Annotated in this window: 35 protein-coding genes and 13 pseudogenes; 21 read left to right on the top strand and 27 right to left on the bottom strand. The window is 57.9% G+C overall.

From position 1 onward, the window contains the following. Window positions 1-175: 175 nt before the first annotated feature. A pseudogene (locus AC0L3H_RS29055) lies at window positions 176-373 on the bottom strand (IS110 family transposase); the annotation flags it as partial. Between the two features lie 197 nt (window positions 374-570). On the opposite strand from AC0L3H_RS29055, the pseudogene istA reads away from it, so the two are divergent. Beyond that, window positions 571-1,636, top strand: a pseudogene (gene istA, locus AC0L3H_RS29050) (IS21 family transposase). Between the two features lie 15 nt (window positions 1,637-1,651). After that, window positions 1,652-2,413, top strand: coding sequence for an IS21-like element helper ATPase IstB (istB, locus tag AC0L3H_RS29045; protein WP_473587760.1), 762 nt, complete (start codon window positions 1,652-1,654; stop codon window positions 2,411-2,413). Between the two features lie 109 nt (window positions 2,414-2,522). Here the strand turns inward: istB and AC0L3H_RS29040 are convergent. Continuing rightward, a pseudogene (locus AC0L3H_RS29040) lies at window positions 2,523-2,835 on the bottom strand (IS110 family transposase); the annotation flags it as partial. A gap of 114 nt (window positions 2,836-2,949) precedes the next feature. Here AC0L3H_RS29040 and AC0L3H_RS29035 point away from each other — a divergent pair. Next, window positions 2,950-3,828: pseudogene (locus AC0L3H_RS29035) on the top strand (IS481 family transposase). 105 nt (window positions 3,829-3,933) lie between these two features. Continuing rightward, window positions 3,934-4,356 (top strand): annotated as a pseudogene (locus AC0L3H_RS29030) (IS701 family transposase); the annotation flags it as partial. A gap of 146 nt (window positions 4,357-4,502) precedes the next feature. On the opposite strand, the gene AC0L3H_RS29025 reads toward AC0L3H_RS29030, so the two are convergent. From AC0L3H_RS29025 to AC0L3H_RS29000, 6 genes are all read right to left on the bottom strand, one after another. Then, window positions 4,503-5,180, bottom strand: a complete 678-nt coding sequence (locus AC0L3H_RS29025; protein WP_473587759.1) for an ABC transporter permease subunit — start codon at window positions 5,178-5,180, stop codon at window positions 4,503-4,505. Then, entirely contained in the window at window positions 5,180-5,833 is a 654-nt protein-coding gene (locus tag AC0L3H_RS29020; RefSeq protein ID WP_473587758.1) for an amino acid ABC transporter permease, read from the bottom strand. The genes AC0L3H_RS29025 and AC0L3H_RS29020 overlap by 1 nt, the downstream gene beginning before the upstream one ends. Window positions 5,834-6,078: 245 nt before the next feature. Further along, window positions 6,079-6,705 (bottom strand): 3-hydroxyacyl-CoA dehydrogenase NAD-binding domain-containing protein, encoded by a 627-nt coding sequence (locus AC0L3H_RS29015; RefSeq protein ID WP_473587757.1) that lies wholly within the window; start codon window positions 6,703-6,705, stop codon window positions 6,079-6,081. Window positions 6,706-6,836: 131 nt separating this feature from the next. Further along, complete coding sequence (locus AC0L3H_RS29010) at window positions 6,837-7,622, bottom strand: transporter substrate-binding domain-containing protein (RefSeq protein WP_473587756.1); 786 nt, start codon at window positions 7,620-7,622, stop codon at window positions 6,837-6,839. Window positions 7,623-7,660: 38 nt separating this feature from the next. Continuing rightward, window positions 7,661-8,455: an amino acid ABC transporter ATP-binding protein gene (locus AC0L3H_RS29005; RefSeq protein WP_473587755.1), complete on the bottom strand. Its 795-nt coding sequence runs from the start codon at window positions 8,453-8,455 to the stop codon at window positions 7,661-7,663. A gap of 227 nt (window positions 8,456-8,682) precedes the next feature. Continuing rightward, window positions 8,683-9,588 (bottom strand): beta-keto acid cleavage family enzyme, encoded by a 906-nt coding sequence (locus AC0L3H_RS29000; protein WP_473587754.1) that lies wholly within the window; start codon window positions 9,586-9,588, stop codon window positions 8,683-8,685. 670 nt (window positions 9,589-10,258) lie between these two features. On the opposite strand from AC0L3H_RS29000, the gene tnpA reads away from it, so the two are divergent. Both tnpA and tnpB (AC0L3H_RS28990) read left to right on the top strand, forming a co-directional pair. Next, window positions 10,259-10,615, top strand: coding sequence for an IS66-like element accessory protein TnpA (gene tnpA, locus AC0L3H_RS28995; RefSeq protein ID WP_473587753.1), 357 nt, complete (start codon window positions 10,259-10,261; stop codon window positions 10,613-10,615). Between the two features lie 26 nt (window positions 10,616-10,641). Next, window positions 10,642-10,728 (top strand): annotated as a pseudogene (gene tnpB / locus AC0L3H_RS28990) (IS66 family insertion sequence element accessory protein TnpB); the annotation flags it as partial. An 84-nt stretch (window positions 10,729-10,812) separates the two neighbouring features. Here the strand turns inward: tnpB (AC0L3H_RS28990) and AC0L3H_RS28985 are convergent. The 4 genes and pseudogenes from AC0L3H_RS28985 to tnpB (AC0L3H_RS28970) all read right to left on the bottom strand — a co-directional run bounded on the left by AC0L3H_RS28985 (window position 10,813) and on the right by tnpB (AC0L3H_RS28970) (window position 12,269). Next, window positions 10,813-11,061: a tyrosine-type recombinase/integrase gene (locus AC0L3H_RS28985; RefSeq protein WP_473587752.1), complete on the bottom strand. Its 249-nt coding sequence runs from the start codon at window positions 11,059-11,061 to the stop codon at window positions 10,813-10,815. A gap of 82 nt (window positions 11,062-11,143) precedes the next feature. Next, window positions 11,144-11,428 (bottom strand): annotated as a pseudogene (locus AC0L3H_RS28980) (tyrosine-type recombinase/integrase); the annotation flags it as partial. Between the two features lie 221 nt (window positions 11,429-11,649). Beyond that, a pseudogene (locus AC0L3H_RS28975) lies at window positions 11,650-11,955 on the bottom strand (transposase domain-containing protein); the annotation flags it as partial. A gap of 93 nt (window positions 11,956-12,048) precedes the next feature. Beyond that, a pseudogene (gene tnpB / locus AC0L3H_RS28970) lies at window positions 12,049-12,269 on the bottom strand (IS66 family insertion sequence element accessory protein TnpB). A gap of 242 nt (window positions 12,270-12,511) precedes the next feature. On the opposite strand from tnpB (AC0L3H_RS28970), the gene AC0L3H_RS28965 reads away from it, so the two are divergent. From AC0L3H_RS28965 to AC0L3H_RS28955, 3 genes are read left to right on the top strand one after another with little or no spacing between them, the layout of a single operon-like run. Further along, window positions 12,512-13,087, top strand: coding sequence for a site-specific integrase (locus AC0L3H_RS28965; protein ID WP_473587751.1), 576 nt, complete (start codon window positions 12,512-12,514; stop codon window positions 13,085-13,087). Between the two features lie 3 nt (window positions 13,088-13,090). After that, window positions 13,091-13,690 (top strand): tyrosine-type recombinase/integrase, encoded by a 600-nt coding sequence (locus AC0L3H_RS28960; RefSeq protein WP_473587750.1) that lies wholly within the window; start codon window positions 13,091-13,093, stop codon window positions 13,688-13,690. Then, window positions 13,687-14,028, top strand: coding sequence for a hypothetical protein (locus tag AC0L3H_RS28955; protein WP_473587749.1), 342 nt, complete (start codon window positions 13,687-13,689; stop codon window positions 14,026-14,028). The genes AC0L3H_RS28960 and AC0L3H_RS28955 overlap by 4 nt, the downstream gene beginning before the upstream one ends. Here AC0L3H_RS28955 and AC0L3H_RS28950 read toward each other — a convergent pair. Further along, window positions 13,937-14,488: a hypothetical protein gene (locus AC0L3H_RS28950; RefSeq protein WP_473587761.1), complete on the bottom strand. Its 552-nt coding sequence runs from the start codon at window positions 14,486-14,488 to the stop codon at window positions 13,937-13,939. The two genes, AC0L3H_RS28955 and AC0L3H_RS28950, sit on opposite strands and share 92 nt — an antisense overlap. On the opposite strand from AC0L3H_RS28950, the pseudogene AC0L3H_RS28945 reads away from it, so the two are divergent. Then, window positions 14,472-14,944: pseudogene (locus tag AC0L3H_RS28945) on the top strand (IS66 family transposase); the annotation flags it as partial. The gene AC0L3H_RS28950 and the pseudogene AC0L3H_RS28945 overlap by 17 nt on opposite strands. A gap of 582 nt (window positions 14,945-15,526) precedes the next feature. On the opposite strand, the gene AC0L3H_RS28940 reads toward AC0L3H_RS28945, so the two are convergent. Further along, on the bottom strand, window positions 15,527-15,766 hold the full coding sequence (locus AC0L3H_RS28940; protein ID WP_473587748.1) for an SDR family NAD(P)-dependent oxidoreductase: 240 nt from the start codon (window positions 15,764-15,766) through the stop codon (window positions 15,527-15,529). Between the two features lie 226 nt (window positions 15,767-15,992). Between AC0L3H_RS28940 and AC0L3H_RS28935 the strand changes: the two genes are divergently transcribed. Further along, window positions 15,993-16,871: a LysR family transcriptional regulator gene (locus AC0L3H_RS28935; protein WP_473587747.1), complete on the top strand. Its 879-nt coding sequence runs from the start codon at window positions 15,993-15,995 to the stop codon at window positions 16,869-16,871. Between the two features lie 44 nt (window positions 16,872-16,915). Here the strand turns inward: AC0L3H_RS28935 and AC0L3H_RS28930 are convergent, their stop codons facing one another. From AC0L3H_RS28930 to AC0L3H_RS28905, 6 genes are all read right to left on the bottom strand, one after another. Next, complete coding sequence (locus AC0L3H_RS28930; RefSeq protein ID WP_473587746.1) at window positions 16,916-18,118, bottom strand: FAD-dependent oxidoreductase; 1,203 nt, start codon at window positions 18,116-18,118, stop codon at window positions 16,916-16,918. Then, on the bottom strand, window positions 18,115-18,597 hold the full coding sequence (locus tag AC0L3H_RS28925; protein WP_473587745.1) for a RidA family protein: 483 nt from the start codon (window positions 18,595-18,597) through the stop codon (window positions 18,115-18,117). The genes AC0L3H_RS28930 and AC0L3H_RS28925 overlap by 4 nt, the downstream gene beginning before the upstream one ends. 4 nt (window positions 18,598-18,601) lie before the next feature. Next, window positions 18,602-19,321 carry a gamma-glutamyl-gamma-aminobutyrate hydrolase family protein gene (locus tag AC0L3H_RS28920; RefSeq protein WP_473587744.1) on the bottom strand — a complete coding sequence of 240 codons (720 nt, stop codon included), beginning with the start codon at window positions 19,319-19,321 and terminating at the stop codon, window positions 18,602-18,604. A gap of 8 nt (window positions 19,322-19,329) precedes the next feature. After that, window positions 19,330-20,487, bottom strand: a complete 1,158-nt coding sequence (locus AC0L3H_RS28915) for a M20 family metallopeptidase (RefSeq protein ID WP_473587743.1) — start codon at window positions 20,485-20,487, stop codon at window positions 19,330-19,332. A gap of 819 nt (window positions 20,488-21,306) precedes the next feature. Next, window positions 21,307-24,504, bottom strand: a complete 3,198-nt coding sequence (locus AC0L3H_RS28910; protein WP_473587742.1) for an acyltransferase domain-containing protein — start codon at window positions 24,502-24,504, stop codon at window positions 21,307-21,309. Next, window positions 24,501-28,829 (bottom strand): beta-ketoacyl synthase N-terminal-like domain-containing protein, encoded by a 4,329-nt coding sequence (locus AC0L3H_RS28905; protein ID WP_473587741.1) that lies wholly within the window; start codon window positions 28,827-28,829, stop codon window positions 24,501-24,503. Before AC0L3H_RS28905 ends, AC0L3H_RS28910 begins: the two co-directional genes overlap by 4 nt. A 596-nt stretch (window positions 28,830-29,425) precedes the next feature. On the opposite strand from AC0L3H_RS28905, the pseudogene AC0L3H_RS28900 reads away from it, so the two are divergent. Continuing rightward, window positions 29,426-29,629 (top strand): annotated as a pseudogene (locus AC0L3H_RS28900) (transposase); the annotation flags it as partial. 70 nt (window positions 29,630-29,699) lie between these two features. Here the strand turns inward: AC0L3H_RS28900 and AC0L3H_RS28895 are convergent. Then, window positions 29,700-30,179, bottom strand: a pseudogene (locus tag AC0L3H_RS28895) (Tn3 family transposase). Then, entirely contained in the window at window positions 30,169-31,395 is a 1,227-nt protein-coding gene (locus AC0L3H_RS28890; RefSeq protein ID WP_473587740.1) for an ATP-grasp domain-containing protein, read from the bottom strand. Before AC0L3H_RS28890 ends, AC0L3H_RS28895 begins: the two are co-directional and overlap by 11 nt. A gap of 249 nt (window positions 31,396-31,644) precedes the next feature. On the opposite strand from AC0L3H_RS28890, the pseudogene AC0L3H_RS28885 reads away from it, so the two are divergent. Continuing rightward, window positions 31,645-31,805: pseudogene (locus AC0L3H_RS28885) on the top strand (integrase core domain-containing protein); the annotation flags it as partial. A gap of 51 nt (window positions 31,806-31,856) precedes the next feature. On the opposite strand, the gene AC0L3H_RS28880 reads toward AC0L3H_RS28885, so the two are convergent. The 5 genes from AC0L3H_RS28880 to AC0L3H_RS28860 form a co-directional block, all read right to left on the bottom strand. Then, window positions 31,857-32,699 (bottom strand): MerR family transcriptional regulator, encoded by an 843-nt coding sequence (locus tag AC0L3H_RS28880; protein WP_473587739.1) that lies wholly within the window; start codon window positions 32,697-32,699, stop codon window positions 31,857-31,859. Next, window positions 32,699-33,523, bottom strand: a complete 825-nt coding sequence (locus AC0L3H_RS28875) for a recombinase family protein (protein ID WP_473587738.1) — start codon at window positions 33,521-33,523, stop codon at window positions 32,699-32,701. Before AC0L3H_RS28875 ends, AC0L3H_RS28880 begins: the two co-directional genes overlap by 1 nt. Next, a complete protein-coding gene (locus AC0L3H_RS28870) occupies window positions 33,498-33,929 on the bottom strand; it encodes a recombinase family protein (RefSeq protein WP_473587737.1) in 432 nt (143 codons plus the stop codon). The genes AC0L3H_RS28875 and AC0L3H_RS28870 overlap by 26 nt, the downstream gene beginning before the upstream one ends. After that, window positions 33,919-34,116 (bottom strand): hypothetical protein, encoded by a 198-nt coding sequence (locus AC0L3H_RS28865; protein WP_473587736.1) that lies wholly within the window; start codon window positions 34,114-34,116, stop codon window positions 33,919-33,921. Before AC0L3H_RS28865 ends, AC0L3H_RS28870 begins: the two co-directional genes overlap by 11 nt. Before the next feature lie 552 nt (window positions 34,117-34,668). Next, complete coding sequence (locus AC0L3H_RS28860; RefSeq protein WP_473587735.1) at window positions 34,669-35,052, bottom strand: hypothetical protein; 384 nt, start codon at window positions 35,050-35,052, stop codon at window positions 34,669-34,671. A gap of 394 nt (window positions 35,053-35,446) precedes the next feature. Between AC0L3H_RS28860 and AC0L3H_RS28855 the strand changes: the two genes are divergently transcribed. The 8 genes from AC0L3H_RS28855 to AC0L3H_RS28820 all read left to right on the top strand — a co-directional run. Continuing rightward, window positions 35,447-37,054, top strand: a complete 1,608-nt coding sequence (locus AC0L3H_RS28855; RefSeq protein ID WP_473587734.1) for an ABC transporter substrate-binding protein — start codon at window positions 35,447-35,449, stop codon at window positions 37,052-37,054. Beyond that, a complete protein-coding gene (locus AC0L3H_RS28850) occupies window positions 37,054-37,995 on the top strand; it encodes an ABC transporter permease (RefSeq protein ID WP_473587733.1) in 942 nt (313 codons plus the stop codon). Before AC0L3H_RS28855 ends, AC0L3H_RS28850 begins: the two co-directional genes overlap by 1 nt. 1 nt (window position 37,996) lies before the next feature. Further along, window positions 37,997-38,878 carry an ABC transporter permease gene (locus tag AC0L3H_RS28845; protein ID WP_473587732.1) on the top strand — a complete coding sequence of 294 codons (882 nt, stop codon included), beginning with the start codon at window positions 37,997-37,999 and terminating at the stop codon, window positions 38,876-38,878. A 1-nt stretch (window position 38,879) separates the two neighbouring features. Next, a complete protein-coding gene (locus AC0L3H_RS28840; RefSeq protein WP_473587731.1) occupies window positions 38,880-39,887 on the top strand; it encodes an ABC transporter ATP-binding protein in 1,008 nt (335 codons plus the stop codon). Further along, window positions 39,884-40,897: an ABC transporter ATP-binding protein gene (locus tag AC0L3H_RS28835; RefSeq protein WP_473587730.1), complete on the top strand. Its 1,014-nt coding sequence runs from the start codon at window positions 39,884-39,886 to the stop codon at window positions 40,895-40,897. Before AC0L3H_RS28840 ends, AC0L3H_RS28835 begins: the two co-directional genes overlap by 4 nt. A gap of 408 nt (window positions 40,898-41,305) precedes the next feature. After that, window positions 41,306-41,506 (top strand): hypothetical protein, encoded by a 201-nt coding sequence (locus tag AC0L3H_RS28830; protein ID WP_473587729.1) that lies wholly within the window; start codon window positions 41,306-41,308, stop codon window positions 41,504-41,506. Continuing rightward, window positions 41,503-42,909, top strand: a complete 1,407-nt coding sequence (locus AC0L3H_RS28825) for an amidase (protein ID WP_473587728.1) — start codon at window positions 41,503-41,505, stop codon at window positions 42,907-42,909. The genes AC0L3H_RS28830 and AC0L3H_RS28825 overlap by 4 nt, the downstream gene beginning before the upstream one ends. Window positions 42,910-43,948: 1,039 nt before the next feature. Next, a partial coding sequence (locus AC0L3H_RS28820; protein ID WP_473587727.1) for an IS256 family transposase occupies window positions 43,949-44,553 on the top strand: 605 nt, incomplete at its 3' end.

The raw sequence follows: 44,553 nt of genomic DNA, 5'->3' as shown, positions 1-44,553 counted from the left end.
ATCTGGTGCTGAACCATGCAGCCGAGGAATGGAAACGACCGCCGCGCGAGTGGTTCGAGGCCAAGACCCAGTTCGCCATCGTCTTCGGCGAGAGGTTCGTCAGCCAATGACGAAATCGGCCTCGCGCACAGAATTCCTGACAGTCCCTCATGTCGTTGCTTTCCATGATGAGAACCGCCAGAGCACGATCATTGTTCGGTCCCTGCGCGGCGATGATCCCGATCTCGGCCAGATGGCTGCGCAGGGCGTTGAGCAGTTGCGTACGCTGTGCCACCAAAAGTTCGCGCACCTTATGGTGCATGAGCGCAGCCTGGTTCTCGACCGATCGCACCGGTACAAAGCGCATGGAGGGCCGCGTCCCCGCCTCGCAGATATGCGTATTTCAGGCGATCGTGAGCACGGATTTCACCGCATCGTGAGCACGGATTTCACGGGATCATGAGCAACGATTTCAGACGATCGTGAGCAGCGATTTCAGAGGATCGTGAGCACCTTTTTCGGAGGTGCTGGACGCTTCGGCCGACAACTCAACCGGTCTACAGGATGCCTCGTTCAAAACGAGGAAGCCTGATGCCAACCCAGAGATTGTCGATGCGCCGGATCAGAGAAGTTTTACGTCTAAGGCATGTCCAGGGCCTGACCGAACGCGTCATCGCGCGCACGCTCGGGGTGAGCAATGGCGTCGTGCATGGTTATCTGCGGCGCGCCCGTCTTGCCGGGCTGAGCTGGCCGCTGCCTGAAGGAATCGATGACGAAGGCCTTGAGCTGCTGCTCTTCCCAGCGCCGAAGGCGGCGTCGCAAAGCCCCCGGCGGCCGGTGCCCGATTGGAGCTATGTGGAGAGGGAGTTGCGCCGGCGCAGCGTAACGCGGGTGCTCCTGTGGGAAGAGTATCGCGCCGCCAATCCCGACGGCTTTGGCTATACCTGGTTTTGCACGACCTTCGAGGCTTGGAAAGGGCGCGCGCGCCCGACGATGCGCCAGACGCACCTGGGCGGCGAGAAGGTGTTTGTCGATTTCGCCGGCGACACCATCGACATCTTCGACCCCATCACCGGCGAAGCGCGTCCCATGAAGCTGTTCGTCGCAGCGATGGGCGCGTCGAACTATACCTACGCCGAGGCGTGCCCGAGCGAGAGCCTGCCCGACTGGATCGGCGTGCATACAAACCTTTTCGCCTTTCTGGGCGGCGTGCCGAAGTTCGTGATCTGCGACAATCTCAAGGCCGCCGTCACCAACCCCGATCGCCCGTGCGCCCAACCGGCGCGGCCACACCACCGTCGCCGATCACATGCCGAGCGCGCATCGCCGCTACGGCAAGTGGACGCCGCAAGGTCTGATCGCGGCCGGCGAGAAAATTGGTCCTTCCACCGCCGCCTTCTTCCAGGCAGTCATCGCCGACCGGCCGCATCCCGAACAGGGCTTTCGCACCTGTCTCGGCATCCTGGCGCTGACCAAGAGCTACGGCAACACGCGCGTCGATGCAGCCTGCCAACGCGGCATCGTTATCAAGGCACGTTCCGTCGCCTCGATCCGTTCGATCCTCAAGAACGGCCTTGATAGCGCTTTCCTCGACGAGGCGCCCGATCACCAACCCCTGCGCCACGGCAACATCCGCGGTCAGGGCTATTTCCACTGAACCATGGAGATTTGAATGCTCACCCACCCCACTCATGAACGGCTGATCGCACTCGGCCTGACCGGAATGGCCAAGGCCTTCGAGGAGCAGCGACGATCACCGGATCTCGATGCCCTGTCGTTCGAGGAGCGCATCGGGCTTCTTGTCGATCGCGAAGCCGCCGAGCGCGACACCAAACGGCTTACGACGCGCCTCAAATTCGCCGCGCTGCGCCAGAGCGCATGCGTGGAAGATGTCGATTTGCGCACGCCACGCGGCATCGACCGCGCCGTCTTCGCCAGGCTCGTCGCCGGCGACTGGATCGACCGCCACGAGAATCTCCTGGTCACAGGCGCAACCGGCCTGGGCAAAAGTTGGCTTGCCTGCGCGCTCGGCCACAAAGCCTGCCGCGACAATCGATCGGTGCTTTATCATCGCGTCCCGCGCCTCTTCGAGGCGCTCGCGCTGGCGCGCGGCGACGGGCGCTATGGCCGCCTGCTCAAGACACTCGGGCGCGTTCAGCTCCTCATCCTCGACGACTGGGGCCTGTCGGTCCTCACCGCGGCCGAGCGCCGCGACCTGCTGGAGATCCTCGACGATCGCCATCGCCGTGCTTCCACAATCGTCACCAGCCAAATCCCCGTGCAGCACTGGCACGACGTCATCGGCGATCCCACCCTCGGTGATGCGATTCTCGATCGCCTCGTTCACAATGCTCACCGGCTTCAACTCACCGGAGAAAGCATGCGAAAACAGAACGCTCAACGCTCAGCCCTTGACGCAGACTCAAACACCTGAATCAATGAACAGGTCGGTCGAAGCGGCCGCTCATGATCGCGTGAAATACCTGCTCACGATCAAATGAAATGAGCGCTCACCATCGCGTGAAATGGCTGCTCACAATCAGCGAAATGCGCACGCAGATAACCGCTGCATCAGCGGCGTCGTTCTTCTGGCGACGCACATAGGCCTTCACATACGCTGGCAGCATCAGCCGCACGTCATGGCCAAAACTTGCCAGTTCGCGAGCCCAATGATGAGCCGAGCCGCATGCTTCCATGCCGATCAGGGCACGACGGTAGACGCTCGAAGAATGCCAGCACATCTTTGCGCCGCAGCGCACGAGACATGACGACACGGCCGGCAGCGTCGACAGCGTGGACCTGGTAGACGTGCTTGGCCAGATCGAGGCCGACGGTGGCTACAGCATTGAGTTCGATGTCAGTCTTTCCATGGACGGTGCTCCTTCAGATGAGTGCTCGACAGCAACCATCTTGGCACGCCTCTCACGAGGATGATGCCGTTGCGGGTGCCGTCCACCCCATCAAGAGAGCCTGAGGGCGCTGGCCAAACACTACGGGATCAACCAGAAGACGGTTGCCAAATGGCGGGAGCGGACCTCGGTGGCCGATCGGCCGACCGGTCCAAGAGAGCCGAGATCGACGGTGCTCTCGCCCGAGGGGAGGCCGTCATCGTCGCCTTCCGGCGCTACACTCTGTTGCCACTCGATGACTGCCTCTATGTCCTATAACCGATGATCCCGCACCTGACGCGCTCGTCACTGCATCGTTGTCTTCAACGTCACGGCATCAGCCGCCTGCCGGACGTTGAGGACAACAAGCCGGCAAAGAAGAAGTTCAAGAGCTATCGGATCGGTTACTTCCACATCGACGTCGCCGAGGTACGCACTGAACAGGGCAAGCTGCGCCATCGACCGGACATCGAAGTTCGCCTTCGTCGAACTGCACGAGAAGGCCACCACCGCCGTCTCAAGAGACTTCCTGCTGCGCCTGATCGCGGCCGTTCCCTACAAGATCCATACCGTGCTCACCGACAACGGCATCCAGTTCAGGACGCCCGGCGCCGGCGGTTCGGCCGTGCCATTGATCAAGGAGGCCATCGCCAACGGCGAACTCTTCCACGCCCATGCCTTCGAATACGCCTGCGCCAGGAACGACATCGAACACCGGACGACCAAGGCAAGACATCCGTGGACCAACGGCCAGGTCGAGAGGATGAACTGGACCATCAAGGATGCGACGGTCAGGCGCTTCTACCACGAGAGCCATGATCAGCTGCGCCAGCACCTTGCCGACTTCATCTCGGCCTACAACTTCGATCGCAGGCTCAAGACCCTCAAAGCAAGGTTTGGGCCGCACAGCCCGAACGCTTCCAGCTTGATCCGCTCAGCAATGCCGGGATTAAACACCTAGTACTACAGTTGCGGATCATTTGATTTTCCGATTCAGTTCGACAGGCTATGGAGGGCGCCATGGTGGTGGGGGTCATTGTTGGCTTGGGAGCAGGAGCTCGCAGCGCTGAAGGCGCGGGTTGGGCGGGTGCTTCCTCGTCGTGAGCTGCGAGAGACGGGCGCAGATTTCCTTGACGGCCTTCTTTCGGGCATTGAACGCAAGACGGGCTGGTTGATGGCTGAGCAGTCCGGAGCGGAGCGCCCTTATCGGATGCAGTCGCTGTTGGGGCGCAGCCACTGGGACGCGGATCGGCTCCGAGACGAGGTTCGCGATTATGTAGTGAAGGCGTTGGGCGATGAGGATGGCGTCCTGATCGTCGACGAGACGGGGTTTGTGAAGAAGGGCGATCGTTCTGCCGGTGTCGCGCGTCAGTACTCGGGAACGGCGGGTCGGATCGAGAACAGCCAGATCGGCGTGTTCTTGGCTTACGCGAGTCGCTACGGCCAAGCGTTCGTCGATCGTCGCCTTTACCTTCCGGAGAGCTGGACAATCTCCTGGACCTCCGCCACACAGAACTTGCAGCAGGTGGCGGCTGGGGGATTGTTGGTTACAGAGGTGTTCCGCCGCAAACGGCACAAGGGTTGCCGCGAAGCTCGCTGCTACTTCGTCAGATCCAGCTTGCTTGGTTACCCGACTTACATCGCCGCTCGTTTTCTGATCGCAGCGAGCGCTACGTCGATAAGACCAACCATGATCAGGTAAAAAACAGCGGCTGCGATATAGGGGGAGATATTGTCGTTGAAAATCTTCCCGTAGGCTCTCGCGTTGCTCAAAACGTCGGAGACGGTAATTGCACTCGCGAGCGACGTGGCTTTGAGGGTGAACACCAACTCGTTCCCAATCGTCATGACCGAATTGCGGAAAGCGATCGGAAGCACCACGCGTCGAAGGGCCATCTCTTCGCTCATTCCCACAGCCATACACGCCTCTACTTCGCCCTGTGTTATTGACTTCATGCCACCGCGGAGAACTTCTGCCAGATATGCCGCGTTGTTCAAGCTGAACCCAAGGACAGCGATAGCAAACGAATACCGGAAAAATGCATCCCAGAGCGGCCCTTGTCGGATGAAGCCGATGGTCGGCAAGCCGTAATACAAGAAGTAGAGCAGTGTCAGAAGCGGGATTGCCCGAAACAAGAACGTGAACGCTTCGCCAACCCATTTCAAAACGAGATTGTCACTGTTCACGAGTACCGCCACACCGGTGCCTAATGCCAGCCCGAAGACCATGGAAAGCATCGTGAGCGCGATAGTCACTGGTATCCCACGTGCGACCGCCAGCCAAAGCTCTGAATGTAAAAGAAGATCAAACATCACAATTGTTTTGCCCTCTCGAGCCGGCGTTGGAAGATGGTCAAAATCGCAGAAATAGCCAGGTAAATAGCTGCCGCATAACCAAAGGAAGCTAGTGGATCATGGGTCGAACCCGCAACAATCTGTGCCCGCCGAGTTAGTTCGGTTACGCCAATAGCAGAAGCGATTGCGGTCAACTTGATCACGATCAACAGCAAACTTCCCAAACTAGGAGCAGCCAAACGAAGCATCAGCGGGATCGCGATACGAACATTGATGAGACGTCCCGGCATTCCCACAGCATGCGCGGCTTCCAGTAACCCTGGAGGAACCGCTCGGTACGCGTCTGAGAAGATTTGACAGGCATAGGAGCCAATTTGCACTCCGAAGGCGAGCAGCGCCGCGGCGAAAGGACTAAGGTCTGGGATGCCGACGGAGCGAGTGAACGCGATGGAGCCATAGTACGTCAGCAAGATAGTCAGCAATTCCGGGAGAGCGCGGAATACGCTGATGTAGACAGAAATAATAAGGTTGACGAGGGCTGTTGAGTGATCACGGACGAGCGCCAGAAGTAAGCCGACCACCGCTGCCGCTACAAACGAAGCGCCTCCCAAAGCAACAGACGCGATAATGCCTTTCGCCATATAAGGTATATAGTCCGACGTGATATTCACTGGTCGCTGCCTTCGTCAAGTGATTAATTATTTCTTGACAATCCAGTTGATATTAAGCTCACGCTTCTCCGCTGCGAGTTCTACGACCTTACGAAGCGCAATGACGCCCCGTATTCGCGAAGTGGAGTTTGTCCAGTCGATCCGATTATTTTCTGACTTCCCGTGCACAACGATTCATCTGGTTGAACTCTGCGTCCGCGACGAAACCGCCTTTGATTTCATCTACCAACCTCTCAACGAAACCCTCATACATATCCGGATTTTGTGTACCCAGGTAAAACACACTCGAAGGGCCCATTACAGCCCACCTGAGCGCCGGCCCAGTCGAAATCGCGCGATGATCGTGTCAGGTCAGCCGCGCTCTTCGAAGAAATATAGAATATTTCCTTCAGAACTGCCGCCTGCATACGGTTCCCGATGTATCCTCCGATCTTGCGCTTGAGTTCGACGACTTCGCATCCGGTTGATCTTATCTGCTGCAGTCGCAGCGGCGGTCGACGCCTCCTCACCTCCCGCAATCTCGACCAACGGAATAAGGGATTGAACGGGTGGCCGATGACAATCCGCTTTGGCGCCTTAGCCGTCGATCTCAGGTCTTTTGCGAGAAAGCCCGCTGAACTGAATGCGATAAGCGCATCTAGCGGTGCAATATCCGTTATTTTTTGGAAGAAGTCTTTCTTCTGGCTCAACACTTCAGGCGAGCTTATCTCGGTAAGCTTGGCACCGCGAAGCGCGTCCTCCAAGTCTGCGGTGAATCTCACCCGCTCCATTCCCGCGTTTGGTGACAACCCAAGCTGTTCCAGCGCGGGCATTGCTCTCTCAAGATAATGATCAAGCCACTCTTTTCGCTCGGGCACCGGGTCGTAGACCACTACGCCAGTCCAGCGCGCATGAAGTGGCAGCCCATCCGGCTCCGATATTCCCAGCGCCTATACAAAAACGCTCGTAAACCGCTCTCTGAGAACTGGGAACTCACGTCGCCGTCCGGAGTTATTTTGTCAGGTCAGTCGGTTAGAATATTTCTACCAAAGTACTTTCTGGAGATCTGGTCGTACTTTCCGCTCTTCACGATCGCGTCGAGAGCGGTTTTGAGCCTCTCCGCCCATTTATCATCGCCTTTGCGGAGCATGAAACCTTGCCCAGCCCCGAAGTATTTGGGATCGTTGACGCCCTGGCCGATCATCTTATAGACATCGGGCTGCTTCTTGACATAACCGTAGAGGAGCTGGTTTTCATCACCGAATACAGCATCAACTCGCCCCGTATTTAGGTCAAGGATAGCATCATTAATCTGGTCATACGGTTGGACCGTCATAAACTTTGCAAACGTATCGTTGGTGTAGCTAACTATGGCCGACGCGCTCTTTTCGATTCCCAAAACTTTGCCTTTTAGACTGGCCTCGCTCCCGTCCATCGATGACATTGTTGGCACAATCAAACGGAACGTCGGCCGAATATATGGCCCGACCATGGTGAACTTCTCCAAGCGCTCCTTGGTCATTGCGTAGGTGTTGATCAACGCGTCGATCTGTCCCGACTGTAGCGCCGAAATAGACCCGTCGTAGGGGATTGCTTGAATATCGCAAGTGACGTCGACCGCCTCACACAACGCGCCCGAGATCTCGTAGTCGAAACCGGTCAGTTTCCCGTCAGGCGTTTGGAACGAGAATGGTTCGAACAGAGGATCCATACCAGCCTTGAGCGTATCCTTAGCGTCAGCACCCTGCGTTTTTGCTATTGCAATGGCTCCAGCCATACCAACCAAAATTAAAAGCTTCTTGATTTTCATGAGCTGTTCCTTTTGTTTGTTTTGCAGCCTGATTAATTTTAGTGCCGTATTCGCGCCAGGAACCGGTGAAGTTCCTCGGACTTGGGAGATTCAATGAGACTCCTAGGTGGGCCTTCTTCCTCGACGAGACCTTTTCGAAGGAAAAGCATCTTGCTTGAGACGTCACGCGCAAACCCGATCTCATGCGTGACGATCAACATTGTTCTCCCTTCTTTTGCGAGGTCGGTCATGACCGCGAGAACCTCACCAACAAGCTCGGGATCCAGAGCTGATGTTGGTTCATCGAAAAGGAGGACATCTGGGTTCATCGCAAGCGCGCGTGCAATCGCCACCCGCTGTTGCTGCCCGCCCGAGAGCTGAGATGGGCGGTAGTCAGCTCTTTCTGCCAATCCAACGCGGGCGAGCAGGTCTAGGGCGCGAGATCGCGCAGCTTTCGGAGACTCCTTCAGGACCCGAACGGGGCCTTCCACGACGTTTTCGGTAGCTGTCATGTGTGGCCAAAGGTTAAATGATTGGAAGACCATTCCCACTTCGCGACGTAGCTCCCGCAGCTTTTGCTTGCTCGCCCGAGAGCGGCTTACGGCATCAGACGCCTTGTAGGACTCCCCGCGAATGGTGACAGTCCCGTTAGTGGGAACGTCAAGAAAGTTTAGACAGCGGAGAAACGTAGATTTTCCTGATCCGGATGCGCCAATCAAGCTGATAACATCGCCGCGCTTCGCTTCCAGCGAGATTCCCCGAAGAACGTCGACTTCCCCGAAACGCTTTTCAATCTTATCAGCGCGCAAGGCGAAATCCGTATTGGAGATCTCGAATTTCTTGTTGATCTGCATCTCGTTCCCGGGATTCTCCAAGGTGTCCTAACGAATCAGCCTCGTTACGCACCTGGGTGGCTTCTTCTTATGTCTCAGCCACTGGGATTACATTAGCACCCACGCCCAGTCCGAAAAGAAAGATTATTGAATTAATTCATTCATTGCGCGAATGGATCCCAATGACCGAGCTCAATGATCGTTGCTTCGATGCTTGTCGCGTCGCGGTCCTCTTTTTCAGAAGCGCTTTACACCATCGGCTTTTCCAATCCGAGCTTTTGACGGGTCTCCGACGCGGAAAGAACGGATCCGCCCATTCCTCGGATCAAACCAACAGCCCGCTCTACTAAGGTGTCGTTGTCGGCGAAGACGCCTTTCTTAAGATAGAGATTGTCTTCTAGGCCGACTCGAACATTACCCCCCTGCCCTACAGCAAGCGGAACAAAACGCAGCTCGTCGCGCCCGATCGCAAACGCGCTCCAGTTCGATTCTGCTGGAGCCAATTGCTTGAAGGCATCGAGAACAAATGGCTCTGCGGGAGCACCGCCAGGAATCCCGAGACAAAATTGGATAAGCGGCGCTCTTTCGAGAAGACCCTCTGCGAACATCTTCTTTACGAATGCGAGATGTCCAAGTTCGAAAACCTCTAATTCCGGCTTGATCCCGAGTGAACGGATATGCTCGGCCATCGACCGGAGATATGTTGCTGGCGCCAAGTATACGAGATTACCGTCGCCGAAATTCATGGAGCCGCAATCAAGGGTGCATATCTCAGGCTTGAGCTTCGGGTCACGGCAAAGACGATCCAAGTGTTGAAGCCGCTCTCTTGGGCCGAGCAAATCTGTGCCCCCTCCGGCAAGCTGCCTGTCAGGCGTTTCTGTGAGCACTAAATCGCCTGCCATCCCGCAGCTAACGTTGATGATGACATCCGTGTCGCTGTCCCGGATCAGATATACGATCTCCGCAAAAAGTTCCGGGTCCCTGCTCTGCTGACCCGTTTGCGGGTCACGCGCGTGGAGGTGGACGATGGCAGCACCCGCCTTTGCGGCCGAGATCGCTGCGTCCGCAATCTCTTTAGGGGTAACCGGTATCCTTGGGTGGCGCGAAACCGTGTCTGCACCGCCATTTACTGCGCAGGTGATGAATGTACCCATTGTAGATCCTTATTTTGTTACAGGCGGCATGGATTCTTGTGCGCCTTAATAGGTCCGATGACAGACCTCGACCTACACTGCTTGTCACCGCTTTGTAATCCGACGATCGATCGCACGACGATGCTGCCCATAGTCGAATTATGGCGTGCCGCTGTCTTACAAACAAATTACCGGTTGTTATTAATCCATTCGCCAAACACATAAATCTTGCTCTGCGCGTCGAATGGAATATGGCCGCGCAAGAAAAGCTGTCGTCCAATGCTGGGAGAGGAGCTGGAAGGCCCTAATGGGCTGGGGAAGAGATACACCTGACAACCGGATCCCATTAGGACATATTATCGTACCTCTGTGTAGGAGCTGTTCAGCTGCGCTCCGAACGTTATCCGGCAATGCAACGGCTGCGTGCTAAGGTCGAACATCACGCTCACTGCCCCAATGGTTGCGTGCAGGTTGGCGCTGGGAGCCGTCAGCTCATGGCACAAATTAAGCGACGTTCGGCCAACTTTGAGTACCTGTCCCAGCGGCACCTTTCGCCCGTGGATGTAAGGGACGATGTTCGAGGCCTTTGAGGGCTTCGACATATGACGATTTCAGAGTTTATGCTTAAGTCCAAGGACGAGGAGCCGGTCCGTCGGCTGGAGATCTTTACTGGTTCGGGTCGGGGGCGTGAGTGGCGCCGGAGGAGAAGGCCCGGATAGTGGCGGAGAGCGACGAGGCGCGCGAGACGGTTTGTGCTGTGGCACGCCGGTATGGACTTTCTCCGCAGCAATTGTTCACCTGGCGTCGGGCTGCTCGATGGCCGATGGGGGAGGCAGCGATATCGGAATCCATGTTCGTGCCGGCGGTAGTGACGGCAGCGCCTCCGAAGCCTACGGGGAAGCATCGGCCACAGCCAAGGAAGCGGGAGCCGGCGCGAGACGCGGGTGTGATCGAGCTCGAGATCGACGGCATCGCAATGCGGGTGGGTCGTGGGGCGGATTCGAAGACGGTTGCAGCGGTGATCCGTGCGCTGAGGGCAACGTCGTGATCGGGCCAACGGGAGGGGTCAAGGTCATGGTGGCGACGAAGCCAGTCGACTTCCGCAAGGGAGCGGAAGGTCTGGCAGCGCTCGTGCGCGAGGCGATGGGCGCGGATCCGTTCTTATGCGTCGGGCGAGATTATGTGGCGGACCCGCCCTGACCCCTTCGGACCGGCCAAACCCAGCTTGCCTCCGCCACATAACATTCAGATGGAGTTCAGCAGTTGCAGAACGGAGTCATTTGGTCGGAAACGCACGCCGTGATCGCGGATGACGCCCGCCTTCTCGAGTCCATTGCGCATCATCTCGACATCCGCTGTGGCATAGCGGTGGGTCGTGGCGACCTGTGCATGCCCGAGCCTGGCTTGGATCGTCAAAAGGTCCACGCCGGACTGGAGAAGCTTCATGGCGAGGGAGTGCCGGAAGATGTGCGGCGATATGGGCTTGTCGGCCAAGGCTGGCCTGATAGGCACGGCCTCGGACCGCCGCACGCCGCACGATATAGGTCGTTCCGAAGCGAGTCAGGCGCTCGTTGCGGGCGCCGACGAATATCGGTCGGGGCTCGTGATGGGTGATCCCGCGCTCGCCCAAAAAGGTCGTCAGCGCTCGCGCCAGGTCCTTAGGAATGGGCACGACGCGGTCTCTGCGCCCCTTGCCGCGCAGCAGCACTTGCTGGTGAGAGCGCTCCAACTGAAGGTCGTTTGCGTTGACGCCGGTAGCTTCCGAGAACCGGGCGCCGGTCCGTGCCAGGAAGAGCAGAAAGGCTCGGTCGCGCCGACCACGAGGCGTGTTTGGATCGGGCGCCGCGATGAGGGTATCCACGTCGGCCTTGGTGAGATGGTGCGTTACCTCGATGTCGCCCGTTTAATGGGAATAGACAGCACGCGTTGGGCCACACCGAAGGACGCCGGGTCGGCGGCAGCGACGTGGTGGAAAAAGATCGGATCGCGGCCAAGCGGGCGTTGCGCGGGGCGACGCAATTGTTCCGCTTCTCCTCGAGTTCGTCGAGAAAAGCGAGAACGAGGTCTCGATCGAGATCTTTCATGCAGCTGGCCTTGGCAGCACGGACAGATCTTGTCGGCGATGTCGATCACCTGCTCGACGCGCGACAGATGGGCGGGCAACGAGCCGCGGTTGGCGCGACGCTTACGAGCCCTGGCATCACGCTTTGAGGGGTCCCCGGCTTCCGCGCTGGCGAAGCCCTCCGCCTCTACCTGCTCGGCTTCCTCCAGCCCCAGAAGCAGCTGGTCCTCAGGCAGGCTCTCCGCCCTTCGCCCGAAGCGATAGCGCTGCAATTCCTTGATGATTTGGCGGAGCCTCTCATTCTCCGCACGCGCGGCCAGAAGCATCGCCTGAAGCGCATGAGGATCGTCGGGTAGGGCAGCGGCCGCGTCGGTCACGAATTTCAAGCATGGATTCCAGTAATTTGGCAATAATGCTGGTCAGCTCGCCGTCGTTGGAACACGCATCTCGCGCGTCTCGTGCACCCGCCGCCAGTCGAGGCCTTCCAGGAGTGCCTGCAACTGTGCCGCCGTCAGTCGCACGACACCATCGGTAATGCCCGGCCAGCAGAACTTGCCATCCTCCAGCGCTTGGCGAACAAGCATACGCCCGTGCCGTCGAAGTAGACGAGCTTGATGCGGTCGGCCCGCTTGGCCCGCACGTAGACCGCGCCCAAGAACGGTTATAACCGTTCTTATGCGTCGGGCGAGATTATGTGGCGGAGCCGCCCTGACCGCTTTCGGGCCGGCCAAATCCACCTTGCCTCCGCTACATAATATTTCATGCCTCTCTCATGGCGCGGGATTCCCCTGTGCCACAACGCCGGAGGGGCAGAATGCTCAAGTTCTATTTTTCCTATTGTGGGTGCTCAAGCGCCTGCGTAGCGGTGCACTCGGTGGCGAGATGGATCACCTCGCGGAGCATTTTTTCGCCCTTGGTTACAAGCGAGCGTCCGCCGAGATTTACTTGAGCCGGATCGGGCGCTTTAGCCAGTTTGCCCCAACGCGCTGTGGTCGGATGCCGATCCATCAAGATGTCGTCGACAGCTATTTATGCACGTTTACTATGGATTCTCCACGCATTGGGGCAGCATCGGCGCTGGGACATGCACGGCGAGTGGCTCCGGAGCGCTTCATTGCTTCCGCTCCCAGGGTAGATGATGATCCGGATACTCCGCTTCTTACCTCATTTTCCGACTATTTGCGCCAGGTGCGAGGACTTGAGCCGAAGACCCGCGAAGGCGTTCTACTGGGCGGCCGCCGCTTTCTGGATTGGTTCCGCCATCATCCCGGTCAAAACCTCGAGGCGTTGACGGCTGAGCACGTCCTCGCTGCTGTCGAGCATCGGCTGTCGCTATCGGCGACCAGCGGCACCCGCACGGCGGCGACTTCTCACGTCCGAACATTTCTTCAGTTTTTACGTTGGGCTAGCCACCATGACCAGGATCTCGACCGCGTCGTCCCAAGGACGCCTCATTGACGTTTGGCGCATTTGCCGCCGCGCCTTGCATGGGATGACATTCGGCGCGCAATCGATGCGATCGGCGCAACGACGCCGGTCGACATCCGCGATCGAGCCGTCCTGCTGCTACTCGCCACCACGGGCATTCGCAACGGTGAGCTACGCGCCATTCAGCTGCAGGATATCGACTGGCGTGCTGGCGAGGTTTCGGTCCGGCGCACAAAGGGCAAGCGGGATCGGGTGGCGCCGCTGCTCGAGGAAACCGGCGCCGCGCTCGCTGACTACGTCCTGCGCGCTCGACCGAAGGTGGATAGTCCGTATCTGTTCCTGTCCTTCACGCCGCCCGTGGCAGCATTCAAATGCGCGTCGCCTGTTTCGAGGATCGTGCGGAAGCGGTTGCGACATGGCGGGGTTGAACTCGGGCGGGTCGCAGGTGCGCATCTCCTGCGCCACAGTCTTTGCCACCCAGCTCGTCAAGCAGCGAAGGCCGATCAACGAGGTCGCCGATCTTCTCGGGCACCGAAGCATCAACACAACGGCACTGTACGTAAAGGTCGCCACCTCGCAGCTCGCCGAGGTCGTACTCCCCTTTCCGGACCCTTTCCGGGAGGCGTCGCATGACCGCCTTTGCCCAATTCCTCGGCGAGAAGGCCGAGCGGTACATCGAGCTGCACCACTCCCTCGGCTACGCCTTCAGCAAGCAAGCCGGCAAGTTGCGGGCTTTCGTCCGCTACGTTGGGCGCGCTCAGCTCGATGCGCCCGCTACCCGGACGATGGCGCTGGACTTCGTCCTGTCGTTCAGCGGCGCCGCGAACAGCAGCGCAATTCGCCATGGCGTGCTTCGCCGGTTTTCGAGTATCTCGCCGTCTACGACGCCCGGACCGAGGGCTTGGAGCGCAGAGCTTTCCCCAGATCCAGAGCGATTCCGCCTCCGCGTATTCTCAGCGAGGCTGAGTTGACGTCACTCATCGAAGCATGCGCCCGCATTTCGCCTAGCATCCCTCTGCGAGGGCGGACGATGGCGACGCTGATCGGATTGTTGGCGAGTTTGGGGCTGCGATCGGGGGAGTAGTCGGGCTTGATCGTTCCGACGTTGATCTCACCAACGGGGTTCTCCTCGTTCGGAAGACAAAGTTCCGCAAGGATCGTCTCGTTCCAGTTCACACGACAACCCAGGGTGCCCTTGGTTGCTATGCCCGTGAGCGCGACGCCGCTTTCCCCATACCCAAGGATCAGGCTTTCTTCCTCAGTTCCCGGGGCAACCGCCTCGGCGACCGGCCTGCAAAACGGCTTTGCCGAGGTCCGTAAACTCGCCGACTTTGATGGCGATAAGCCGTTTGGCCGCACGATCTCAGGCACCGGTTTGCCGTGACCCGCCTCAGCCTCTGGCACCAACAGCGCGCAGACGTTCACCCGCATCGCCCAACTCTACCACGTTGAGAGCGATATCCGCGGTCGTTCCGCCGACGACGCCGCGCCGTCCGGCAGGAGAGAAGCCGTCCTGTCATCAATGCCCTTGAGCCGTGGCTTAGGCAGCAACTCACCCTTATCAGCCAGAAGACCAAGCTGGCGGAAGCTATCCGCTACGCGCTCTCGCGCTGGCAAGGTCTGACACGATTCCTCGACAACGGTACGATCGAGATCGACTCCAACGTCGTCGAGCGCACCATCCGTCCCATTGCGCTGAACCGCAAGAATGCGCTCTTCGTCGGCTCGGACGCTTCGCTGATCGAGACATGCAAGCTCAACGGCGGCGATCCTCACACCTATCTCGCTGACGTGATCGCCCGGATCGTCGCCGGCCATCCACAAAGCCAGATCCACGATCTGCTGCCTTGGGCCTACAGACCTATGCCGCTCAAGGCCGTGGCCTGAGAACAGCGGTTACAACTTTGATGACGCGAGAGCGAATTGTCAGCAACCCGCCAGACCTAACTTCTTCTGAGAATTCGACCACGTGACGCACATCTGCCCGTCCAAGATGAGCAGCCGCGAGTTGATCCACTCCGCCTCCTAGGCTTCTTACAAACTGAGAGGACGCGTCATCGAAGAACTCCGTGTGAACGAGCATCCATGTGGCCCATCGCGTCACGAAGCCACGGCTGAGCTACCGCTCTTAGAGTTTCAATACCCACGGACAATTCCAAAGTTTAAGATGCATTCGATAGCCCACGCGTGCCGGTGTTTGAGTTTGTCGAAATTTGCTACGCGCTGACGCCGCCATCGACTGGCAGTGCGATATCAATGATCGACCGAGCGTTTCGGTGCATAGAAAAAGCATAGCGGAAGCGACTTCAACAGGATCAACGAAACGTTTGGTGGGCATTTCACTCAGAAAATGCTCCTTCGTGGTCTGCTCCAAGGACAAACCGAGAGCGGCGGATTTCGCTTCAACCTGGGCGGCCGCGAGCGGAGTGTAGACACACCCGCGGCAGATCGCATTGCATGATGCCGAGTTCAGCGCCTTCTAGCGCTACAGTACGTGTAAGCCCAAGGACCCCCCTGTTTCGCAGCTACATATGCCGTCCTGCCAACTTCTCCGGGAAGAGCTAGCGTTGAAGCGGTGTTGACGATGCGCCCCCATCCTCTCCGTTTCATTCCCGGAAAAACCGCTTTGATAGCGTGGAATGCCGCACCAAGATTTACTGCGAGTAGTCGGTCCCACTGTTCGGTGGGAAAGCTCTCGACGCCGCTCACAAAATGAACGCCGACGTTATTAAAGAGGATATCAATATCGCAGCGCGATCGCGGCTTCGACGAGAGCGCCTCCCTGCCGACCGTCTGACAAATCGTGGTCGAAATGAAAGCTCTTATGGCCGCTGAGGTCGCTTAATTCGTTTACGAAGTTAGTAATGGTTTCCTGATCGCACCCTCTTTGCAGATAACTCGTTTACTGCTATCGATACATGCACCACGCGGATAAATGATCACTGATATGGACAGCGCGCTTCTACGAACTTTTTCGGCAGTTGCGACGCTCGGCAGTTTTTCAGCAGCCGCGCAGCGCTTGAATATGACGCAATCCACGGTGAGCCAGCAAATTGCGCGACTAGAAGAGCACTTTGGAAAGCAACTGTTTGTTCGCACCACCCGCCGCTGTCGGCTTACTCATGCGGGTGACGAGCTCATGGAGCGCGCGAGTAAGGTGGTGGCCCTTGTTGATGAGATGGAGAGCGCGTTTCGCCCTGAACTGAGCAGTGGAACAGTCGTGGTCGGCGTGGTTGACGACACCTATCTTTTTGCTCCTCTCACGCGCGCTCTGGCTGAGTTCGTCGAGCGTCGTCCGACGATAAGCATCGAGATAAGAGCAGGAATGTCCGCTGACCTCCTACGCGAATTGAAGGCGCGCAATATTGAGCTGGCTTTGCTTCGTGTCGATCCGGAAGTCGAACGTGTCGGGCTTCTTCAAACCGGCAAGCTGGTTTGGATTTCTTCACCCAATTGGCGGGTTCCAGCAAATGGAATCATTCCATTGGCCGTAGTCGGAGGCACTTGCAACTACCACCGGATCGCGCTTGAGACACTAAGACGGGCGGAGCTTCAATCCCGACGGGTAGTGACCTGCAGCAGCTTAGAGGGCGTACTTGAAGTAGTCCGAGCTGGTCTTGCGGTTTCACTGGTCCCTGAGGGGGAACTGCGTACTGGCATGGTGGTTGTCAACGATCATCGCCTTCCTCCGCTTCCGCACACAGGTCTCAAAATCAGCTTCAGCGAGCAGGAGCCATCTGTGGCAGCGAGACAATTGGCTAGGGTAATCGAGAACACTCTTCAGAACCAGATCCCTTTCAGGCGGAGTGCTTAACGTTCGGAGCGAACTCGAGCGACTTGCCATCAATTGGTGGTCGACTAACAGATCATGTCAGCAAGTTTGTTGGCGGTCGCCATCGATAATGTCCACCCGAGCGATCCATGGCCGCAGTTTAGGAATAGGCCTTTGATCCTCGTGCCGCCAACAATAGGTTTGCTGTCGGGAGTGACGGGACGTAGACCGGTCCACGCGTTGACCTCGCCACCGTAATCGCCCGCTTTGGGAAAGATGCCCATCGCGGTAGTGAGAAGCGTCCGAAAACGGTCCTCTCTAAACTTGCAGTTGACGGGCCCAATATCTGCAAGGCCAGCGACACGCAATCGATTGCCTATACGACAGAATACAGTCTTTCGAGCGGTGTCGGTAATACTCGCAACTGGAGCTGAAGCAAGAGCCGGAACGGTCAGGGAATAGCCCTGAACTGGCCAAATTGGCAGCGAAATCCCGGCCGTCCTCGCGATAGGTGCAGTCCATGCGCCTAACGAAATTACCGCGCGTACACACTGAAGCTCCTCTGTCTGGGTTTCCACCGCAACCATCTCGTTTGCGTGGGTCTTGATTCGACGGATCGTCGTATCAAACATAAACCTAACCCCGTAATCCTGTTCGAGCAGATTTCTGAGGTCCTTGCAAAATAAGCTGGAGTCGCCAGCTTCATCGTTCGGTGACCAGATAGCCCCAATGAAAGAGTGCCCGTAGTGTGCTAGAGCCGGTTCTCGCTCGAGTGCCTGCTCTCGCGTTAGGACAACTTGCGCAGCGCCGTATTGGTTCTTCAGTTTGCTGAGACCCTCAGCTTTGACAAGGCTTTCTCGATTGGAGAAGAGCGTTATCTTGCCGTTGTTTCTGTGATCGAATTGAAGCTTCCCTGAAAGTTCCGCGATGCCGGGTCGGCTCTGCAGCGCAAGCTCCAAAATGTCAGACGTATTACGTTCAAAAGCCGACTGCGTCGCGTTGGCAAGAAATCTCAGACCCCACGCCATAAACGTTGGCGAAGGTATCAAACGCACTCTAAACGCTGGGTCGCGCCTCAGCATGTATTTTGGGATGTTTGCCGCGAGCGAAGGGGAGGCCATCGCATCCGAGTAAAAGTAACTTAACTGAGCGCCGTTGCCGAAACTGGCACCGGCTTCTGCAGGCGCTGGGGCGGCGTCGACGACGCAAACTTCATAACCTTTTTTTGCCAGTGCGTATGCGGACGTCATACCGACCACGCCTGCTCCCAGAACTAGAACACGGCTCATTGACTGTCGTTATCCCGAAGACGGGCAATGACCTCAATCTCCACTGGTATGCCGGGCGGCAGGGCCGCAACGCCGATAGCGAACCTGGCGCGCGTGCCGCGTTCGCCAAACACCGCCAAGAATAGGTCGGAAGCGCCATTAACAACTGCAGGGATATTGGTGAAATCGTATGTGCAGCTAACAAAGCCGGAAACTTTGACGAGCTCCTCTACACTCGATAAGTTTCCGCCAGTCGCCAAAGATAGCTGACTGATGACGTTGAGAGCTGCCAGCCTGGCGGCTTCGTAAGCCGTCTCTTGAGAGACCGTATCACCAACCCGGTCCGAATATTGCACGATGCCATCGTCTAGAGGCAGCTGGCCTGAAACGTAAACTTGGCCACGGTCTATTTTGAAACCCAGAAGGTTTCCAGCTGGCTTCGACGTTTTAGGCAGGGTGAGGTTGAGCGCATCGAGGCGATGTTCAGGCGTCTGGAGCATTGGGTCACTTTTTCTTTTGGAGGTATTCCGTAGCCTTCGCTACGAAGCCGTCGAAGACGATCCTGTCGATCTCAGCGACACCGTATTCTGGATGCCATTGCACTCCGACTGCAAAACCGCCGTTTTTCGCCTCCACGGCCTCTACCACGCCGTCCGGAGAAACGGCGAGCGTGTGGTAAGCATCCGAGGGAAGAACCGATTGGTGATGAACACTGTTCACCTCATAAACCTCGCCCTGCGGTGTTCGCAGGTAATGTGACGGGGCGGTGATCTCGACCCGATGCTGAGCAATCGAGGCCGGTTGTTCTGGTTTGTGTTCTAGGGCGCCCTTTATTTCCGTTGGGATATCTTGGACCAATTCTCCACCAAGACACACGGCTAGGAGCTGCATGCCATTGCATATCCCAAGGATTGGCATTGAGCGGGATAACGCTCCTTCAATCAAGGCCCGTTCGAAATTCGTCCGAGCCGGCTTTATAACGTAATTCTTGCGCGCATCCTGATGGTAGTGCGCCGGGTCAATGTCGAACATGCCGCCGGTGATGAGCAGCCCATCAATGGCATCGAGATAATCTTCAACCTGCTCGCCGTAGGGAAGGAGGAAAGGCAGACCGCCAGCCTGTGAGACGACGTCCGCGTAGTTTCGCCTGACGACGTATTCAGTTTCGGGAGCAGCAATATCATTGATGTCCGGCGTGATGCCGATTCGCGGGAGGTGAGGCATCTTGATCCTTATGACAGCCAGGCTCGAGTGACGTCTTGATAGATCTCGATGGCCTTTAGCACGTTCTCGATCGATACAAATTCATCGGGCTGTCCGCTCAGACCCAAGGAGCCGGGACCAATAATCGCGAAAGGCACGGACAAGCCATCCAAAAGAACGGTGCCGTCGCTGTAGTATGATACCCCTTTGATTTCTGGGGCGCGATTTCGGTGACGCCCGCAGATATCGATGCACAGCTTAACGAAGCTGTCATCTGGCTGGCTTTCCACTGCGGGCTTGAAATCCAAAACACTGATGGAGACGTCGTCGGGCGCGATCTCCGCCACTTTTGCTACGACCGCTTCATGATCCACACCGGGATGGAGCCGGATATCAAATTCGACTGCACAGCGATCTGGTGTGAGGTTCACCGCTGAGCCGCCCTGGATCCGACCAACGCGCACGGTTGGCTTGTCGAGAAGCGGATGCTCCGGGTATTCTAAGTCTAACGCGTAAAGGCGAGATAGAAACTCGTGAATGAGGTCAATTGCATTCACGCCAGCCTCACCTGAGACATGGCCGAGTCTACCTGTACCCGTTGCGCGTAGCCATAGCGCTGCCTTCTCGACGATCACGACATCAAGATCACTCGGCTCTCCGCAGAGGAACGCTCCTATTTCTTCTTTCAGGCCCCGCTCGACGAATCTGCGGGCACCAAGCAAATTTGCACTTTCTCCTGCAGTGAACGCCAAAATTACGTCGCCCCTGAGCGTTTTGCGCGGCTCTTCAGCCAGTTTGCCGGCAGCCGCGATCATAGCCGCAAGCGCGCTCTTCATATCAGTGGCGCCTCGTCCGTAAAGCCGACCATTTTCTACCTCACCGGAAAAAGGCCACCTTTGCCATGGCACAGTTCCGACAGGTACAGTATCCATGTGCGACGAAAGCACTAGGGCTGGCTTCTCACCGGTTCCACGGATCCTTCCTAAAACATTCGCTCGCCCTGGAAGAAATTCGTCCAGCTCAGACTCAATGCCAAGTGCCAGCAACTCTTCGTGCACGAGTTTAGCGATCTTAATTTCGCTACCTGGGGGATCACAGCTATCAATTGCAACGATTTGCTGAAGGAATCGGATCGGATCAAAGTGTTTCTTACCCTCGCTATTCGCTCGAGCGCTAGTAATGACCATAAGACATCCTCTACATTTTTAACGGAGAATGGTGATTTTGACCCTTCAGTTGAAACGCAAAAGGGTAATGAATTAATCGATGAACTTTATGAATGAAGTAGTGCGTGGGCTGCCTGCCGTGCGTGCGGTGATCGACACGCGGAGGCAGTCGGATATCGAAGTCAACCACGCAGTGGTCAGAAGTCAGGTTGACCGCAGTGGCAATCATGGCCGAAAGGGCGCTTTTCATATCGGATGAACCACGCCCGTATAGCCGACCTTCCGTAATTTCCCCTGAGATAAGGCGGCCGTTTCCATGGGACGGTACCGATAGGCACGGGGTCAATGTGGGACGAAAGGAGCAACGCGGGCTTCTCACCCGTTCCGCGAACATTAGCGCGTCCAGGAAGAAATTCATCCAGTTCGGCCTCTATAACCGAGGGCGAGGAGTTCCGCGTGGACGAGTTTGGCGACCTCGATTTCACAACCCGGCGGATCGCAACTGTGATTGCCACGATCTGCTGTAGAAATCGAATGGGACCACCGAAGCGCAGTCTACTGGACCGCGTCTCTTGTGCAATTTCAATTGCCATTAGGACATCCTTTGATTTTTTCCAGAGAATGGCGACTCGCCCCGGAAGAAGAAGTGCAAAAGCGTAATGAATTAATTGCCGAACTTCGTGATGCCGCGCTCGTATTGACCCATCAGGACTGTGGCAAGCTGACTTGTTCCTGTCTCTGACCGGAAAAGCACTGCGAGAGTCGAAGCTATACCACCTCTTGGGACAACATCCGTTCGAAGGGCTGTCATCGCACGCGAGTTTCACATTTCGCATCCCGTTACGGCCGAGGCGTGCTCACAGCGGACAAGCTTGCGTGAGACACAAAGAGGCGACCGACCTCATTGATGGCCGGACTGCGGATCATTGAGAAATGGTCACCATCGACATACAAAACCTCAACGTTGGGGATTTCTTCTACACCGGTAGCTGCTTGGATCGCGCTTAAGTTCTGCAAGAACACCTCTTTGGTTATACCTGTGACATTGTCCAGCCTAGGCAGGACTAGCGTCACGTGATAGTTGACAGGCGCGTAGATTTGAGCCGAAGCTGCGATGCGGCAATTCCTCTCGAACACCCGCTTCAATTCGCCGATCACGACGCGCTCTGCCGCCGACATGCGGGAGTTTGGCGCTGTTCGCTTACATCGGCTCTTGTGCAGAAGTTGGTTGAAATCGTCATCATCCACACGGGCCTTATGATGCGGGGACAATGCCGGCGCTAAAAGGCCATCAATGGCGACAATCCGCTCGATCTCTCGGCCGCGACGTCCCAATTCCGCAGCCAAGGAATATACGAGCATAGCTCCGAATGAGTGCCCTACTAGCCTCAGCGGACCGTTCGTTTGGTGTTGCTCGACTTCATCGGCCATCTGGCGGACAGCCGCCACAATGTCGTCAGAAGTGCCGTCCTCGGGCGCGCCCAGACCGATCACATCGATGCTGAACTCGACTGAGTGGCGAAGTCCGGCCTCTCCCCCAACATGGCCGAAAATCCCTTCCACGAAAAAAATCTTCGGTCGGGGTTGTTCGACTGTTTCGCTAGCGGTAGGGGCAGCCGACAGAATAGGCGATTTCCCGCCGCTCACCGCTACGAACTTGCGCTCAATTTCCTGGAGACTGGCGCCGTCAGAAAGCAAGCTCAGTGGTATACGTGTATCGCTTACTTCTTCCAGTGCCAAGCGAAGCTCGATCAGCTGAAGGGAGTCGACACCGTTGTCGGACAAGGAACCGTTTAGATCTAGGGAAGTCGCATCTACACCAAGTACCAGCGCCACCTTCGACAGAACTGGCCTGGCCGTAGGCCCGGCGAGAGCGTCAATGTCATGCGCTTTAGAGTTGCGGTGGATGGGGCCCCCGACATCGCTCATAGCGCAGATCGGCCTTTGCACCGCGTCGCGAAGGACGGCGTGGGATTTGCCGTCAACCCGGGCTGAGATAGTTCCAGCACCGGCGGAACTTGCCGCGTCGCGTAGGCTAACCGAACCGATGCTGGCCGTGAGAAAGGCCGTTTCCTGCTCTCGAACAGCCATCGCACAGTTCGCCGCCTGCAACATCGCATTCAGCGCGGTGATCAGTCCGGTCAATCCGGTGGCATTGGAGAGCGAACACAGCCGGGCGTGAAATGCCTTTTCGGCACGCCTACCACTTTCAATCCGCTTATACTGCGGTCCATATTCCAGTCCCTGCAGGGCAAATTGCGCATAGAGGCTTTCAGAAGCGACGGCCTTACCGCCTTGCACCGTATCGCAAAGTTCCGGCTCATCAGGCCAACTTGCGATAGAGTCTACCACGGCCAAGGCATTCCGCGTCCAAGGCTCTTCTTTCCCTATCGTCCGAGAATAAAGAGCAACCCTTGGTCGGTCGCCACCTTCTACCTGAATGCCAATCTGACATCTGCTCTCCGCCGTGTTCAGAACGATAGGCGCTTCGAAAACCACATCATTCAACTGATTCTTAGTGGCGTGGCCTAGGTTGGAAAGGAAATCGAATATCATCGCCAGCATTCCAGCTCCGGGGACGACATAGGCACCGTTTACCCGATGCTCCTCAAACCAATCGGTTTCCTGCGGCGATATCTCGAACACCGTGGTCTTGCGGATAGTATTTTTGCCGAGAGGTGGCAGCGAGCTCGCGTGTTGTCCGGTGACCTGCACTCCAAACGCTGTGCTGGCGATTTCACACTGGTTGAACCGATAAGTTGGCATCGGGACAAGCAAACCACGCCCGGTGTTGTTGAGCTTATGCCAGGGCACAGCATAGCCCGCAGCAAACAGATCAGCGATTTTCTCCGCGACTGGATTGCCGGCACGGCCGAACCCCGGTACCACACCGAAATCAGATCGGGCATTGTGCCCGGCCGTAGCGCGAGTAAAGGTGCTCAGCACCTGCCCAAAGCCAACTTCAAGAAAAATTGGTGCCTCAATTTGGTCCAGCACACGTTCCACCGCCCCCGTATAATCAACGCAAGATCGCATTTGCGTAGCCCAGTAGTCTCGCGTGAATGGCCCGACCGTCTCCGCGGAACATGTGGGGAAAATTGGAATTTGCGGTGTTTCGGGTGCGAGAACGGGACCTCTGTCGCGCAGAGCTTGTGACGCTGGCGCCATAATCTCGCTGTGAAAGGCATTCGCGACTTTGAGGCGGTGGTGCCTTAGCCGATTTTCCGCACAATAGTTCTCAAGGAACTCAAATCCAGCCTCTGGACCGGCCACAACTGTCCGATCGGGGCTGTTCTTGCAAGCGATTTCGAGGCCGAACTTAAGCAGTGGAGCCTGCAAGGACTCAGCATCGGCGTCCACTTGGCACATGAAGCCCTCATCTGGCACCCGTTCCATTTCCACCGAGCGCGCCACGATCAGATCTAATGCCTCGTCCAGAGCAAGCACGCCGGCAGACACTGCGGCAGCGATTTCGCCGACGCTATGCCCAACTAGCCCCGCCGGCCGAATTCCACATGCCAACCACAAGGCGCTTAGTGACAGTTCGACAGCAAAAACGAGCGCCTGATCATGGATCGTATTTGATCGACCACAGACGAAACCATTATTGCCCTCTTTTGGGAGAAACGCGCCAATTTTTTCGGCAAAGAGCCTTTGTCCCAGGCGGGACCGAAAGCCGTCAAGAATCTCGTTGAAAGGGTCCCGAAATACCTCGATGCCGTTCAGATGCCCGATGATTTTCCAGTTCAGTTGCATTCCCTGCCCCGGAAAGATCCAGACGAGATTTGATGAACTTTGTTCATCGGGAAGCTGCTTCATCGGTTGGCCGGAGTGGACACTGTAGCTGTCCTCATTTCTATAAATTACGCCGCGGCACGCGCTGAAATGACGTCGCCCACGCGACAAGGTTTCGACCAAATCGGCCTTACTGCAGTTGATCCCAGACAAGAGGAACTGTTTAACTGCAGCCGCATTGGCCTTAAAGGCTGGAGCCGATTTCGCCGACAGTGGAAGTATAGTGCCGATTGCCTTCGTCATATCACTGGCTTCCTCGACTGTCCCCCATGTATACCTTGCAAAATGATGTGGGCATTTGTGCCCCCCATCCCAAATGCACTTACGCCACCGAACAGCGAGTTCGAGCGACCGAGCGGCACCGGGCGGCTGGAGACTTGGATGTTGTCATCGGGCGGTAGCCGCGCGTTTAGTTCGCAGAAATGGCAGGTGCCCGGAAAGACAGCGTGAAATAAGCTTAGGCAAGACTTGATGAATCCGGCCACCCCAGCCCCCTCGTCGAGATGGCCAATGTTGCCCTTGATGGAGCCAACTAGGCACGGTGCATCCCGTTTGGCTATCCTCAGACTCTGCCCGATGGAACTCCATTCGATGGCGTCCCCGACTACCGTACCGCTACCGTGTGCCTCCACAAAACTCAGCGCATCGGGACCCAATCGAGCATTGCGTAAAGCCTGGGTGATTACATCAGCCTGTCCCTGGGGGCTTGGTGCGGCGAAATTCATCCTGCGGCTGCCGTCATGGTTGACTGCGCTACCGGCGATCTCGGCATAGACGGTGTTGCCGTGATGGACAGCATCCCTGCTCCTTTTCAGCACAACGAGACCGCCACCGTTTCCAAACACAGTTCCGTCGGCTCCAGCATCGAAGGGGCGACAAAGACCATTCGGGCTGCGGACCGACCCTTCCACATAGTCGTACCCTTTCGGCTGAGGCCAAATCACCGAAATGCCCCCGGCCAGCGCGATATCGCATTCATCGTTCAGCAGTGCTTGCCTGGCATAGTGTATTGCCGCTAACGACGTGGCGCACGCGGCCTGAATTGTGATGCTTGGCCCGGTGAAGCCAAGGCGATAAGAAACCGTGGATGTTAGGTAGTTTCTGTCGTTGCCCATCCGTAACTGCAGCGTGTTGTCCTCGCGAAAAAAGCCGTCGGTCCTGCTTTTGCGCATGGGCTCGAGTTCATTCATCAAATAAGTACTGAGCCCGGCACCTGCGAAAAGCCCAATGCGGGTATCAGCCCCGTAGCCGGCATCACAGGAATGCTCAAGTGCGGCCCAGCATAACTCTAGAAAAATTCGTATCTGCGGATCCATCCTGTAGGCTTCAGCCGGAGAGAGCCCAAAGAATTCGTAGTCAAATGCATCTACGTTTTCGATCTGTCCGAAGCTTGGAACAAAGTATCTCGACTCTTCTCTTCCCTCTTTGGCGGCCTGGTGGTCGCCCTTTGTGATCAGACAGTGCCCGCCCATCAGATTCTCCCATAGCGCCTCCGTCGTTACGGCCCCAGGGAAACGACCGGCCATGCCGACGACGCCCACATAGTCGTTCTGCCCGTCAAACCGCACGGGATGGGGGACATCGAACTTGGCTGCATTTTTGGTACTCTCAAGGTGACTCTCAAGCGCGGCAATGGTGGGAAAGCGATAAAAATCGGCTACCGTCAATTCGGGAAAAGTGCTGGCAAGCTCCAGTTCAAGCGACATGAACCCAAGAGAATCGAAACCAATGTCGCTGAATCGGCTAGTCGCGGTGAACCTCGCGTCGGGTACTAGCTTCCGGATCGCCGCCGCTACTTTCATGTCATCAGGCACGAGCGCGTGGACCGACACGGATGTCTCTTCGACGCCTATCTCAGCAGCGCGGCGTTCGAGTGACGGATAATCTATCTTGCCGTTTTTCAGAAGAGGGATCTCGGCCAACTTCGACACCCGGCAACGGAACTGACGTCCGAGTTTGGCCACGATGTAATCGACCAGATCATGCGAGGGCGGCTCCGGAAATTTGGGTTCGCATGTGAAAAAGACTCGTGGCTCCTGCCCGAACGCTGTCGTATGCGGAGCGATTGCGGCAGCATCCAGAATGCCTTCGCGCTGACGAAGGACCAATTCTATCGCCTCCAACGAAATCCGGTTGCCCCGAAGTTTGACAATTCGATCGCTGCGTCCCACCAAGTGAATATTGTCGTCGTCATCCACAAACCCGACATCACCCAACACCATTGGCGCTGAGAACCCTTGCCCTGAGTCGACCGGAAATTGGACCGCCAGATTGCCAGCCACGCCCGCCGGAAGCGGTTCGTTCCGGCAGCCCATAATAGAAACCTTTGTTCCTGCGATCGGCCGTCCAATATGGGGCAGGTCTGGCCAAGCACCGGGTTCGCTTCCGAGCACATGGGCCGTTATATCCTGGGTTTCCGACATGCCGTAGTGGTTAACGAGGGTCGCGCCTGTCTTCGCAAACCACCGCCTAACATTGTCGCTGATCTGTAATGTTCCGCCGGCAACAATGACCATCTGCAATTCCCGGCAAGGTAGGTTCTGTTCCAACGATGCATTGGCCGCTCCTTCCAGCAGCACCGTTGGAAGATAAATCCTGTCCAACGCCATTTCATTCACGAATGATGCGAGCGCACTTGGACTTGACCTCAATTTGGAGTCCGCGAACACGAGGGTCCGCCCTCCAGCCAGCGTCGCATAGATTTCGTGATAGGCTACATCGTGCGTAAGCGACGACAGCTGAGCCATGCGATGTGCTTCGGGCAGTTTGTCGAGGTGCCATTTCACCAGTTGGTCCAATTGTGCGGCTGGAAACCGAATAGCCTTAGGTTCTCCAGTGGATCCTGAAGTCATGACTACATAGGCGTCGAACTTTGGGGACGGATGCCGCTCCGGTGACCCGACCAGAAGCCGAAAACCTGCAACCGGTTTGTCACAAGGAGCAAACCCCTCCGGCCGATCGAAACCCTGAAACACCTCCTCCGTCACCAGAATCGCGACCGCACCCGTCCTTTCCAATTGCTTTAAGTGCAAATGGCCGTCGGTTTCATCCAGCCGAAGAAAACATCCGCCTGCCATATTCACTCCGACAAGAGCGGTGATTTCCGTGGGCTCGCGCGGACCTGCATAAGCGATCGTTGGATTGCCCTGACCGATCCGCGTCTGAATATGCTTGGCCAATTGATCGGCAATGCGGATCAGTGACTGGTAGGAATAGCTCTCGCGTTGACCGCGTATCGCCTCACGCTCTGGATTGGCAGTCGCTTGCTGACGCAATGCGGCTAGAAAATATAGGGTCACAGCAGCGGGAGCCCCGTTGAAGTCAATCAGTTCCTTCGGGCGGGCTGCAATAGGCTGATGTCGCAGCAGGTAGGCTTTCATGCGGCCTGCCAGATAATCGAGAGACGTCTGATTAATCAGACCATTGGCAGCTTCTAGCCGGCAAATCAGGCGTCCAGAGGCGTCATGCCAATGATTGACGACTATCAGATACGGCGTAAGGGACGGTGCCGGTTCAAAGACTCGCGCGATCGATGGGCTGCAAAAGCTAAAGATCCGACGGCGTACCACGAGAACATTGAACAAATTGTCAGCTTGGCCCAATTCCGCAAAACCAGGTGAGGCACTGATCTCCTGATACGGAACGCGCCCGATGCGGGCTGAGAGTTCCATTTGTGCTAACGCCCATTGCGGCACTTGGCCGAAATCGGTCCCAAAACAGCGGTCTTCAATCATTGGCGGTATCAATGCCAATCCTGGACTTCCGAAATACCCAATTTCCGGGCAGCTGTCGGGAACGCAATCCTGAGGAATTGCGACGATAATCTGCTCGTTGTTCAACAGATTTGCGGTCGCGAACTGCAATGCTGCCAGAAGACCCGCCTCAGTTTCGGCATGGCCCCAAATCTGCTCATCTGGTGCAATGACAAACTCGCTCAAAGTCGGTCGCGGCGTGCCAATATGGTGGAATCTAGCGCGCAGATCGCCCAGATCGTTGATGTCTTCAGCGAGGCGCGACACCGCTTCCCAATCGACTTTCGTCGGCGGCTCTGCCAAAGGGACTCCGACCAGCGTGCCGCGGTCCCCGTCAATCTTGGTTAGGCCCGACAGGCCTTGTAGCAATAGAAGGAGTGACCGGTCCCCGTCACAGATGATGTGATGAAACAGACAGAAAAGATAGCTCTTACCTTCGGACTGAACAAGTTGGACTCGCCAGGGATAACGAAACATCAGTCCAGAAGGCTGGCTTATAAACTCCTGATACAGAGCAGAAAGTTGCTGCACCGATGCGCCGGCCCTCTCGGGTAGAACAACCTCTTTCAGGCAGTCCTCTCCTACTGGAGGACTCCACACATAACGCCCACCGCGGCGGGAAAGCCTCGTATTGAGGAAGACATGCTGTGGCAGAATGGGCATCAGCGCTTCATGCAGCTGCCGGGTCGACAATGGGCTCGCCATTTCTATTGCGCAGCATATGTTGAGATCCTTGCGCCGCGGATCAATCGCATCCAGAAAGCACATCCGCTCCTGGGATGAATTCAATGCAAATTCTGTAAATTCCTGTTTCACCTTGTGCCTCCAATCAAGTTGCACATGAATTCTGAGCCGCTGACCGTTCTTCCAACAACGGTATGCAAATCGTGTAATTTCATTCTGGGATACATGACGAAGGCGAACCCCCTGTCGGGCCAAAACAACACAAAGGCCAATTTCGTCTTGCCGTACTCTCGTCCAACATCTTCGCGCCTTGCTCCGGCGCAGCTACAATAGCCTCGCAAGCAAAACGCAGCAAAGCTCATGCCAATTTCGCTGATCTGGCGGAAGAAAGGACTTTACACACGTTTTCAGGAACTTGGCCTAAGGTATAACGGAAGCTGGCTAATTCTGAATGGGTCGACGACCCAACAAAGCCCACATGTGTCGCATGTCCTTCTTAGAGTCCGTTTTGAAATTCACGGATCGGCATTTCCGCGAAGCAGGTTGCCGCCCATGGCGACGAGGATCATGGCGTGAGAGACGTCGATGCCGGATGCTATCCAGGATCGCCTGAGCGCCGGCGCTGGCGGGGATGTCGGCCGGCGTCAGGTTGACCATGAACAGCCGCCGATTCGTATCGACTGCGATATGGCGCTTGCGTACCGCCGGCGTGATTTTGATCGCATCGGTTGCGCACGTGGTTCGACGAAGAGCCTTGGCGGACGAGCCGCGAATTACTGGTGCGTCTGCATGCGGAGCAGCCGGGGCAATATCCTGATCCACTTCTGCGCACGCTGCAGCGCCGCTTGAAGATCTGGCGGGAGGAAAAGGCACACGCGATGGTGTTCGGCCCAATGCACGTGGAGCCGGCAATCGAGCTGATCGCGCATTGATGGAATCCCATTATGGTGAGGCAACGGAAAGATCGTTCGGGAGCATTGCAGGGTAAGGCAATACGCTCTCTCATCTTGATTGCCGCGCCGGAAGAAGACGGCAGGCTTGAGTTTGTGCGCTGCCTCGCCCTTGTTGAGACCGGCTTGGGCACCGCCGACGCAAGGCCGGACTGGCCGGACTGGAATACCACTCGATCATGAAAAAGGATCGCTCGATACGGCCGAGCTCCCGCAGGGCTTTAGCCAACCGACTCGGATGTGGTGAAGCAGCCAGCTTTCTGAGAATCTTCGAGGGTGCAACGGTACGCGCGCGGATCGACGCAGATGCAGCAGATCATCCCAATATTCCACGATGAGCGCGGTATTGATTCCGTACGCCGATATGGTCCGTGATGGCCGGGTAGGTATCGGCTTTTTCGAAGGTATGGAATTTCCGGTCCTTGAGGTTGCGCAGTCGGGGCGCAAAGCGCTTGCCGATCAGGGCGAAGAAGGCAAAGACAGGGTCGCCGGCGCCGGACGCGAGGGTCCGCAGGTTGCCGCTATTCGCCATGGTTTGGAAATGGTATAATTGACCAATCGATCAAATCGACGGCCTTTCGAAGGATGGCCTTGGTCCCAGCGAGGCTGGGGGAAGCGGCGATGACATGTCCGATACAGTCTCGGTAATCGCTTTTCCTAACGATCGGCGTCTTAGGTTTAACATACAATTTGACCTCGGCGACACCTGATACAGCAGCCGCTCGACTGTCGCCACGAATCCAATCGAGAGTGCCATCGCGATCAGCAACTAGGTACTGCGCGACCGCAGTCTGCGAATGGCTTCTGTGCAAATTCCATTCGGAACCGATCACAAGTTTTATGTGCTCGGTGACGAGATCGATACCGTAGGCCAGTTGAACCAGTTCAGGAGCGGGCGAACCCGGAAGACGGGGATTGACTTCAATGACGACTGGACCACCCTTAGTCCACCGGAGTTCAACGTTCGTTGGCCCCCAGCCAAGGTCGAGAGCTCGCAAACAGCTCAGCGAAAGATCGACAACACTATCGCGCTTGTCGTCAGTCAACACGGCCGGATAGGTGAGCTCACGGTAGACGAAGTGCGGTGGGCCACCGAATTCAAGGGCAGCAATCCCAACGACCTCATTCCCCATTACGTCGACGGAATATTGCGGGCCCTGTGCGAATTCTTCGACCAGTATCCTCGGCGACGACCGCCATATGTGCTTCCCGCCCAACAAATAGTTCGTGTGCTCGGTTACCTCATCGAGATTGCGGCACAATCGAACTCCCATGCTGCCGCTGCCTGCGGCTGGCTTAAGAATTGCCGGCAGGCCGATGTCCGAGGCAAAACTTTTTACGTCCGTCGCATTCGCCGCCACGCGAAAAGCAGGTGTGGGAACGCCGGCCTCCGCGAGGAGCTGACGTTGAATAGGTTTGTCGCAGCATCGTTCAATTGATATGGGGTTCGGTCCCGGTAGATCGAAATGCTGGCAGAGCTTGCCAACTCTCGCATAGACTGACTCCTTTGCGCTCGTAATGCCAGCAATGTCATTCGTCGCACGTAAACGGGAACATTCGCGGATTAGCGCATCGAGATTGTTCGTATCGACACGGATGGCGTCAACGCTTTCTGCCGTAAGATAGTCGTATTGAGCTGGATCAGCCGACAGGGTGATAGGACGCAGGCCAAGACGCCGGGCTGCTTTCACGTACAACAGACCAGTATCCCAAACGCCTTCTACCAGGATCAGCGCTTTTCTTGCCATGGGCTGTTAACTCCATTTTTGCGTGCTGTGCGGCCGTCGCTGCGCAGTTCGGCAAGAGCTCTCTTGGCCGTACTCGACATCAGACTTTGCGGAGAAGTACCATCGTCAGTGATCTTCGGGCGCAAAGATTTTGTGAAGTTATATGAAGCGTCTATTGTACTCGTTTAATTACAGGGCGCTGTGGCATGAGGCGTCTTCGACTAAATTTAAAGATTGCGATTTTCAAGCAGCGCTAAGTGTCGCAAGGTCGGTTGTCCGAAGACGATCCGGGTCGCCCAGGGTTCCGAGTTTGTCTCCCGCGACCTCGATCTATGGGCCTATCGAAAGGTGTTGAACTGGACTCCTCCCGGCCGGGAAAGCCGACCGACAATGCCTTCATCGAGTCGTTCAATGGCAAGTTCCGGGCGGAAGATGGAGGAATGGTGTAAGGACTTAAATCCTGTTCCATAACACCCATCTGTCTATGTCGTTGAAGTGAATAGGTTTTGCTGATCTGGATGCGATCCCATGGGGTATTTTGGGTTTTGCCGCGCGCGATGAACGATGCGCTGAGCCGCCGGTTCGTCAAGCGTTGATCGGCTGAAGACCCATGGACCATCCGGCAGAGGATGAACGCCTTCGATCTCGCCCGCCTCGGCGGCGAGCCTGAGGGTCTTCGGTGCAACGCCGAGAAGGCGCGCCGCCTTGTTCAGGTTAAGCCATGGCTCTTTGCCGTCCGCCGCTGGCCGGAAGACAGGGATCTTATGATGCGACCTGTGCGCGGTGACCCGCTCGCGTGTCCATCGATTGCCGTGGCCGGTCACCAGTCCATTGCGGTTGAGGATGCCGGCAATCAGATCATCATTGGCGATGAGCACCAGTTGGCGGACGGCCGCGATGATATCGCCGGACGTGCTGTTGCGCTGTCCACGGCGCCGCTTCGGCAGGCGCAGTTCAGTATGGACGCCGCCAACCCAATGGATCAGGAGAACGATCTCGGAGGCTTCGTCATCGATATCGGCGACCACCTCCCGGATGACGGTACGAACGATGCGCTTCTTGAGTCTTGCATCCGTCCTCGGCGCCGCCCACACAGCCTTGAGATCGGCGGCGAGCGCGGTGACGTGTATTGGCGACAGAAGTGATGGCTCCGATGTCGAGGCATCATGCGCGGCAATCCTGCTCTCGATCTCGCCGACACGCGTAAGCGCCCGGTTCCATCGCAACTCCAGTTCCGCCGCAACCAGCCGGTTCTGCGGATCGATGGCGTCGTATTGCCGGAATGCCCGATCGGCGCTGTAGCGTGCCGCCTCGCGATCGCGCATCAGAGCATCGCGGACCTGATCGCGGCGACTGGCCGCTTGCGCTTCGGCCTCACGGCCGCGGCTATCGCTCCCGGCTCGACAACCCGCAGAAGAGCTTCCTCGATGACGTCGTCGACGCGTAGTCCACCGAAGGCGATGCAACGCGGCTCGCCATTGTCAAGCAGACCACGCCAGCAGGAATAGCGCGGAATGTTGTGTTTGGTTCCCGTGTAGCGGACCGTCAGCTTGCGGCCGCAGCGCCGGCAGCGGACAAGGCCGGCGAGCAGAGCGTCGCCATGCTTGGGCGCCCCGTGATGCCGGCTCGTGGGCACGTTGTCGCTCACCATCTTGCGGATCGCTTCCGCCCTTTCCCAGCCGACGTAGCCTTCGTGTGCACCCGGGATCAGCGCCAGCCATTCATCACGCGCCTTACGGCGGCTGCGCGAGCGAATGGCTGTTGCATCATATCCCGACGCAGCACGAGTCTTACCATAGGCGTAGGCGCCGCCGTAGATCGGGTTCTCGATCATTCGGTGGATGGTCGCATAGCTTGGCCTGCGCCAGACCCCATCGCCATTGTTGCGCTTGGCAGGCAAATCCAGCCCATGTTCGAGGAACCAGAGCAGGGCCTGGCGGGCACTGCCAAGTTCCGCCACCTTGTCAAACACAAGGGTAATGGCCTCCTGCATGCGACGATCGGGATCCTTCTCCAGCCGGTCGCCGACCTTCACAAAGCCGACCGGGGCAGCGACGACGAGTTCACCGCGCCGGGCCTTCTCATAGCGGGCCGACAGGGAGCGCTGACGCAGAAGATCGAGCTCATACTCGTTGAGACTGCCCTTCAATGCCAGCAGCAGCCGGTTCGTTGCCCTGGCGCGGTGCGTAGACCGTCTCCTGGTCGATCAGCACGGTATCGACGACGCGGCACATCTCGATGAGCTGCTGCCAGTCGCGGCTGTTGCGGGCGAAGCGCGATACCTCCCGCGCCGCAACCGCCCCAACCTTGCCGAGACAGACTGCGGCGACCATCCGATCGAAGCCCGCTCGCGCGATACCGCCAGCAGCAGAGCGGCCGCGATCGTCATCGACCGTCTCGATGCAAGACCAGCCGAGTGCCACCAGGCGATCGCGCATCGCATACTGCAGGGCGCGGCTCTCACGATTGTGCAGAACCTGATGGGCCGAGGACTGCCGCACATAAAGGATCGCCTTGCGCTCCAGATGATGGGGCCGGATCTTCTCATGCATCATGGCGCGCCTCCTCCAGTGGAACGGTGCGCTCGCCGTCGACGTGGCCGAGGATCAGGCGCACCATCAGCTTTGTCAGCGTCAGGCGCGTCTCTTCCGGCAGCGCCTGCCATGGTGGCATCTGTGCGGTCTGCGCGTCGTGCGGGTTGGAGAACAGATCGAACTGATATGTCGTAGGCTGGCGCGGCATGGACCTCTCCCCGATTCGTGTCGGGAGGACCCGATGCTGCGCCCGAATCCTCCAATTGCGATGGGGTGTGGGAATTGGCCGTCGCGTCCTGCAGCAGTGTCACCAAGACGCCAAGCGTTCTGGGATCGACATGTGGGGCAGCGGCAATGCGCCACGCGGTGCAGACCGCGCGATCAAACATCCAGGCCGGAACCTCCAGCCACCGATCGGAGGCGTGGCCGGCGAGACTGCGGCGGAAAACCTCCCGGTCTGCCTTCTCGATCACCTCATGAACGTGAACACAACGCCCAGCCCAAGGATGCCATGGATAAAGAAACTTGCGTTCCTCGGTCCTGTGTTTCGTGGTGTTGTTCAACACAGTCCGACCCACAGCGCGATCGGCAACAAGCCGCCGTTATCGCTTATGAAAGGCTCATCGGCGGCTGTTCCGCCTTGAGCCATCACCCCCGGAAGTTCCTGCCCGGGGCGATCCAAAGATGGGGAGCACCTCAGGCGTTAATGACGACCAGGTTTTAGCATTCTGATGCTGCGGTAGCGGGCCGTGCCACCACATCAATTTAGACAAATGCTGCGGCTTGCCGGAAGCGGGACGAGCTCCCGCGAAAGCAGCACGGTCCAGGATAACTTTGCAGCGTGCGGCAGCAGTTGATCGACCTGGCCCCTGACAGGGCAACCCATCCCGCAATGGCGATTATCGGCGTTGCTTTTTTTTCGCAACGGAAGTCTTGCGCGGGGCTCTTCGTGCGACGTCACGACGTCAAAGGGTATCCGCGACCGCGCGGTACTGCTGCCCTTGCTCTCCTCGGGCAGCGCGCCGGCGATATCCTTTGTATGGGCCTCGACGACATTGATTGGCGCGAGGGAGCCTTGCGTGTCCGCGGCAAAGGATGCCGCGAGATACCCTTCCGCTGCCCCAGACGCGGCGATGCGATTCAACTATCTGCAAGGCGCCCGTTCGCCTCGGCACCTCAGCGCCAGTTGCATTGCGCGATCTCAGGCGGTTAGCAAAACTTGAGGGCGCAGCCAACCGAGCGGGCTCTCTGTTACTCACATAAGATCTCCCCCGGCATGAGCAATGGCAGGTAGCGGGCACCGTCACCACGAACCGTTCCGCGCCCCGTAAATGATGAACGGATAAAGGTGGATGCCCTTGCCACCACATACAGACCATGCAGCAGCGGCGCCGAGGGAACCTGTATCGGCTTCCACTTAGTCGCCGCGTGAATAGATTAATGCGAAAATCTCTCTTTTTTCAGGTGGTTGCAAGCTGCTACCGTTCAATTGTGAGCATCGAGGTCCGCACGACCAGCTTAAAAAGGGGAATCAGAAAATGACCATTTCAAGGCGCGAGCTTATCAAGGCGGGCTTGGCTGCAGGGGCGGCCGTATCGATTCCGTCGGTCCTGCGGGCGCAGACGGCGTCCGCTCCCGACCGGACGGTCCGAATAGTAATTCCCAGTTTTCTCCCCGGCTTCGATCCGGTCTTGTCGAGCAACTATACCATAGCCGACCATGGCCTGATGATCTACGATACGCTGTTTGCGCTAGATTCAAAATTGATGCCTCAGCCCCAAATGGTAGGGAAGTGGGGCGTTTCCGACGATAAGAAGACCTACACGTTCGAGCTTCGGGATGGCCTCGGCTGGCATGATGGCACCCCCGTAACCGCAGCTGATTGCGTGGCCTCGATCCGTCGCTTTGGCCAGGCGACTCCCGCAGGACAACTAATCATGTCGCGGGCCAAGGATATTTCGAAAAAAGACGACAAAACGTTCACGATTTCGCTCAAGAAGCCGCTAGGGCTATTAATCAACATCCTCGCGGACCTTGCAACGCCGTGCCTGTTCATCATGCGAGAGAAGGATGCGGATCGCCCTGCGACCGAGCAGGTCACAGCGAATATCGGATCAGGGCCATTTAAGTTCAATCATGCTCTTGCCAAGCCCGGCGCGAGCTTCACTTACGACCGCAATGAACAATACGTCCCGCGCAAGGAGCCATCTGACGGATTGGCCGGTGAGAAGATTGTCAGGATCGACAGGGTAATCTGGAATAATATACCCGATCAGCAGACCGCTGTCGCGGCGTTGCAAGCAGGTGAGGTCGATTTCCTCTTTGGGCCACCCGCCGATCTTTACCCAGTCATCGAGAGTGATCCTAATCTCAAACTCGAGGTTCTGAACAAATGGGGCGACGTGCTTTTCCTGCGCATGAACTGCCTGCAGAAGCCATTTGACAACGTCAAGGCACGCCAAGCGATGCTTCATCTGATCGATCAGGAGGCAGTGATGCAAGCTGTGGTCGGGAACCCCCAATACTTCCGTACGATCACTGGGGCATTCGGGAGCGAAACGCCCTATTCCAATGACGAAAACACTGGATGGTTCAAGAAGGGTGGGGATCCAGAAAAGGCCAAGCAGCTGTTCAAGGAGTCGGGATATGCCGGCGAGAAAGTCATAATCCTGCAGTCGACGGACTGGCGGGAGGGGGACATTGGCGCGCAGATTGTAGCGGATTCGCTGCGCAAGATTGGGATCAAGGTCGAGCTTGCGCCGAGCGACTGGGGCGGGGTTAGCGCGCGCCTAGATAATAAGGGTCCCGTCGAGGACGGCGGTTGGAGCATACACATTAACGGCGAATCCAACTACGATCACAACAACTTGTTCAACTCCATTCAAACAGCGAATGGTGAGAAGGGCTTCGCGGGTTGGCCGACGAGCGACGAATATGAGGCTCTTCGGGCAAAATGGGCGGATGGCGAAACGCTAGAAGAGCGCAAGGCGCTGGCCCGTAAGATGCAACAACTATATTGGGATTTTGTTGGGACCGTTCTGCTGGGTCAATATGTCTCGCCGATTGCGCGCAGCAATGCCCTCAGTGGCCTCATTGGCATGCCGGCGCTCGTGCCAATGTGGAACGTGCAGAAGGTCCCGACCTGATGGCGACCTACATCCTTCGTAGACTGGTTTCGACCACCGCCGTCATGGCGATGGTCGGGATTTTCGTGTTCCTGCTTCTAAGGCTGGCGCCTGGCGACCCAGCTGCTATAATCGCCGGCAAGACGGCCACGGCAGAGAGGATCGCTGCCATCCGCGAGCAGCTAGGGCTGGATGATCCTATGCCGGTTCAGTTCATGCGTTGGGTGCGCGACATGCTCGGCGGCGATTTCGGCACCTCGATCTTTGCCGGACGACCGGTTCTCGAGCTCATCTCGCAGCGGCTTGAACCGACCCTTTCGCTGTCGATCCTGACAATGATCCTTTCGGTGACGGTCGGGGTCTCTTTCGGCATCCTAGCCGCGTGGCGAACTGGCGGTTTCGTCGATCGCCTCCTCGCCGCCTTTTCGGCATTTGGTTATTCCGTCCCGGTCTTTGTCGTCGGCTATTTCCTCATATACTTCTTCGCCATCAAGACACACTGGCTACCGGTCCAGGGATATGTGCCCATCGAGGATGGCCTGGGGCCATGGTTCATGCAACTGATCCTGCCCACAGTGGCGTTAAGTCTTGGCTACATCGCATTCATCGCGCGGGTTACGCGGGCGAGCATGTTCGAGGTCCTGTCGGAAGACTATATGCGGACGGCCGCCGCCAAGGGCGCTTCGTCCTATGCCATGCTTTTCCACCATGCCTTGAAGAATGCCGGCGTCCCGATCTTGACGGTTATCGGCATAAGCTTCGCCTATATGATCGGCGGCGTGGTTCTCACGGAAACGGTGTTCAACATACCCGGTATCGGTCGGTTAGTCGTCGATGCGATTAACAACCGTGACTATCCCATTATCCAGAGCGTGCTCATCCTGACATCAGGTCTGTACGTCCTTATCAATCTCACAGTCGATCTTGCCTATACGCTGATCGATCCCCGCATCCGGTACTGATATGACACTCCCCTCCGCAATACTTGAAACCACGCCGTCGGCCCCGCTGGGGCTTTCCGGCCTTGCCCGTCTCGCAAGGCGACATCCACTCGTCCTGATCGGCGGTGGCCTGTTGGCGCTCCTGATCGTTCTGGCGCTCGCTGCCCCGCTTTACGCAGGCGATCCGACAAACATGGATCCATTCAAGCGCCTCCAGCCGCCTGCGGCCGAGATGTGGTTCGGGAGCGACAATCTGGGCCGGGATGTGTTTGCGCGAACGATCTTCGGCGCCCGTATCTCCCTCATGGTCGGATTGCTGTCGGCGGCATGCGCGGCTCTTGCCGGAGCTCTGATCGGTGTCATCGCCGGCTACAACCGCAGCTTTGACAACGTCGTCATGCGGGTCATGGACGGCCTGATGTCCATCCCGACCATTCTGCTCGCCATTGCCCTTATTTCTCTGACAGGCCCCGGCATCGGCATCCTCATCGTCGCCATCGCGATCCCCGAGACGCCAGCCGTCGCGAGGCTCGTTCGTTCAGTGGTCCTCAGTGTTCGGGAGCGTCCCTATGTGGAGGCTGCGCTCTGCGGTGGTGCGCGCCTGCCAAAGGTGCTGTGGCGGCATATCCTCCCGAGCACCATTCCCGCGCTGATGGTGCAGAGCGCGACTGTTTGCGCGAGCGCAATTATGACGGAAGCCGGGCTAAGTTTCCTTGGTGCGGGTGTACCGCCCGAGATTCCCAGTTGGGGCAACATGATCGCCACTTCGCGCCTGTATCTCGCCATCGCTCCCATGACGATTTTCGCCCCCGGCATCTGCCTTGCCGTCACGGTGCTTGCTGTCAACCTGCTCGGGGATGGTCTGCGCGATATGTTCGATCCCCGTTCGAAGCGGAGGCGCTGACATGCAGATGCATAACACGGCAAGGCATGACGTGCTTCTCGATGTTCGAAACCTTGAGACGCATTTTTACGGTGAGGAAAGCGTCACCCGTGCCCTGGGTGGCATCAGCTTCCAGGTGAAGAAAGGCGAAACGCTTGGCGTCGTCGGCGAATCCGGATGCGGTAAGAGCGTTACTGCCCTCTCGATCCTTCGCCTGCTGCCGAAGCAGACAGCTGAGACGGTTGGAGGTGAGGTCCGATTTCAAGGCCGTGACCTTCTTGAGTTGTCGGAGCAGGAGATGCGAAAGATCCGCGGTGACAAGATCGCGATGATCTTCCAGGACCCAATGACGAGTCTGAACCCGGTCTACACGGTTGGGCGCCAAATCGCTGAAGCGGTGCAGATTCACGCGGGGGTCTCCCGTTCAATTGCGATGGCCAAGGCCGAAGAAATGCTCCGTTTCGTCCGCATTGCAGATCCCGAGCATCGCATCAGCAACTATCCCTATGAAATGTCGGGTGGAATGCGTCAACGCGTGATGATCGCGATGGCTCTCGCCTGCTCGCCGGAACTATTGATCGCCGACGAGCCGACGACTGCGCTCGACGTCACCATCCAGGCGCAGATCCTACGGCTGATCGTCGACCTGAAAGAGCGCATGGGCACGGCCGTGATGTTCATCACGCATGATCTGGGAGTCGTCGCCGAGACGTGCCAGCGCGTTATCGTCATGTATGCTGGCCGGAGCGTCGAGCAGGCGACCGTAACGGATCTGTTCGCGCGCCCCATGCATCCGTACACTCAGGCGCTCATGCGTTCCGTACCTGATCGACGGCGCGGCCGACAGCGTCGTCTGCCAGAAATCCCAGGGATCGTGCCAAGTCTGCGCGAGCCCATTGTCGGGTGCAGCTTTGCGCCTCGCTGCCCGTTCGCGATCGATATCTGCCGCGAGAAGACACCCGCCCTGCGTGATGTCGGCTCTGGCCGCGCCGCAGCCTGCTGGCGCGCCGAAGAGGTCGTGGGCGCATGAAAGATCCTTTGCTGAAAGTCGAGAATCTGACCAAGCATTATCTGTTCGGTGCGGGAATCTTCAAGAAAAGCATTCCGGTGATCCGCGCGGTGGAGGATGTGTCCTTTTCTGTCGAGGCGGGCGAGACGCTTTGCATCGTCGGTGAATCCGGCTGCGGCAAGTCCACCGTCGCGCGGCTCTTGATGCGGCTCGTCGAGCCGACGGCTGGCCGCGTGCTGATCGACGGGACCGATATCGCGGGCCTCAAGAAGGAGGCGCTTCACGCCTGGCGCCGTCGGATGCAGATGGTGTTTCAGGATCCTTACTCGTCGCTGAACCCGCGTCTCACCGCCGGACAGATCATTACCGAACCGGTCGAGAATTTTGAGCGCCTCAGCCGCAAGCAGCGCAACGCCCTTGCCGCGGACCTTCTCCAGAAAGTGGGAATGTCGCCTGAGATGATGCACAGGCTGCCGTCCGAGCTGTCGGGGGGCCAGCGCCAGCGGCTCGGCATTGCGCGGGCGCTATCACTCAAGCCCTCGATCATTATCGCTGACGAGGCGGTTTCTGCCTTGGATGTCTCCGTGCAGTCACAGATCTTGAACCTGCTGATGGATCTGCAACAGCAGATGGGCATTGCCTTCGTCTTTATTTCGCATGACCTCGGCGTCGTCGAGCATCTCGGCCATCGCGTCGCGGTCATGTACCTCGGGCGGATCGTGGAACTGGCCACATGCGAAGCCCTCTTTGCCAAGCCGGTTCATCCATACACGGCGGCGCTGATCGCCGCTGCACCTGTGCCGGATCCAACGCGCGTTCGGCTGGAGGCACCCGTCGAGGGCGAGGTGCCAAGCCCGATCAATCCGCCAAGCGGGTGCGCCTTTCATCCACGTTGCCCGCTCGCGGTCGAGCGTTGCCGCATCGACGTGCCAGCCCTAGTGTCGATGGCAGACGGGCGCGTCGTCGCCTGTCATGTGCGCGCTCCAGCTAACGGCATCCCAACTAAGCCTCACGATCCTGTCTTCGAATAGGGGAAGACACCCGTGTGGAAATCACTGTCAAACTCCTCCCGGGGCAAGCGGTGATAGCATGTTGCCACTGCTGAAACGAAGTAGAACTTGGGCTAAGTCGGCCAGCCTCTCACGAAATAATTTGACTGACCCCGGACACGTGGACTGCCGGGAGCAAGAAGCGACCAGCATCGTACACTTATTAACGGCGTGAATAGATTAAATCAAAAATTTCTCTTTCATAATTACGGAGAATGTTACTGTTTCTTGAGGCAAAAAGTTCAAATGGACGTGTAAGCGATTCTGTATTCGGGCTGACAAGGGCGACGACCTGCGCCAGCACTTTACCGCTTGGCTCGCGCAGTAAGAACAAGTGACGGCGGGAGAGTTAGTTCTCCTCACCGCTTCGAATGAAATGAGAAGAACCGAATGGCGGAAGCACCAGTAGACCTCGACACGTTCAAAGCGCTTGCGCAACGCGCCGGGCTCACGTTGACGCCGACCCAGGAGCGAGATCTCCACGGCGCCTACCGCTATGTGGCGGCGATGGCGGAGCGCGTGCGCGGACGGGGACGGGCGCCCGGGGCCGAACCGGCCGTTGTCTTCGATCCAAGTAAGGCCGCGCTATGACCGCACCCCTGACAATCGCGCAGGCAGCGGCGCTCATCGCTGCGCGCAAGCTCTCGCCCGTCGAACTCGTACAATCTTGCCTTGCGCGGATCGAGAAGCTCGACGGCACGCTTCACGCCTTCATCCGTCTCACCCCCGAGCGCGCGCTGGCCGAGGCGAAGGCGGCTGAGGCCCAGATCATGATGAGCGGCCCGCTCGGCCCGCTGCACGGCATTCCCATCGCCCACAAGGACATCTACTGCACGAAAGGCATCCCGACGACGGCGCATTCGAAGATCCTGATCGACCACGTGCCCGCGGAGGATGCGGTCACAGTCCGCCGGCTCGCCGAGGCGGGGACGGTCATGCTCGGCAAGCTCGCAACCGACGAGTTCGCCTGTGTTGGGCCGGACTTCAATCTGCCTTGGCCCCCAGCGCGCAATCCCTGGAACCCGGCGCATTGCACCAGCGGTTCCTCGAGTGGGACCGGCGCCGCGGTCGCCGCCGGCCTCGTTCTGGGCGGAACGGGTTCCGATACCGGCGGCTCAATTCGGGGGCCCGCCTCGCTCTGCGGTGTTGCCGGGTTCAAGCCGACATACGGGCTCTGCCCGCGCACCGGCGTCCTGCCGCTGGCTTATTCGCTCGACCATGTAGGGCCGCTCGCCTGGACGGTCGAGGATTGCGCCATCATGCTGCAGCCGATGGTGGGGGCGGACGCCGGCGATCCTGCCAGTGCCCAAGTGCAGACATCCGATTTCCGGGCATCGCTCGGCGGCTCGGTTAAGGGAATGCGTATCGGCTTCGTCCGCCACTTCCACGAGCTCGACTGTCTCGTTAACGACGCGACCCGGCAGGCGCTCGAGGACGCAGCTTCTGTCTTTCGCGATCTTGGCGCAGAGGTCGTCGACGTAACCTTGCCACCGCTTGCCGATTGGACGGCGTGCGGTGAGATCATCCTGTTAGCTGAGAGCTATGCCCTGCACGAGAAATGGGTGAAGTCCCGGCCGCAGGACTATGGCCAATGTTTCCGCGACTACATTACCATGGGAGCCTTCCTCAGCGCCGCCGACTACGTAGAGGCGCAGCGCATGCGGCGCGAGCTCTGCGCCGCCTTTGACGAGACGATGCGCAAGGTCGATGTGTTGCTTTGCGCGACGACGCGGAGCGAGGCCCCGCCGATCGAGACGCCGACGAAGGCAAGCTGGTTCGACCTCCCTTGCTTCAACTACGCCTTCAACGTCCGCGGCGCCCCGGCGCTTGCCGTATGCACTGGCTTCACAGCCGCCGGATTGCCGCTAGGCATGCAGCTGGTCGGCCGTCCTTTCGAAGACGCGACCGTGTTGCGCGCTGGCCATCATTACGAAAAGGCGACGCCCTGGCGGGACAAGCGACCAACGCTTTCTGCGTACCTGCCTCACTCATAGCGCTGTGCCATGATGCCGTCGTGGCGGTGACGAGGTTGTGCAGCTCGGCCGGCGGACGAGATTTACAACCTGCCCTGCCCAACCGAAGTTCAACCGTGCCTGAATAAAATCTTGGTCGCTGCGCACGGGGGCGCCCTGGTGTGGACCGCGCCGTTGATTGGGAGCACAGCCGAGGCGGCCAGCCGTTTCCTGCGAGCACTGGCTCTCCCCGAGTGTTTCTCCGGCCGCCTCTGATCCAAACTGAAGGGAATTGAATTAATTGACCGTGGGAGATGATGGCTTCAGCAAACAGCATGGCGACGCAAAAGCCGCATTGGTTAATGTTTATCGCTGCAGCAGGAGTTTGTCTTTGCGGCATTTCGGATGACCGACGTCATCACCATCTCCGCTCGGCGAAAGAGTGATCGGAGCAGCAACCACGGAGCAGTCAGAATGACGATCAATCCATTTGAATTCCGCACAGTCGCCGCCATCCAGGTTGCTTGGGGTGGCGCCAACCGGTTTGGAGAAATGATCGCGGCGCGTTTCCCAGCGCGGAAAGCGTTACTTGTCACGGGGGCCGGACTGAGAAAGGCCAACCTTATCGCGCCCATAGTCGATAACCTAACAGTCTGTTTTCGACAAGGTAGTCGCAGTCCACCCCTGAAAACGAGGTTTACGCTTGCGTGGAGGAGGCTCTCCGTTGAGTTTGCGAAACTCGTTGCAGCGCTAGTTTCGTCTGAGCAGTCCCTCGTAGATACATATGGCGTCGGCAAGTTCATCAGGGCATCTGTGTCTCTACAAGAGGAGACGCGGCGAGCAGGCGCAACTCACAGCACGGACTAATGAGATTGCCGAGACGCGGTTTCGTTTGGCTATCGGTGCGTTAATGTGATGCTGTCGCTACCGGCCGACGTCGGCAGCAAAAGGTCACCCAGAGTCTCGCATCTGATAATCAATGTCGAAACGCTCTTCATGGACTTCCTCAATCGACGAAAATGAGGGACTGTCAGGAATTCTGTGCGCGAGGCCATGATGATGGAAAGGAGAGAATCATCACATGGCTATCGAGAAGGAACTTCTGGACCAACTGCTTGCCGGCCGCGATCCGAATGAGGTGTTTGCCAAGGACGGATTGCTCGACGACCTGAAGAAGGCGCTTTCAGAGCGGATTCTGAACGCTGAACTCGACGAGCATCTCGAGGGCGACCGCACTGACGGCAGCGCCAATCGCCGCAACGGCCATTCGAGGAAGTCGGTTCTGACGGGCACGTCGAAGATGACGCTGTCGATCCCGCGCGACCGGGCCGGGACCTTCGATCCGAAGCTGATCGCCAAATACCAGCGCCGCTTTCCCGACTTCGACGACAAGATCATTTCCATGTACGCGCGCGGCATGACGGTGCGCGAGATCCGCGGCCATCTGGAGGAGCTCTACGGCATCGACGTGTCGCCGGACCTGATCTCGGCCGTCACCGACGCCGTCCTGGAGGAAGTGGCCGAGTGGCAGAACCGCCCGCTGGATGCGGTCTATCCGCTCGTCTTCTTCGATGCGATCCGGGTCAAGATCAGGGACGAGGGCTTCGCGCGCAACAAGGCCGTCTACATCGCGCTCGGCATCCTGCCGGACGGCACGAAGGAGATCCTCGGCATTTGGATCGAACA

This window comes from Mesorhizobium sp. WSM4816, assembly GCF_055811535.1.
Note: the sequence above shows the minus strand (reverse complement) of the source record. Positions and strands in the feature narration are given on the sequence as shown.

Excerpts from the sequence above, each read along its gene's own strand:
- istB (WP_473587760.1), top strand. The coding sequence starts at position 1,652 with ATGCTCACCCACCCCACTCATGAACGGCTGATCGCACTCGGCCTGACC.
- AC0L3H_RS29025 (WP_473587759.1), bottom strand. The coding sequence starts at position 5,180 with ATGTTTGATCTTCTTTTACATTCAGAGCTTTGGCTGGCGGTCGCACGT.
- AC0L3H_RS29010 (WP_473587756.1), bottom strand. The coding sequence starts at position 7,622 with ATGAAAATCAAGAAGCTTTTAATTTTGGTTGGTATGGCTGGAGCCATT.
- AC0L3H_RS29005 (WP_473587755.1), bottom strand. The coding sequence starts at position 8,455 with ATGCAGATCAACAAGAAATTCGAGATCTCCAATACGGATTTCGCCTTG.
- AC0L3H_RS29000 (WP_473587754.1), bottom strand. The coding sequence starts at position 9,588 with ATGGGTACATTCATCACCTGCGCAGTAAATGGCGGTGCAGACACGGTT.
- AC0L3H_RS28965 (WP_473587751.1), top strand. The coding sequence starts at position 12,512 with ATGGATCACCTCGCGGAGCATTTTTTCGCCCTTGGTTACAAGCGAGCG.
- AC0L3H_RS28955 (WP_473587749.1), top strand. The coding sequence starts at position 13,687 with ATGACCGCCTTTGCCCAATTCCTCGGCGAGAAGGCCGAGCGGTACATC.
- AC0L3H_RS28950 (WP_473587761.1), bottom strand. The coding sequence starts at position 14,488 with ATGCGGGTGAACGTCTGCGCGCTGTTGGTGCCAGAGGCTGAGGCGGGT.
- AC0L3H_RS28935 (WP_473587747.1), top strand. The coding sequence starts at position 15,993 with ATGATCACTGATATGGACAGCGCGCTTCTACGAACTTTTTCGGCAGTT.
- AC0L3H_RS28930 (WP_473587746.1), bottom strand. The coding sequence starts at position 18,118 with ATGAGCCGTGTTCTAGTTCTGGGAGCAGGCGTGGTCGGTATGACGTCC.
- AC0L3H_RS28925 (WP_473587745.1), bottom strand. The coding sequence starts at position 18,597 with ATGCTCCAGACGCCTGAACATCGCCTCGATGCGCTCAACCTCACCCTG.
- AC0L3H_RS28920 (WP_473587744.1), bottom strand. The coding sequence starts at position 19,321 with ATGCCTCACCTCCCGCGAATCGGCATCACGCCGGACATCAATGATATT.
- AC0L3H_RS28915 (WP_473587743.1), bottom strand. The coding sequence starts at position 20,487 with ATGGTCATTACTAGCGCTCGAGCGAATAGCGAGGGTAAGAAACACTTT.
- AC0L3H_RS28910 (WP_473587742.1), bottom strand. The coding sequence starts at position 24,504 with ATGACGAAGGCAATCGGCACTATACTTCCACTGTCGGCGAAATCGGCT.
- AC0L3H_RS28890 (WP_473587740.1), bottom strand. The coding sequence starts at position 31,395 with ATGGCAAGAAAAGCGCTGATCCTGGTAGAAGGCGTTTGGGATACTGGT.
- AC0L3H_RS28880 (WP_473587739.1), bottom strand. The coding sequence starts at position 32,699 with ATGCGCGATCGCGAGGCGGCACGCTACAGCGCCGATCGGGCATTCCGG.
- AC0L3H_RS28870 (WP_473587737.1), bottom strand. The coding sequence starts at position 33,929 with ATGATGCATGAGAAGATCCGGCCCCATCATCTGGAGCGCAAGGCGATC.
- AC0L3H_RS28865 (WP_473587736.1), bottom strand. The coding sequence starts at position 34,116 with ATGCCGCGCCAGCCTACGACATATCAGTTCGATCTGTTCTCCAACCCG.
- AC0L3H_RS28855 (WP_473587734.1), top strand. The coding sequence starts at position 35,447 with ATGACCATTTCAAGGCGCGAGCTTATCAAGGCGGGCTTGGCTGCAGGG.
- AC0L3H_RS28850 (WP_473587733.1), top strand. The coding sequence starts at position 37,054 with ATGGCGACCTACATCCTTCGTAGACTGGTTTCGACCACCGCCGTCATG.
- AC0L3H_RS28845 (WP_473587732.1), top strand. The coding sequence starts at position 37,997 with ATGACACTCCCCTCCGCAATACTTGAAACCACGCCGTCGGCCCCGCTG.
- AC0L3H_RS28840 (WP_473587731.1), top strand. The coding sequence starts at position 38,880 with ATGCAGATGCATAACACGGCAAGGCATGACGTGCTTCTCGATGTTCGA.
- AC0L3H_RS28835 (WP_473587730.1), top strand. The coding sequence starts at position 39,884 with ATGAAAGATCCTTTGCTGAAAGTCGAGAATCTGACCAAGCATTATCTG.
- AC0L3H_RS28830 (WP_473587729.1), top strand. The coding sequence starts at position 41,306 with ATGGCGGAAGCACCAGTAGACCTCGACACGTTCAAAGCGCTTGCGCAA.
- AC0L3H_RS28825 (WP_473587728.1), top strand. The coding sequence starts at position 41,503 with ATGACCGCACCCCTGACAATCGCGCAGGCAGCGGCGCTCATCGCTGCG.